The 56,993-nt window shown below is 67.0% G+C and carries 49 protein-coding genes (1 of these 49 running past the window's edge); 27 read left to right on the top strand and 22 right to left on the bottom strand.

What is annotated here, in order from left to right:
- Together RT614_RS19885 and RT614_RS19880 are read left to right on the top strand one after the other, a co-directional pair.
- A protein-coding gene (locus RT614_RS19885; protein WP_313623844.1) for an alcohol dehydrogenase crosses the window boundary here: on the top strand, positions 1-394 show its final stretch. 695 nt of this gene lie to the left of the window's left edge; the window shows 394 of its 1,089 coding nt (coding positions 696-1,089); its start codon lies off the left edge, out of view; its stop codon occupies positions 392-394.
- Positions 391-1,812, top strand: a complete 1,422-nt coding sequence (locus RT614_RS19880) for an aldehyde dehydrogenase family protein (protein ID WP_313623843.1) — start codon at positions 391-393, stop codon at positions 1,810-1,812. The genes RT614_RS19885 and RT614_RS19880 overlap by 4 nt, the downstream gene beginning before the upstream one ends.
- A 32-nt stretch (positions 1,813-1,844) precedes the next feature.
- Here RT614_RS19880 and RT614_RS19875 read toward each other — a convergent pair whose 3' ends face one another.
- Positions 1,845-3,065, bottom strand: a complete 1,221-nt coding sequence (locus RT614_RS19875) for an MFS transporter (RefSeq protein WP_313623842.1) — start codon at positions 3,063-3,065, stop codon at positions 1,845-1,847.
- A 96-nt stretch (positions 3,066-3,161) separates the two neighbouring features.
- On the opposite strand from RT614_RS19875, the gene RT614_RS19870 reads away from it, so the two are divergent.
- Positions 3,162-4,100 carry a LysR family transcriptional regulator gene (locus RT614_RS19870; protein WP_313623841.1) on the top strand — a complete coding sequence of 313 codons (939 nt, stop codon included), beginning with the start codon at positions 3,162-3,164 and terminating at the stop codon, positions 4,098-4,100.
- A 41-nt stretch (positions 4,101-4,141) separates the two neighbouring features.
- Here the strand turns inward: RT614_RS19870 and RT614_RS19865 are convergent, their stop codons facing one another.
- Both RT614_RS19865 and RT614_RS19860 read right to left on the bottom strand, forming a co-directional pair.
- Positions 4,142-5,095, bottom strand: a complete 954-nt coding sequence (locus tag RT614_RS19865) for an ornithine cyclodeaminase family protein (protein WP_313623840.1) — start codon at positions 5,093-5,095, stop codon at positions 4,142-4,144.
- A gap of 116 nt (positions 5,096-5,211) precedes the next feature.
- Positions 5,212-6,144: an N-carbamoyl-D-amino-acid hydrolase gene (locus RT614_RS19860; protein ID WP_313624059.1), complete on the bottom strand. Its 933-nt coding sequence runs from the start codon at positions 6,142-6,144 to the stop codon at positions 5,212-5,214.
- A 517-nt stretch (positions 6,145-6,661) separates the two neighbouring features.
- On the opposite strand from RT614_RS19860, the gene RT614_RS19855 reads away from it, so the two are divergent.
- Both RT614_RS19855 and RT614_RS19850 read left to right on the top strand, forming a co-directional pair.
- Positions 6,662-8,182 carry an EAL domain-containing protein gene (locus RT614_RS19855; RefSeq protein WP_313623839.1) on the top strand — a complete coding sequence of 507 codons (1,521 nt, stop codon included), beginning with the start codon at positions 6,662-6,664 and terminating at the stop codon, positions 8,180-8,182.
- A gap of 160 nt (positions 8,183-8,342) precedes the next feature.
- Positions 8,343-9,395 carry a WYL domain-containing protein gene (locus RT614_RS19850; protein ID WP_313623838.1) on the top strand — a complete coding sequence of 351 codons (1,053 nt, stop codon included), beginning with the start codon at positions 8,343-8,345 and terminating at the stop codon, positions 9,393-9,395.
- A gap of 16 nt (positions 9,396-9,411) precedes the next feature.
- On the opposite strand, the gene RT614_RS19845 is transcribed toward RT614_RS19850, so the two are convergent.
- Positions 9,412-10,191, bottom strand: coding sequence for a Sir2 family NAD-dependent protein deacetylase (locus tag RT614_RS19845; protein ID WP_313623837.1), 780 nt, complete (start codon positions 10,189-10,191; stop codon positions 9,412-9,414).
- A gap of 11 nt (positions 10,192-10,202) precedes the next feature.
- Here RT614_RS19845 and RT614_RS19840 point away from each other — a divergent pair, with 11 nt between their 5' ends.
- Together RT614_RS19840 and RT614_RS19835 are read left to right on the top strand one after the other, a co-directional pair.
- Positions 10,203-10,397 (top strand): hypothetical protein, encoded by a 195-nt coding sequence (locus RT614_RS19840; protein ID WP_313623836.1) that lies wholly within the window; start codon positions 10,203-10,205, stop codon positions 10,395-10,397.
- A 101-nt stretch (positions 10,398-10,498) separates the two neighbouring features.
- Positions 10,499-13,927 (top strand): TM0106 family RecB-like putative nuclease, encoded by a 3,429-nt coding sequence (locus RT614_RS19835; RefSeq protein ID WP_313623835.1) that lies wholly within the window; start codon positions 10,499-10,501, stop codon positions 13,925-13,927.
- 129 nt (positions 13,928-14,056) lie between these two features.
- Here the strand turns inward: RT614_RS19835 and RT614_RS19830 are convergent, their stop codons facing one another.
- The 3 genes from RT614_RS19830 to RT614_RS19820 all read right to left on the bottom strand — a co-directional run bounded on the left by RT614_RS19830 (position 14,057) and on the right by RT614_RS19820 (position 17,897).
- Positions 14,057-14,269 (bottom strand): DUF1059 domain-containing protein, encoded by a 213-nt coding sequence (locus RT614_RS19830; RefSeq protein ID WP_313623834.1) that lies wholly within the window; start codon positions 14,267-14,269, stop codon positions 14,057-14,059.
- Positions 14,270-14,515: 246 nt separating this feature from the next.
- A complete protein-coding gene (locus tag RT614_RS19825; RefSeq protein ID WP_313623833.1) occupies positions 14,516-16,591 on the bottom strand; it encodes an EAL domain-containing protein in 2,076 nt (691 codons plus the stop codon).
- A gap of 196 nt (positions 16,592-16,787) precedes the next feature.
- Positions 16,788-17,897 carry a YcjF family protein gene (locus RT614_RS19820; protein ID WP_313623832.1) on the bottom strand — a complete coding sequence of 370 codons (1,110 nt, stop codon included), beginning with the start codon at positions 17,895-17,897 and terminating at the stop codon, positions 16,788-16,790.
- A gap of 344 nt (positions 17,898-18,241) precedes the next feature.
- On the opposite strand from RT614_RS19820, the gene RT614_RS19815 reads away from it, so the two are divergent.
- A complete protein-coding gene (locus RT614_RS19815; RefSeq protein WP_313623831.1) occupies positions 18,242-19,240 on the top strand; it encodes a hypothetical protein in 999 nt (332 codons plus the stop codon).
- Positions 19,237-20,349, top strand: coding sequence for a glycosyltransferase family 4 protein (locus RT614_RS19810; RefSeq protein WP_313623830.1), 1,113 nt, complete (start codon positions 19,237-19,239; stop codon positions 20,347-20,349). Before RT614_RS19815 ends, RT614_RS19810 begins: the two co-directional genes overlap by 4 nt.
- 1 nt (position 20,350) lies before the next feature.
- Here RT614_RS19810 and RT614_RS19805 read toward each other — a convergent pair whose 3' ends face one another.
- Positions 20,351-21,460: an S-(hydroxymethyl)glutathione dehydrogenase/class III alcohol dehydrogenase gene (locus RT614_RS19805; protein WP_313623829.1), complete on the bottom strand. Its 1,110-nt coding sequence runs from the start codon at positions 21,458-21,460 to the stop codon at positions 20,351-20,353.
- Between the two features lie 22 nt (positions 21,461-21,482).
- Positions 21,483-21,773: a metal/formaldehyde-sensitive transcriptional repressor gene (locus tag RT614_RS19800; protein WP_313623828.1), complete on the bottom strand. Its 291-nt coding sequence runs from the start codon at positions 21,771-21,773 to the stop codon at positions 21,483-21,485.
- A gap of 146 nt (positions 21,774-21,919) precedes the next feature.
- Between RT614_RS19800 and RT614_RS19795 the strand changes: the two genes are divergently transcribed.
- Both RT614_RS19795 and RT614_RS19790 read left to right on the top strand, forming a co-directional pair.
- Positions 21,920-22,522, top strand: coding sequence for a HutD family protein (locus RT614_RS19795; RefSeq protein WP_313623827.1), 603 nt, complete (start codon positions 21,920-21,922; stop codon positions 22,520-22,522).
- Positions 22,523-22,569: 47 nt separating this feature from the next.
- Positions 22,570-23,322: a carbon-nitrogen hydrolase family protein gene (locus tag RT614_RS19790; protein ID WP_313623826.1), complete on the top strand. Its 753-nt coding sequence runs from the start codon at positions 22,570-22,572 to the stop codon at positions 23,320-23,322.
- Between the two features lie 24 nt (positions 23,323-23,346).
- On the opposite strand, the gene RT614_RS19785 is transcribed toward RT614_RS19790, so the two are convergent.
- A complete protein-coding gene (locus RT614_RS19785) occupies positions 23,347-24,963 on the bottom strand; it encodes a methyl-accepting chemotaxis protein (protein ID WP_313623825.1) in 1,617 nt (538 codons plus the stop codon).
- 183 nt (positions 24,964-25,146) lie between these two features.
- Positions 25,147-26,556 carry an MFS transporter gene (locus RT614_RS19780; protein WP_313623824.1) on the bottom strand — a complete coding sequence of 470 codons (1,410 nt, stop codon included), beginning with the start codon at positions 26,554-26,556 and terminating at the stop codon, positions 25,147-25,149.
- A gap of 465 nt (positions 26,557-27,021) precedes the next feature.
- Between RT614_RS19780 and RT614_RS19775 the strand changes: the two genes are divergently transcribed.
- From RT614_RS19775 to RT614_RS19760, 4 genes are read left to right on the top strand one after another with little or no spacing between them, the layout of a single operon-like run.
- Positions 27,022-27,525 (top strand): spore coat U domain-containing protein, encoded by a 504-nt coding sequence (locus tag RT614_RS19775; RefSeq protein WP_313623823.1) that lies wholly within the window; start codon positions 27,022-27,024, stop codon positions 27,523-27,525.
- An 11-nt stretch (positions 27,526-27,536) separates the two neighbouring features.
- The gene (locus RT614_RS19770; protein WP_313623822.1) at positions 27,537-28,244 is read left to right on the top strand and encodes a fimbria/pilus periplasmic chaperone; all 708 of its coding nucleotides are present in this window, start codon (positions 27,537-27,539) and stop codon (positions 28,242-28,244) included.
- Between the two features lie 55 nt (positions 28,245-28,299).
- Positions 28,300-30,639: a fimbria/pilus outer membrane usher protein gene (locus RT614_RS19765; RefSeq protein WP_313623821.1), complete on the top strand. Its 2,340-nt coding sequence runs from the start codon at positions 28,300-28,302 to the stop codon at positions 30,637-30,639.
- Positions 30,636-31,631, top strand: a complete 996-nt coding sequence (locus RT614_RS19760; protein ID WP_313623820.1) for a spore coat U domain-containing protein — start codon at positions 30,636-30,638, stop codon at positions 31,629-31,631. Before RT614_RS19765 ends, RT614_RS19760 begins: the two co-directional genes overlap by 4 nt.
- A gap of 38 nt (positions 31,632-31,669) precedes the next feature.
- Here the strand turns inward: RT614_RS19760 and RT614_RS19755 are convergent, their stop codons facing one another.
- Positions 31,670-33,730: a site-specific recombinase gene (locus RT614_RS19755; protein WP_313623819.1), complete on the bottom strand. Its 2,061-nt coding sequence runs from the start codon at positions 33,728-33,730 to the stop codon at positions 31,670-31,672.
- 16 nt (positions 33,731-33,746) lie between these two features.
- Positions 33,747-35,438, bottom strand: coding sequence for an MFS transporter (locus tag RT614_RS19750; RefSeq protein WP_313623818.1), 1,692 nt, complete (start codon positions 35,436-35,438; stop codon positions 33,747-33,749).
- Between the two features lie 202 nt (positions 35,439-35,640).
- Between RT614_RS19750 and RT614_RS19745 the strand changes: the two genes are divergently transcribed.
- Positions 35,641-36,072, top strand: a complete 432-nt coding sequence (locus tag RT614_RS19745) for a DUF2809 domain-containing protein (protein WP_313623817.1) — start codon at positions 35,641-35,643, stop codon at positions 36,070-36,072.
- A 46-nt stretch (positions 36,073-36,118) separates the two neighbouring features.
- On the opposite strand, the gene RT614_RS19740 is transcribed toward RT614_RS19745, so the two are convergent.
- A complete protein-coding gene (locus tag RT614_RS19740; RefSeq protein ID WP_313623816.1) occupies positions 36,119-36,334 on the bottom strand; it encodes a hypothetical protein in 216 nt (71 codons plus the stop codon).
- Positions 36,335-36,562: 228 nt separating this feature from the next.
- Between RT614_RS19740 and RT614_RS19735 the strand changes: the two genes are divergently transcribed.
- The 4 genes from RT614_RS19735 (at position 36,563) to RT614_RS19720 (ending at position 38,346) form a co-directional block, all read left to right on the top strand.
- Entirely contained in the window at positions 36,563-37,294 is a 732-nt protein-coding gene (locus RT614_RS19735) for an iron-containing redox enzyme family protein (protein WP_313623815.1), read from the top strand.
- 71 nt (positions 37,295-37,365) lie between these two features.
- On the top strand, positions 37,366-37,665 hold the full coding sequence (locus RT614_RS19730) for a 2Fe-2S iron-sulfur cluster-binding protein (protein ID WP_313623814.1): 300 nt from the start codon (positions 37,366-37,368) through the stop codon (positions 37,663-37,665).
- Positions 37,666-37,670: 5 nt separating this feature from the next.
- Positions 37,671-37,997, top strand: coding sequence for a ferredoxin (locus RT614_RS19725; RefSeq protein ID WP_313624058.1), 327 nt, complete (start codon positions 37,671-37,673; stop codon positions 37,995-37,997).
- 4 nt (positions 37,998-38,001) lie between these two features.
- Positions 38,002-38,346, top strand: coding sequence for a 2Fe-2S iron-sulfur cluster-binding protein (locus RT614_RS19720; protein ID WP_313623813.1), 345 nt, complete (start codon positions 38,002-38,004; stop codon positions 38,344-38,346).
- A gap of 101 nt (positions 38,347-38,447) precedes the next feature.
- Here the strand turns inward: RT614_RS19720 and RT614_RS19715 are convergent, their stop codons facing one another.
- On the bottom strand, positions 38,448-39,167 hold the full coding sequence (locus RT614_RS19715) for a GntR family transcriptional regulator (protein WP_313623812.1): 720 nt from the start codon (positions 39,165-39,167) through the stop codon (positions 38,448-38,450).
- Positions 39,168-39,246: 79 nt separating this feature from the next.
- Positions 39,247-39,990, bottom strand: coding sequence for a sulfite exporter TauE/SafE family protein (locus RT614_RS19710; RefSeq protein ID WP_313623811.1), 744 nt, complete (start codon positions 39,988-39,990; stop codon positions 39,247-39,249).
- Positions 39,991-40,219: 229 nt separating this feature from the next.
- Between RT614_RS19710 and RT614_RS19705 the strand changes: the two genes are divergently transcribed.
- From RT614_RS19705 to RT614_RS19690, 4 genes are all read left to right on the top strand, one after another.
- Complete coding sequence (locus RT614_RS19705) at positions 40,220-41,752, top strand: hypothetical protein (RefSeq protein ID WP_313623810.1); 1,533 nt, start codon at positions 40,220-40,222, stop codon at positions 41,750-41,752.
- Positions 41,753-41,916: 164 nt separating this feature from the next.
- Complete coding sequence (locus RT614_RS19700; protein WP_313623809.1) at positions 41,917-43,377, top strand: aldehyde dehydrogenase family protein; 1,461 nt, start codon at positions 41,917-41,919, stop codon at positions 43,375-43,377.
- Between the two features lie 27 nt (positions 43,378-43,404).
- Positions 43,405-43,884, top strand: coding sequence for a GlcG/HbpS family heme-binding protein (locus tag RT614_RS19695; RefSeq protein ID WP_056319338.1), 480 nt, complete (start codon positions 43,405-43,407; stop codon positions 43,882-43,884).
- Between the two features lie 11 nt (positions 43,885-43,895).
- Positions 43,896-44,903, top strand: a complete 1,008-nt coding sequence (locus RT614_RS19690) for a 2Fe-2S iron-sulfur cluster-binding protein (RefSeq protein ID WP_313623808.1) — start codon at positions 43,896-43,898, stop codon at positions 44,901-44,903.
- A gap of 80 nt (positions 44,904-44,983) precedes the next feature.
- On the opposite strand, the gene RT614_RS19685 is transcribed toward RT614_RS19690, so the two are convergent.
- The 6 genes from RT614_RS19685 to RT614_RS19660 form a co-directional block, all read right to left on the bottom strand.
- A complete protein-coding gene (locus RT614_RS19685; protein WP_313623807.1) occupies positions 44,984-45,442 on the bottom strand; it encodes a universal stress protein in 459 nt (152 codons plus the stop codon).
- Positions 45,443-45,601: 159 nt separating this feature from the next.
- On the bottom strand, positions 45,602-47,308 hold the full coding sequence (locus RT614_RS19680; protein ID WP_313623806.1) for an ABC transporter ATP-binding protein: 1,707 nt from the start codon (positions 47,306-47,308) through the stop codon (positions 45,602-45,604).
- 20 nt (positions 47,309-47,328) lie between these two features.
- Positions 47,329-48,207: an ABC transporter permease gene (locus RT614_RS19675; protein ID WP_313623805.1), complete on the bottom strand. Its 879-nt coding sequence runs from the start codon at positions 48,205-48,207 to the stop codon at positions 47,329-47,331.
- Positions 48,204-49,181, bottom strand: a complete 978-nt coding sequence (locus RT614_RS19670) for an ABC transporter permease (protein ID WP_409558501.1) — start codon at positions 49,179-49,181, stop codon at positions 48,204-48,206. The genes RT614_RS19675 and RT614_RS19670 overlap by 4 nt, the downstream gene beginning before the upstream one ends.
- Before the next feature lie 22 nt (positions 49,182-49,203).
- Complete coding sequence (locus RT614_RS19665) at positions 49,204-50,886, bottom strand: ABC transporter substrate-binding protein (RefSeq protein WP_313623803.1); 1,683 nt, start codon at positions 50,884-50,886, stop codon at positions 49,204-49,206.
- A 68-nt stretch (positions 50,887-50,954) separates the two neighbouring features.
- Positions 50,955-51,854, bottom strand: coding sequence for a hypothetical protein (locus RT614_RS19660; protein WP_313623802.1), 900 nt, complete (start codon positions 51,852-51,854; stop codon positions 50,955-50,957).
- 184 nt (positions 51,855-52,038) lie between these two features.
- Between RT614_RS19660 and RT614_RS19655 the strand changes: the two genes are divergently transcribed.
- The 3 genes from RT614_RS19655 to RT614_RS19645 are packed head-to-tail and all read left to right on the top strand — an operon-like array spanning position 52,039 to position 55,895.
- Positions 52,039-53,280, top strand: a complete 1,242-nt coding sequence (locus RT614_RS19655) for an SfnB family sulfur acquisition oxidoreductase (RefSeq protein WP_313623801.1) — start codon at positions 52,039-52,041, stop codon at positions 53,278-53,280.
- Positions 53,281-53,284: 4 nt separating this feature from the next.
- On the top strand, positions 53,285-54,502 hold the full coding sequence (locus RT614_RS19650) for an SfnB family sulfur acquisition oxidoreductase (protein WP_313623800.1): 1,218 nt from the start codon (positions 53,285-53,287) through the stop codon (positions 54,500-54,502).
- Positions 54,503-54,524: 22 nt separating this feature from the next.
- Positions 54,525-55,895 carry an LLM class flavin-dependent oxidoreductase gene (locus RT614_RS19645; protein ID WP_313623799.1) on the top strand — a complete coding sequence of 457 codons (1,371 nt, stop codon included), beginning with the start codon at positions 54,525-54,527 and terminating at the stop codon, positions 55,893-55,895.
- Positions 55,896-56,993 lie beyond the last annotated feature (1,098 nt).

Below are 56,993 nucleotides of genomic sequence, written 5' to 3'. Positions count from 1 at the left end.
GGACGCCGCCGCGCAGGTCAGGGATGCGGCGGGGGCGGTATGGGCGGTGATCGACTGTGTGGGCGCCGCCAGCACCGTGCAGCAGGGCATGGACCTGCTGACCAAGGGCGGCCAGTTGATCCTGGTCGGCCTGTTCGGCGGCGAGCTGTCCCTGTCGCCGGCGCTGGTGCCCATGCGCGCCATCAGCATCGAAGGCTCTTATATCGGCAACCTGGAAGAGCTTCAGGCCCTGATGGAGCTGGTGCGCGATCGCAAGCCGCGCGCCATTCCGACGGCCTGCCGCTGCCTGGACCATGCGCAAGCCGCGTTGTCCGACCTGGCCGCGGGCCGCGTGGTCGGCCGTCTGCTGCTGACCCCGTCTTCCGACACTCTTGAACTGGCATCCCAACCATGATCCTGAATCTGGACTCCGATTACACGATGACGTTGAATGGCCGCGCGGAAACGTCGCCGCAGACCTTCGACGTGCTCAACCCCGCCACCGAGGAACGCATCGCGGCCGCGCCCGACGCGTCGCTGGACCAGTTGAATGCCGCCATCGCGGCCGCGCGGGCCGCCTTCGTGCCCTGGCGCTCGGCGCCCATCGGCGAACGCCAGGCCGCGCTGCGCGCCATGGCCGACCGCCTGGAGGAGCACACGGACGGCTTCATGCGGCTGCTGACGCGCGAACAGGGCAAGCCGCATGCGGATGCGCGCGCCGAAGTCGGGCGCTGCGTGGCATGGCTGCGCGCCTTCGCGGCGCGCGACCTGCCGGTGGAGCGTTACGACGATGGCGCGGGCCATCTGTTTGAAACCCGGCGGGTGCCGATCGGCGTGGTGGCGGCCATCGCGCCGTGGAATTTCCCGATGACGCTGGCCATCTGGAAGATCGCGCCGGCGCTGCTGGCCGGCAACACCGTCGTGCTCAAGCCATCGCCCTACACGCCGCTGACGTCGCTGAAGATGGGCGAACTGTTCCGCGATTTGCTGCCGCCGGGCGTGCTGAACGTGGTCAGCGGCGGCGACCGCCTGGGGCCATGGCTGACCGAGCATCCGGGCATCGACAAGATCGCGTTCACCGGGTCCACCGTCACGGGGCGGCGCGTGATGCAGAGCGCGTCGAGCCGGCTCAAGCGGGTGACGCTGGAACTGGGCGGCAACGACGCCGCCATCGTGCTGCCGGATGTGGACGTGAAGGAGACCGCGGGCAAGCTGTTCTGGGGCGCATTCCGCAACTCGTCCCAGTATTGCCTGGCGACCAAGCGCCTGTACGTGCACGAATCCATCTACGACGCCTTTGCGGACGCGCTGGCGGGCCATGCCGCGAGCGTGGTGGTGGGCGACGGCGCGCAGCCGGGCACGGGACTCGGCCCCATCCAGAACCGCGCGCAGTTCGATCGGGTGAAGGACCTGATCGCGGATGCGCACCGCACGGGCGTGCGGTTCCTGACGGGGGGCGAGGTGCCGGAGGGCAAGGGGTACTTCGTGCCCGTCACCATCCTGGACAACCCGCCGGACGATGCGCGCAGCGTGGTGGAAGAGGCCTTCGGCCCGGTGCTGCCGCTGCTGAAGTACCGCGATGTCGATGAGGTCATCCGCCGGGCCAACGACACCGAATACGGCCTGGGCGGATCGGTCTGGTCCAGGGACGTGGACCTGGCGCAGTCCATTGCGCGGCGGCTGGAGACCGGCACCGTGTGGATCAACCACATCCACGTCATGTCGCCCAACGTGCCTTTCGGCGGGCACAAGCAGTCCGGCGTGGGGGTGGAAAACGCGCTGGACGGCCTGCTGGAATACACGAATACGCAGGCGGTGTCGGTGCCGGTCTAGACAGCGGGCCGGCAGCGATGCCGGACCGGACCTCATGCGGCGTAACGGCTGGCCGCGCCGTTGCGGCTTGCGCCTGGCCACAGGCGCAGGGCCAGCGCGGCGGCCGCGGCGCCCGCCGCCGTCACGGTGACGCCGGTCCAGCCCCAGCGGGCCAGCGCCAGGCTGCCCAGCGCGCCGCCGGCGGCCATGCCGACGAAGACGCCCGTCATCAGGATGGCGTTGAGCCGGCTGCGGGCGGCGGGATCGATGCCGTAGACGATGCTCTGGTGCGCGATCAGCGAGGTCTGGATGCCCAGGTCGAAGCCCACAGCGGCGCCGCCGATGAGCCACAGCGCGGCGTGCGGCGAAAGCAGCGGCAGGAAGATCATGGCGGCGAAGGACACCATGGTCAGTCCGGCGCCCAGGCTGGCGACGGCCAACGGGCCCCGGGTGTCGGCCACGCGGCCGGCCAGCGGCGCAGCCAGGGCCCCGGCGGCGCCGGCCAGGCCGAACGCGCCGGCCGCCCCTGCGCCCAGGTGGAAGGGCGCGCCGTGCAACATTACGGCCAGGGTGGACCAGAACGCGCTGAAGCTTAGCGACAACAGGCCTTGCGCCGTGGCGGCGCGGCGCAGGCCGGGGTGCTGGCGCCACAGCGTCAGCAGCGAACCCAGCAGCGCGCTGTAGGCCAGCCGCGTCGTCGGCTCGAACCGGGGCAGGCCGCGCCACAGCGCCGCGCCCAGCGCCACGATGCTTGCGGCGGCGGCCGCGAACATCATGCGCCAGCCGAATTGTTCCGCCACGAAGCCGCTGACCACCCGCGACAGCAGGATGCCCAGCAACAGCCCGGTCATGACCGTGCCGACGATCTTGCCGCGTTGTTCCGGGGGCGCCAGGTGGGCGGCGGCCGGCACGATGTCCTGCGCCAGGGTGGCCGACAGGCCGATGGCGAAGCTGGCGGCCAGCAGCAGGCCGATCGTCGGGGACGCGCCGGCCAGCAGCAGCGCCAGGCTCAGCACCGCAGCCTTGACCAGGATGATGCGCTTGCGGTCATAGCGGTCGCCCAGCGGCGCCAGCATCAGGATGCCGAAGGCGTAGCCCAGCTGCGTCAGCGTGGGGATCCAGCCCAGCGTTTCGGCGCTGGCGTGGACGTCCGCGCCCAGCACGCCCAGCATCGGCTGGCTGTAATAAAGGGAAGCGACGCCCAGGCCGGCGCCCACGGCAAGCAGAAAGACCAGGCCGCGCGACAGGGAAGTATGTGTGGTGGGGGATGACATGGTGGTATCCGATGGCTTTTGTACGGGGCTGATTCTGGGCTTCCCGCCCCGGCTTTGGTAGCCGACCTTCGGGTACATCCGTTATACGATGGGCGTATGACCGCCTCCGCCCTCGCCACCTCCGCAGCCGGCACCGACCGCATGCTGCTCATTGAAACGTTCGTTCGCATCGTCGAGGCTGGCAGCCTGTCGGCCGCCGCCGCGCAGATGGGCGGCACCCAGCCCACCGTCAGCCGTCGGCTGCAACTGCTGGAGCGCACGCTGGGCGTTCGCCTCTTGAAGCGCTCGACCCACGCCATCATGCTGACCGAAGACGGGCAGCGCTGCTACGAACGCGGCAAGGAACTGATCGCCTCGTGGCAATCGTTCGAGAGCGAGGTGCGCGGCGCGGACGACGATCCGGCCGGCATGCTGCGCGTCGTGGCGCCGCATATCTTTGGCCAGGACCAATTCGTCGAGCCGCTGGCGCTGTATCTGAAGCGGTATCCCAACATGCGGGTGGAATGGCTGCTGCATGACCGCATGCCCGACCTGATCGCAGAGAACGTCGATTGCGCCCTCCGGGTGGGCGCCGTGACGGACCCGTCGGTCATCGCCGTGAAGCTGGGCGTGGTGCCGCGTATCGTCGTCGCGTCGCCGTCGTTGTTGAATGGCGCGCCCGTGCCCCAGGAGCCGTCGGAGCTCGCCCGCCTGCCCTGGCTGGCGCTGCGCACGTTCTACCGGACCGAAGTGAGCCTGACGCATTGCGGCACCGGCGAAAAGCAGTGCTTCGACATCCAGCCCCGGCTATCCACCGACGGCCTGCATGCGCTGCGCAACGCCGCCGTGCTGGGCCTGGGCGTGGGGCTGGGATCGGCCTGGGCCATGCAGAACGATCTGGCCGCCGGCCGCCTGGTGCACCTGGCGCCGCAGTGGCAGGCGGATGCCCTGCCCGTCTATCTGGTGTATGCGCCATCGCGCTTCCAGCCGGCGCGGCTGCGGCGCTTCATCGAGATCATGCGCGAGCACGTGCCGCGGGAACTGGCCGCTGCCTGAACGGCTTCCCGACCTGCCCGGCGTCGTTGCCGCCCTCAGGGTCAGCCGGCGGAGCGCTCCGCGTCCCTGACGGATTCGTACACCAGCGTAGCCAGCGTCAGGTCTTCCAGCGCGCTGCCCACGGCCTTGAACACGGTGACTTCCTGGTCATCACGGCGGCCCGGCCGCTGTCCCGCGGCGAGCTGATGCAGATTGCCCTGGATGGCCTCGCGCGCCAGCACGCCGGCCTCGAACGCCGACAGCAGGTCGCCTGACTTGGTGGGCGCCTCGTCGGTGTCGACATAGACCCGGGTGCCGTCGAAGCAGGCGGCGTCGGTTTCGCGCATCTGGGGCGTGAAGCTGCCGATCAAATCCAGATGCGTGCCCGGCCGCAGCCACGCGCCCCGGACCAGCGGTTCGGTGGACAAGGTGGCGCAGCTTACGATGTCGGCCTGCCTGACGGCGGCTTCCAGGTCTTTTACCGCATCGGCATCGAAGCCCTGTTCACGCAGACTGGCCGCCAGCGCTTCGGCCCCCGCGGGCCGCACGTTCCACACCAGCACGCGGCGGATGGGACGCACGGTGCGCATCGCCTGCGCCACCAGGCCCGCGATGCGGCCCGATCCCACGATCAGCAGGGTGCCGGCGTCTGCGCGCGCCAGGTAATCCGCGCCCAGCGCGGCCGCGCCCGCGGTCCGGTAGGCCGTGACGATGTCGCCGTCCACCTGGGCGATCGGCACGCCCGTCGTGGCGCTGTATAGGTTGTACGTGGCGTGCAGGCCGGGCAATCCCTGGTGCGTGTTTTCCGGGAAGATGTTGATGATCTTGACGCCGAAATAGCCCCGGTCGCTCCACGCCGGCATGATCAGCGAGGTCCCGTGCGCATTGCCGGACTGGATGGCGTGGACGTGGCGGGCCGGCACCGTGGCGCCCTCTCGGAAAGCATCCCGCAGCGCGGGGATGACGGTGTCGAAGGACAGGGCGTTGCGGGTCTGTTCGGTGTCGATTAAGCGCATTGGATCGTTGCCTCGTGGATCGGTCAATCAAAGGGCCACGGGCAGTCTAGCAGCGCGAGAAAGGCTGCTTCCAAAAAAAATTGCCCGCGATCAAGCGGGCAATCCATCGATCCGGCTTATTCGACGTCCGGGCGGGGCAGCGGGTCGCCCGCGCCGGTGCGCTCGACGATCAGCTTGTAGTGTTGCGGGCTGCGGTGCTTGGCGAAATTGAAGACATGGTCGCGGAAGGTCTGGCCCATGGCCAGGTCGATGCGCGCCGTGATCACTTCGTCTTCCTCGCCGCTGGTGCGGGCCACGATCTCGCCCGACGGCGCAACAATCATCGAGCTGCCGATCATGTGGTGGCCGTCTTCGTGGCCGCACTTGGCGGCCGCGCCGATCCACACCGCGTTCTGATAGGCGCTGGCCTGCAGCACGATCTCGTGCGTCGTGGTGCGCAGGTGCGCGGGCTCGTTCCAGTGGATGTTCAGCGACGGCGTGTTGTAGCCCAGCACGATCAGCTCGGCGCTTTGCAGCGACATGACGCGGTAGGTCTCGGGCCAGCGGCGGTCATTGCACAGGCACATGCCGATCTTGACGTCGTTGGTTTCCCAGACGCCGAAGCCCAGATCGCCCACTTCGAAGAACTTCTTCTCCAGATGCTGGAACGGCGCGTCGACCTTGCGGCCGGAGTGGCCCGGCAGATGGATCTTGCGGTACTTGCCGATTATCTTCGCGCTGCGGTCCACCAGAATGGCCGTGTTGAACTGGCGGCCTTCCGGCGTCAGCTCGGCATAGCCCAGGTAAAAGCCGACGCCCAGCTCGCGCGCCGTGTCGAAAAGCGGCTGCACGTCGGCATTGGGCATGGACTTTTCGAAGTAGCGTTCCACCGCTTCGGCGTCGTCCATCCAGTAGCGGGGAAAGAAGGTCGTCAGCGCCAGTTCGGGGAACACGACGAATTCCGCCTTGCGGGCGGCGGCCTCGCGCATCATTTCGACCATGCGGCGCACGACCACCGCGCGGGTGTCGGCAAGATTGACGGCGCCCATCTGGGCGACGGCCAGGCCCATTTTGCGGGACGTGGATGGTTGGTTCACGCTAGGAATCTCCAGAAATGCTTGTCGCTGCGGCTCGGGCGCGGGGCGCCATGCGTCATGGCGTGCTCGCTCGCGGAAATATCGCCCGGCAAGCCGCGGCGTGCCGCGCGCCGTTGGGCAAAGCCAGAAGCATGCACGCGCGCGCGGCAATCCGATACGGCGCCGTCGCCCGTCCGCAAGGCGGAATAACGGGCCCGTTATCCGCGCTAAGCCGCTGATCTGAATGGCAATTCGCCGGCCATCCGTCGTCGCCCGCATAACGCGGGATCATGGGCGTTGCGCAAAGTTTTATATCGGGTTTCCCCCTATCTGCCGCTGTCGCACTTAAGCGCGAGCCCTATCGCGCCGTTGCTATGGCACGGGCCGGCCTTGCTTCACGAAAAATGTCGCGACCGTGCACGTTTTTCTTTAAGGATTCGCAAGTTCCGGTTACATTGCCTTACGCGAAATCTCCCATTGCAACGCGCCGCCCGTGTGTCGCTGGTCACCCATGTCACGTTTCAGAATTGCGGCTTTTGTGTTGATGATGTCGGCGCTGGGTTTCCTGGCGGGGGTGGTGGCTGGACGTCACATCGAGCTCGGCCAGGTCGACGACAAGCTGCATGGGCACAACGCCCGGCTATTGGCGCACGCCCTGCGCGTCACGCAGGAAGGTCAGCGGCTCATGGCTGCGGCGACGCACGGCGCCGGCCTGTGCTCGGACTCGGACGTGGCGACGCTGCGCGTGCTGCTTTTCAATTCTCTGTTCATCCGGGACATCGGCCGCACGCTGGGCGGCACGCTGCAGTGTTCCGCAGCCTGGGGGGAACTGCCCGAACCGGTGCCGTTGCCGCCGCCTGCCTTCACGTTGGCAAGCGGCCTGCAGCTATGGGTGGGCGCCGCCAATATCGTCGACCGCCGCATCATCGGCGACATGTCTGCGTATCGCGACGTCGTGGTCTTCACCGCGCCGGGGGCGTTTGACGGCTTTCCGGAGCCCGGTTCCGGCATCGACGCCAAGATCGTGACGCGGGACGGCCAGCATGTGTACCGCCGCTTCGGCCGCACCCATGACCTGGACCTCGGCCGCGATGCGAGCATCGGCTGGGGACTCGCGCCCGAACGGCAGGCGTGGGCATGCGCGCCCGACGAGCAGACTGACCTCTGCGTCGTGTCGCGAGCCCGTTCCGACGCCTGGTTCCAGCTGCCCGCGATGGTGCTGTCGGTCGCGGGTGCGCTGGCTCTCGCGTTCCTGGCGGGTTTGTGTGTCCTGTGGCGCCTGCACGCGGGCAGCGCCAAGACCGAACTGCGCAGGGCCATCCTGGGCGGAGAGATAAAGGTCCATTACCAGCCGCTGCGTCAGCTGGCGACGCGTCGTCTGACAGGCTACGAGGCCCTGGCGCGCTGGCGCGCCCGCGGACGCGATGTGTCGCCCAGCCTGTTCGTGCCGCTGGCCGAGGCGATGGGGCTGGGCCGCGCCCTGTCGCGCCAGGTGACTTCGCAGGCGTTGCGCGACCTGCATGAACGCCTGCGCGAGAATCCCGCGCTGTACGTCAGCATCAACGTGTCGGCGGCGGACTTGAAGGACGCGGGCTATCGCAATTTCCTGATGGACGTCGTCAGCGAACGCGGCCTGTCGCCCGCCAATGTCGCGTTGGAGATCACCGAGGGAACGCCCTTGTCGGACGGCCACGTGCTGGCCATGGTCAAGACGATGCGCGGCAAGGGCTTCAAGGTATTCATCGACGATTTCGGCACCGGCCATTCAAACCTGAACTACCTGGCCGAAATGCAGGCCGACGCCATCAAACTGGACCGCAGCTTTACGCGAGCCATCGGCGCCGAAGACGCGGGCACGCTGATCGTCGATCACGTCATCGATATCTCGCGTGAACTGGGCATCAACCTGATCATCGAAGGCATCGAAACCGAAGAGCAGGCCAGCTACCTGCTTTCGCGCCAGCCTTCGGCGGTCGGCCAGGGCTGGCTGCTGGGACGGCCGGTGCCCCTGGAGAATATCGCGTCCGATTGACCGCCCCTGAGCGGCGCTGGATGTGGATTTTATTTTCCATACATCCGACATAATCCCTTGGATTGGGCGCGATTATCTTCAAGGCGGCCGTTATTAATCCCGGCACATTTTGCAGATAGAATGGCTGCGTTATTTAACGGGTTAACTTGCTGTAGCCGCCATGGGACGTAACCAGACGCTGATCGATAATCTTCTCCGTATCCTGCCTTATGTCGAGGACGAAGAAGCCGACGCGATGGTGATGGGCATGGGCATGGCGGAAATACGCGAAAGGCTGGCGGTGCTGCAAGACCCGGTGCCGGACGATAAACAGATCCGCCGCACCCTGCTCAAGCTGGACTGCGTGGGCAGCCACGGCGCCACGCGCGGCAAGCTCTGGTATCGCACCATTCAGCGCACCGATTTCCGCATCCAGAACATGAACGCCAACATGGCGATGGCCATGTGCGCGCTGAAACAAGTGGCCGACCGCCACCTGCCGGCCGTCGTGCTGGACGATCTGGCGGCTACCTTCGACGGCGCATGGCGGTATCTGGAAACCCACCAGGCGCAGCCGGCGGTCGGCCCCGCGCACAATTGGGCGCGCAAGATCCTGCGCGTCGACGGCACCCACCCCACGGTGTTGCCCACGGTGGCGTCCGAGGTCTACCGGCAGGTCAGCGGCGCCCTGTACTACAACCGCAAACTGTCGTTCCGCAACACGCCATTCGGCGAAAAAACGCCTGGCGAGCGCGTGTACGTGATGACGCCGCTGGCGATGGTGGACCGGGCCGGCGTGCTGTACATGGTGGCCTGGGGCGCGCGCCTGCCGGGCAGGCGGTTTCTCTTCCGCATGGACAGGCTGTCCGAGGTCCGCCTGCTGGAAGAGGCAGCCGACCTGGATCCCACGTTCGACCTGCAGGATTACGTGCGGCGCGAGGAAGCCCTGAATTTCGATCCCGGCGAGGAAACCCGTATCCGGCTGTTCGCCGCCGAACCCCTGATGGAAGATGGCCGGCCGCGCCGGCATCCCCTGCGCGAATTCTGGCTGTCCGAGGACCAGGCCATCGAGGAGGAAGCACAAGGCTTCACCCTGACCGCCACGGTTCGACCGTCCGTGATGCTGTGGCAGTTGTTGCACGGGCACGCGTCCACCATCGAAGTGCTGGAGCCCGAGGACATCCGGAACCGCTTCGCGCAAGAGGCCCGGGAGTTGGCCCGACGCTATCTGTAGGTGTCGGCGTTCGGCGTCAGCCGGCCGGCCAGGCGCGGGCGAACAGCAACGGCAGGACTTTTTCGGCGGCGCCCTTGACGTTGTGGGTGGCCACGCGGTCCAGCAGGGTCGGGTTCGGGTTGACCTGCACCAGCCGCGCGCCGCTGGCCATGGCCTCGTAGCAGAGTTCGGCCGCCGCAGGCGTCAGGCACGACGTGCCCACCGCCAGCATCACGTCCGCGCAGGCCGCCAGGCCCTTGGCGATGCGCCAGACCTCGGGCTGCGGAGGCTCGCCGTGCCATACGCGTCCGGGACGCACCAGGCCGCCGCAGATGCGGCAGGCGGGCGGCTCAGGATACGGCGCATGCCACGACGGTTTGGCGGGCGGCTCGGCCAGCGTATGCGGCATGCCGCAGGCCGCACATCGCGGCTGGTCGAATCGGCCGAGCAAATGCAGGATGCGCGGGCTGCCCGCGCGCTCATGCAGCGTGTCGCCGTTCTGGGTCACCACGAACGTGCCCGGCACGCGGTCGGACAGCGTCGCGATGGCGCGGTGCGCCGCATTGGGAGCCGCCAGCAGCATCCGGCGCCGCCGCTCTTCGTGCCAGGCCCACACCAGCCCGGGATCCCGCCGGAAGCCCTCTTCGGTAGCCAGCGCGTCGGCGTCGTAGCGCGCCCACAGCCCGCGCATGCCGTCCCGGCAGAGCGGCAGGCGGCTGGCGGGATTCAGGCCGGATCCCGTCAGCACGACGATATTCCGGGCGCCGAGCAACAGCTGCGGCAGCGAATCGGGCAGGTCGAGTTTGCGCGGCTTCATGCCGACCGCCCGTGATGACGGTGCGCCACGTCCCGCCGCACCGACGTCGCATCGGCGCGGGGATGCAGGACGCTGCTGGAAAGGCCGGAAAAACCGGCGCGATCAGGGCAGAGGATAATGTTCCGGAACAAACCTGGCATGTCGCTTCCATCCATGAAACAACCGCCATTTTGAAAGCGCATTTGGACAAAAACGGGTTGAATTAATCATGACATTATTCGGCCCAGCGCGGGGATATTCGGCCAGATAATGTCCAAATGCCCATTTGCTATTCTTCGCCTCCGTTCCATCCGGCCCCGTCCGCACCATGCAAAAATCCGGCGACCGCCCTCTGTTTTCCGCTTCCGACGTGGTCGGTTTCCTTGAATGCGAACACCTGACCACCCTTGACCTGCTGAACCTGGAGACGCCGCTGGGCGCCGCGCCCCAGGATGAGCAGTTGGAGCTGATCCAGCAGAAAGGGCTGGAGCATGAACGCGCCTACCTGGAACGCCTGCGCGACGGAAGCGGCCATCCGGGGGGCGGCCCCAATATCATCGACGTGAGCGATGTGGGTAGCGCCCTGGCCGCGCGCGTTGCGCGCACGCGCGAGGCGATGGCCAGCGGCGCGGACGTGATCTACCAGGCGGCGTTCACCCATGATGGCTATGTCGGCCATGCCGATTTCCTGCTGAAGACGGACCGTCCATCCCGTCTGGGCGACTACAGCTACGAAGCCACCGACACCAAGCTGGCGCGCTCGCCGCGCGTCAAGTTCGTGATCCAGCTTTCGTTTTATTCGTGGCTGCTGAGCCTGGAACAGGGCGCCGCGCCGCTGCACATGCACGTGGTGCTGGGCAGCGGGCGGGAACTGGCGTTGCGCGTCGCCGACTATGCGCACTATTTCCGCCAGGTCATGCGCCGCTTCGAGGCGCACGTCGCCATGCGTGGCCGCGCGGTCACCTATCCCGATCCCTGCGAGAAGTGCGCGCAGTGCCACTGGAACCTCCTTTGCAAGTCGCGGCGCGCGGACGACGATCATCTGTCGCTGGTCGCCAACATCACGCGGCAGCAGATCCGCAAGCTGAACGACCAGGGCATCCGCACGCTGGCGCAACTGGGAACGCTGGCGTCGGATGCGGCCGTGGCGCGGCTGGAACCCGCGGTTCTTCACCGGCTTCGGTCGCAGGCGGCGCTGCAGCTGCGCGCGCGGACCGAGGGCGGCAGGCACTGGGACCTCGTCTCAAAAGACCCCGGCGATCCCTCGCTGCGCGGTTTCGAACGCATGCCGCAGCCAAATCCTGGCGATATGTACTTCGACATGGAGGGCGACCCGCTGGAGGAGGGCGGCCTGGAATATCTCTTCGGCCTGTACGTGGTCGACGACGGCGCGGAGCGCTTCATCCCCTTTTGGGCGCACAACCGCGGCGAAGAGAAACAGGCCTTCGAGGCCTTCATCGACTACGTGGTGGCGCGGCTGCAGCGCCACCCCGACGCCCACATCTATCACTACGCGCCCTACGAAGCCACGGCGCTCAAAAAAATGATGTCGGTGCACGCCACGCGCGAGGCGGAGGTGGACAATCTGCTGCGCCTTGCCAAGCTGGTGGACCTGTACCAGGTGGTGCGCGAAGGGGTGCGTGTGTCCGAGCCGGGCTATTCGATCAAGAACATCGAACACTTCTACCTGGACCAGCGCGCCGGCGACGTCACCAATGCCGGCGCCAGCATCGTCTACTACGAGCGCTGGAAGCGCACGGGCGAGGCGCGGCTGCTGCAGGATATCGAGGACTACAACCGCGACGACGTGGTGTCCACGTACAAGCTGCATGAATGGCTGTGCGGGTTGCGCCCCGCCGGCCTGCCCTGGTCGAACAGGCTCGAGGACCAGCAGCAGATCGACGCGGCGCGTTTCCAGGTTGGCGAAAAGACCCAGGCGGAGCTGCGCCTTGAGCCGTACCGCGCCGCGCTGCTCGCCGCCTTGCCGGCCGACGAACTGCTCTGGTCGGATCGCGACCGATACCGCGCGCTGGTCTACCAGTTGCTGGATTTCCACCGGCGCGAGCAGAAGCCCGAATGGTGGGCCATGTTCGCCCGCATGGAGGCAACCGATGCCGAGCTGGTCGACGACAACGAGTGCCTGGGCGCGCTGGTGCGCGACGAATCCGTATCCCCGGAGCCGGTGGCGCAATCCCTGCGCTACACCTACCGCTTCCCGGCGCAGCAGACCAAGCTGCGCACGGGGTCTTCCTGTACCAACGTGCGTGGCGGACCGGGGATCAGCCGGCTGACCGTGGATCCCGCGGCATGTGTCGCCACGTTCACCATGACGCGCAAGGAGACGCCGCCCGCCCGCCTGTCGCTCGGGCCCGGCCGCCCCGTGAAGATCGACGAGCTGGCCAATGCCTTGTTCCGCTACGGCGACGCCTTGCTGGAATCGGCGGATGGCGGTGGTACGCGCTTTCGTGCGGTGGATGCGCTGCTGAAGCACGAGGCGCCGCGCATTGCGCAAGCGGCGCCGGGCGGCGCGCTGGTCGATTCCGGTGGGAACCTGCTGGACCAGGTCGTGGATATCGTCGGCCGCATGGACGAGACCACGCTGTTCCTGCAGGGGCCTCCGGGCGCGGGCAAGACCTACACGGGATCGCGCGTGCTGGTGCATCTGCTGCGTCAGGGCAAGCGCATTGCGGTCACGTCCAACAGCCATCACGCCATCAACAACCTGCTGGACGGCCTGGAGAACGCGGCGCGGCAGGCGGGCTTCTCGTTCGCCGGCGCCAAGAAGTCGGGCCAGGCCGGGGACGACTCCTGTTTCAGCGGCGAGTTCATCGAAGACGTTTTTGCCAACGACAAGATCGACCTGGCGCGTCACCAATTGGTGGCGGGAACGGCGTGGCTGTTCAGCCGGGCCGATTTCGAGCAGAAATTCGATTACCTGTTCGTGGACGAGGCCGGCCAGGTCAGCCTGGCGAACCTGGTGGCCATGGGCCAGTGCGCGCGCAACATCGTGCTGCTGGGCGACCAGATGCAACTGGGCCAACCCACCAAGGGCACGCATCCGGGCAGGTCGGGCGAATCCACGCTGGAATACCTGCTGGACGGGCACGCCACCATCGCGGCGGATCGCGGCATCTTCCTGGATACGTCCTATCGGATGCACCCGGCCATCTGCGGTTTCATTTCCGATGCCATCTACGATGGCCGGCTGCTGGCCGCCGCGTCGACGCACGGCCAGGGACTGGTGCTGGACGACGCAGCGTCCGCGTTGCTGAGCCCCAGCGGCATCCGCTACGTGCCCGTGGAACACGAAGGCAATGCCCAATCCAGCGACGAAGAGGCGCGCGTGGTCGCCGACCTGTACGCCAGCCTGATGGGCCAGCGCTACCGCGACAAGGATGGCCGCTTCGTACCCATCACCGCCGAGGATGTGCTGATCGTGGCGCCCTACAACGTGCAGGTCAACACGCTGAAGCAGGCGCTGCCCGAGGGCGCGCGCGTGGGCACCGTCGACAAGTTCCAGGGGCAGGAGGCGCAGGTGGTGATCATTTCCATGGCCACCTCCAGCGGCGACACCATGCCGCGCGACATGGAGTTCCTGTTCAGCAGAAACCGGCTGAACGTGGCGGTGTCGCGCGCGAAATCGCTGGCGATCCTGGTCGCCAGCCCGGCGTTGCTGTCGGTGCGATGCCAGACGCCCGAGCAGATGGCGCTGGTGAATACGCTGTGCTGGGTCGCCGAGGCGGGTCAGAAGGAGTAGCGCGGCAAGCGCGCCATGGCAGTCTGGCGGGCGTGTGCCGGATTGAGCGGCAGGCAAAGATAGGCGGGCAGGCCCGCGCGTGGACTTCTGCGCGCCGGGCCTGCCCGCGGATGTGTCGGACAGCAGTCCTCAGCCCCGGCGGGGCGCTTCGACGGGCGGTGTGCCGTTGTGGAAGATGGACTTGAGCTGCGCGCGCAGTTCGGGCGAGTCGCTGTGCTTGTGCACCGTGGTGGCGTGCTGGACGGCGGCTTCAAGCAATTCCTCGTCCGAGTCCGCGGACAAGGCCACCGAGCAGTTCATTTCGCTCGGAAACTCGCGGCAATCGATGTATTTGCGTGTCATGTGGCTCTCCCAGCGCATGGCCTCAAAGGCGTTGCGTGATTGAACATCCGACGCGCGCTCGCGGATTGCACCGGGCGCGATGGCGCGTCGCATCGCGTCCGGTGATTTTCAAAGTATAGGTCTGGCGGACGCGCTGCAAACGGCTATTTGCAAGTGCTGCGGCGCCCGGGGTCCGGCCATACCGGAGGTTCTGTCCTAGCCGCGCCTGGCCTCGCTACGCGCCCAACTTGCCCGCCCGGCCAGCACCTAGTTCCCGCCGGGATCGCCGTGCGAAACCGGCCGACCCAGCAGGTACCCCTGGAAGTGCGAGCACCCCTCGGCCGTCAGGCGTTCCAGCTGCTCGGGCGTTTCCACGCCTTCCGCCGTGGTTGGAATATCCAGGCTGCGGCCGATGCCGTTGATGGCGCGGATGATGGCCAGCGCCTCGCGGCTGGATCCGACGTCCTGCGTGAACGACTTGTCGATCTTGATCTTGTCGAATTCAAAGGTGCGCAGGTAGCCCAGCGACGAATAGCCCGTTCCGAAGTCGTCCAGCGCCACTTTGACGCCCAACTCCTTCAAACGGTGCAGCGTCTCGAGATTGCCCGCCGAGTTCACCAGCAGCACGGACTCGGTGATTTCCAATTCCAGCCGGCTGGCGGGCAGGCCGGACTTGGCCAGCGCGGATTCCACCAGCGACACCAGCGCGCCGTTGGTGAACTGGCTGGCCGACAGGTTGACCGCCACGGTCTCGTGCCCGTCCCATCGCATGGCTTCGGCGCAGGCCTCGTGCAGCGTGAAGGCGCCCAGTTCGTGGATCAGGCCGGTTTCCTCGGCGATGGGAATGAAGTCCTGCGGCAGGATCAGGCCCTTCTTCGGATGCTGCCAGCGCATCAGCGCCTCGCGGCCCACGATGCGGACGTGGCTGACGTCCAGGATGGGTTGGTAATACAGCTGGAGCTGGTGCGAGATGATGGCCTGTCGCAGGTCCATCTCGACCTCGTGGCGCCGCAGCGCGGCCGCCTCCATTTCGGGCTCGAAGAACGCCAGGCAATTGCGGCCGTTGCGCTTGGCCTCGTAAAGCGCCATGTCGGCGTAGCGCAGCAGGTGGTCGGCGGAAAGCGTCTGCCCTTCGGACAACGCGATGCCGATGCTCATGCTGACGGGCACCGTGTGGCCGGCGATCTCGAAGGGTTGCCGTACCGCCTCGAGCAGGCGTTCCGCCAGTTCGCGCACGTCGTCCTGCTCGGCGATGTTGGGCAGCACGACGGCGAACTCGTCTCCGCCCAGCCGCGCCAACGTATCCTGTTCACGCAGGTGCTTGGGCAGGCGTTTGGCCAAAAGGCGCAGCAGCTCGTCCCCTTGCTGGTGGCCCAGGGTGTCGTTGACGCTCTTGAAATTGTCCAGGTCCAGGCACAGCACGGCCGTGGACCGGTCCCGACTGGCCCCCAGCGCGCTCAACAGCCGGTCGCGGAACAGCCTGCGGTTGGGCACGCCGGTCAGCGTGTCGTGGTGCGCCATGTAGCGCACCTGCGCATGGGCGGCGTTTTCGTCCGTGACGTCGTCCGCGATGAACAGCACATAACGCGAGCGCGGGTCGTTGCTGTGGAAGGCCAGCGTCTTGGTATGCAGGGTGCGCGGGCCGCGCGCCGTGGCAAGCTCCTCTTCCTCTTCGCGCATGCCGCCGTCCGACCGCAGGGCATCGTTCGTCAGGCGGTCGAAGAACTCGCAGACCAGCGTTGGCAGGCACTCCTGCGCCGTCTTGCCCTGCAACCCGCCCGGCGTGCCGCCGAAGGTCTCCTCGGCCTGGCGATTCGCCAGCAGGAACTTGCGCGACACGGCGTCCAGCACCAGCACGCACGAAGGAATGTTCGATACCACGGCCTGCAGGAAGGTCGACATGGACGTGAGCTCGTCGTTGTAATGGTCGACGAGCTGCTTGGCCTTCAGGAGCTGCTGTTCGCGTTCGCGCCGTTCGGTGTTGTCGCGCGTGACCTTGGCAAAGCCGATCAGTTCGCCCGATGCATCGCGGATCGCGTCGATGACCACGTGGGCCCAGAACAGCGTGCCGTCCTTGCGCACGCGCCAGCCTTCGGCCTCGAACTTGCCAATCTGCCGGGCGGTGGACAGGCCGCGCTCCGGCACGCCGTTGGCCCGATCTTCCTCGGTGTAGAAGCACGAGAAGTGCTTGCCGACGATCTCGTCGGCCGTATAGCCCTTGGCGCGCTCCGCCCCGGGGTTCCAGTTGGCGACGACGCCATCCGGATTCAACATGTAGATGGCGTAGTCGACGACGCCCTGCACCAGGTGCCGGTACATGACGTCGGAATTGGCGATGATCATAGGGTGCGGCGGGCCCGCGCGCCGGCCGCGTTTCGGCAACGCCAGTGCGGAATCCGCCCTAAAAAAACCAGGGGATATACGGATTTACGTCGCAAAGACGGCGATATTTACCGTACTGTCATGAAAAAACACGAATCTATCGAACCTTTTCGCGCGAAGTCATTTAGTTGCACGCGCGGGGCGGCCAGGCGTCCAGTCAGAACTTGATGCGCTGCTTCAGCGCCTGCGCGATCATCGCGATATCGATGTCCTTGCCCGGATTCTTCTGGCAGAAGTCGTACAGCACTGCGATGTAGGCGTTGCCCAGCATCTTGGTGATGGCGCCGGCGGTGGTGGCGGCGATGGTGCCGCCCACGGCGCTGCCGGCGCCCGGAATGAACTTCAGCAGACCTGACACGACCGAGCGGCCGATCAGCGTGGCGGCGGAAGCGCCCAGCGTGGATGTGACCAGCGTGGTGATGGCGGTGGTGTCCAGTTCCATGCCGAAGGTGATGCCGATCTTGGCGATCATGCCCACCTGGATCGGCACCAGTGCAAACGCGTCGGAGAACGGAATGGGCGCGGCGGCGGCCGACGCGGCCAGGCCCGCGGCCACGTTCACCTCTATCTCAGCCCGCTTTTTTTTTACTTCCAGGGCTTTCTTGTTGCGGGTGGACAAGGCGTTCGCGTAAGCGCGCTGCTGCGCCTCGGGAATGTGTTCGGCCGTCACTTCGATCAGCCGGTCCAGGCCCATCGGCGGCAGCTCGGCGTCCAGTTCTTCGATCCATTCCGGGAGCGCCCGCACGGCAACCGCCTGCCGGGCTTTCGGCAGCAGTTTGCGGGCTTCTTCCAGGAAGGGGCTGTTCTTGCGCGCCTTCGTCAGCACGGCGACGACCGGAATGCCGGCCTTGTCCAGCATGTCGCAAAGCTCGATTTCCGCATCCTCGACGCGGTGACTGCTGTCCTGGATGCAAAGCCACGCCACGTGCAGATGCCGGTCCTGGTCCTCGGACTTGGAGCGTTCCTCGATCAGGTCGGCCAGTTGCGCGCGCGAGCGGTCGTAGTCGCTGACTTCCAGGCCGCGCGTATCGATGATGGTGAGCGGATGTCCGGGCTTGGTGAATTCCTGCGTCGTCTGGGTGACCGGTTTGCCCGAGCCGGTACGGGCAAGTTCGCCCCGGAACACGGCATTGATGAGGGTGCTTTTACCGACGCCCGTCTTGCCGGCGACCAGGATGTTCACCCGGCCTGCGCCGCGGGTCGCGGTGCTGATGGCGTCCGCGATGGCGTCCTGGAGGTCGGGGTGGTCGGGGCGGATTGCGCTCATTTGGGGTCGGAGTGAAGGCCAGAAAGGGATGCCGGAACGATATCAGACGAAGAGTTCTTTGGCGCAAAACGTAATCGGCGGGTGCGCGTACGGAGGTTCCGCCGCGCGCGTCGCGAAAGATATCCATCGGGTGCCGATAGGACGGCAGTCCCTGCGGGACGGTCGCCGTTTTCCGTATCGCGAAAGGGGCGTCATCCACGGGCTTTGGGGCGACAGTATTTGGGGGCGGATAAACGCCTTTTCAAAGGGTTACATCTCACATAATCCGCTCGCGCCTTTGCCCTGACGCGCTTCGTAGAATCAGCCCGTTGTAAGGCCACGCCGCGGTACTCGCGCAACAGATCATGCCTCATTTTGCGCTCGTTCCCCGCTTGCTGCGTTCGCGCCCGTTGACCAAGGGCCTGCGCTACCTGTACCGCTATACGCGGCCCAGGGCGGATCGCCACAATGAAACCCTGTGGCCCTTCGTCAAGGTGAACCGTGACGACGCCGGCCGCCTGTCCGGGTGCGAGATGCTTGGCGTGCGCGGTCCGGCGACCGTTCCCCTGTCTGCGTTGCCGCGCGACATCGGGCCGGAGGCGCATTTGATCCTGAGCGGCCCGTCGGTCGGACAAGTCGATTACGCGCAGTGCGCGATGAGCACGGTCATGGGCGTCAACGGCTCCATTGCGCTGCGCGCCCGGCATCCCACGCTGCGCTTTCGCTATTACGCGATGCTCGACGCCGGCTTCGTCAGGAAGCGCCCGGACCTGGTGGCGGACGTGCTGGCGCAGGACCTGGTGCTGTTCGTCACGGCCGAGGTCTACCGCTGGATCGCGCTGCTGTTCGACAACCGGACCGTCCGTTGCCGCATTTCGCTGTTCGAGGAAGTCCATCAGCGCGCCCAGCAGCCGCAGTCGCGGCCTGACGAACTCGAAGCGCGACTCAAGGCGGATCCCGAGCTTGTCCTGTTCGACGCCCATCACCCCATGCACGCGCACGGATTCAGCCTGAATCCCGCTCGCGGCCTGTTCGGCGGCGGCACGGTCGCCTATACGGCCTTGCAGCTCCTGGCCTGGCTGGGCGCGAAAAGAATCTTTCTGCATGGATTGGACCTGACCGCCACGACGGGGCCGCGCTTCTACGAACGCGCGGACGCCCAATTGCCCACCGCGCTGGACCGCCAGTTCGCCGGGCATATCGAACCCGCGTTCCGGCAGGCCAGCAAGCTGCTGCGCGCGCGAGGGATCGAGGTCTACAACCTGTCGCTGCTCAGCCGTCTGGGCGACGACGTATTTGAAAAACGCCATTGGAGCTGTTTGCTGAAGCCCTCCCGCCCATTGCAGATGAGTGCCAGACCATGAAGATTCTCTACACTAATTTCCACAAGGGCGATGGCGGCGGCCACACGACCTACGTCATGTCGCTGGCGCGCATCCTGTGCCAGAAGTCCCAGGTCACGATCGGAGCCCCACGCACGAGCCGCCTGCTTGCCGAAGCCGAGGCGCTGCCGGGGCTGCGCACCGTCGCCCTGGAATTCAAGGGACGCCTGATGCAGCAGTTCAGCGCCCTGCGCCGCCTGCGGGCCTTGCTGCGCAAGGAACAGTTCGACGTCGTCCACGTCAATGGGTCGGCCGACCATAGGCTGTGCATGCTGGCGACGATGGGCATGGGCGGCAAGCGCCCCTTCATCGTTTACACGCAGCACAACGATCGGACCGCAAGCAGCCTGGGCGCGCGCGTGCGCGCCAAGTGGGGCACCAACCGCGTCATCTGCGTGTGCAGGCACACCTTCCGCTGCATGCGACAGTCCGTCTTTCGCAATGAAGACCTGCGGGTCGTGCACAACGGCGTGGATACGGACAAGTACCGGCCCGCCTGCCGCGACAAGACCGCAGAGGCGCGCACCCGTTTCCTGCCGCCGGCCCTGCGGGACCGGCTGGTGATCGGCAGCAATGCCGGCACCGCGGACTACAAGAACTGGATCGATATGGTGGCTGCGGTGTCGCTGCTTCCCGCCGCACAGCGCGAGCAGATCGTGATCCTGATCGCGGGCAAGCTGCCGGGCGAGGAAAAGCTGGCCGAGGTCGCCGCGTTGGGCATGCTGGACCAGGTGGTGTTCACCGGACTGCTGGATGACGTGGAGTTGTTCCTGGCGGCGCTGGACGTAGGCTTCGTGCTGTCGACCCGGGTGGAGACGATTTCATTCGCCTGCCGCGAAATGATGGCCGCGGGCAAGCCGGTCATCGTGACGAGCGTGGGCGGCCTGCCCGAGAACGTCACCGAAGGCCGCAATGGCTGGGTCGTACCGCCCGAGGCACCGCAAGCGGTGGCCCGGACGGTGTCGGACATCCTGAAGAACCGCGGCGTGCTGCGGGCCATGGGGCTGGACGCGCGCAGCACGGCGCTGAAGGAGTTCTCGCTGGAGACCTTCGTCGGAAATACCGAACGCGTCTACCGCGAGAACGCCTGAATCAGTAGTGGATCACCGTCCGGATCGACTTGCCTTCATGCATCAGGTCGAAGGCTTCGTTGATGCGGTCCAGCGGCAGCGTATGCGTGACGAACGGGTCGAGATCGATCTTGCCGCTCATCGCGTCTTCCACCATGCCGGGCAACTGGGTGCGGCCCTTGACGCCGCCGAAGGCTGAACCACGCCACACGCGGCCCGTCACCAGCTGGAACGGGCGGGTGCTGATTTCCTGGCCCGCGCCGGCCACGCCGATGATGATGCTTTCGCCCCAACCCTTGTGGCAGCATTCCAGGGCAGCGCGCATCACGTGCACGTTGCCGATGCACTCGAACGAGAAGTCCACGCCGCCGTCCGTGAGGTCGACGATGACTTCCTGGATGGGCTTGTCGTAGTCCTTGGGGTTGATGCAGTCGGTCGCGCCCATCGCGCTGGCCAGCACGAATTTGTTGGGATTGGTGTCGACGGCGATGATGCGGCCGGCCTTGGCCTGCACCGCGCCCTGGATCACCGCCAGGCCGATGCCGCCCAGGCCGAACACCGCAACCGTATCGCCTTCCTTGACCTTGGCGGTGTTGTGCACGGCGCCCAGGCCGGTGGTGACGCCGCAGCCCAACAAGCAGACCTTTTCATGCGGCGCCGCCGGATTGATCTTGGCCAGCGAGATTTCGTTGACGACCGTGTATTCGCTGAACGTCGAGCAGCCCATGTAGTGGTACAGCGGCTTGCCCTCGTAGCTGAAGCGCGAGGTGCCGTCCGGCATGACGCCCTTGCCCTGCGTGGCGCGCACCTTCTGGCACAGGTTGGTCTTGCCCGACAGGCAGAACTTGCACTCGCGGCATTCGGCCGTGTACAGCGGAATGACGTGGTCGCCCGGCTTGAGCGAGGTCACGCCTTCGCCGACTTCGACCACCACGCCTGCGCCCTCGTGGCCCAGCACGGCGGGGAACAGGCCCTCGGGATCGTCGCCGCTCAACGTGAAGGCGTCGGTGTGGCACACGCCGGTGTGCGTGATCTGCACCAGCACTTCGCCGCGCTGCGGGGGCGCGACGTCGATCTCAACGATTTCCAGCGGTTTGCCGGGGCCGAATGCGACTGCTGCGCGTGATTTCATAGCGTTGCTCCACGTAGATGGGTTATTTCAGATAGGAACGGACGATGCGCATGAGGTCATCGATCTGCGATTCGGTCTCGGGCCTGGGGGCCTGCGGATTTTCCTGGGTGGACTGAAGAAAGGTCTCCCGGAGATGGCTTTCCAGCACTTCGGCCATCAGGCCGTTGGTGGCGCCGCGCAATGCGGCCAGCTGCTGCAGCAGCGCGCCGCATTCCGTGCCTTCGTTCACCGCGCGCTCCAATGCTAACGCCTGCCCCTGGATGCGGCGCAGGCGCGTGACAACGCGTTTCTTTTCTTCGGGGGAGTGCGGCACGGCAGGCTCCGATTCAATACAGGGGGGGAGTATACGGATTCTGTGTCCGCGCGTCCAGGGCGGCGCGCCGTCGTGCGCTTGCGCCATGCGCCGCGGCCTATAATTTCGCCCTCTTTCGCCGCACCTGACAGGACTCATCCGTGGCCATGAATCATTCCGACGTGCGGCTGTACCGGGCCGCGGACTATCCGCGCATGCCCTGGCGCAATGGCGGCGGCACGACCCAGGAAGTCGCCTGCAACCCTGGGGGCAATTCCGCCTCGTTCGAATGGCGGCTTTCCCTGGCGGACGTTGCGCAGGATGGTGGCTTTTCGGCCTTTGACGGGTATCAGCGGATCATCACCGTGCTGGAAGGCAAGGGCATCGAGCTGACCGTGGACGGCCAGCGCCAGGCTCCCCTGGAACCGCGCGCGGCGTATGCGTTTTCTGGCGATGCGCAGGTGACCTGCCGCCTGCTGGATGGGCCGATCCGCGATTTCAACCTGATCTATGCGCCCGCCCGGCTGCATGCGCGCCTGCAGTGGGTGCGGGGGGCGGGCCCGTGGGTCTTTCACAGCAGCGCGCGCAGCGTGCTGATCCTGAATGCCGGCGGCGCCTTGTCGCTGGCGGTGGACGGCGCCGACCACCCGCTACCGTCGCGCTACGATTGCCTGCACGTCGAACGGCCAGACGGCCTGGCCCGGTACTGCCTCGGCGCGGCAGGCGACATTGACGCCTGCGTCATCGAATTGTCGCCGCGCACGCCCTGACGCGCGCGGCGGGTTGTCATCGAATAGGGGGTTGCATGCGGATTTGCATGATGGAAGGCCCGGTGGACCTGCTGCCGCAAGGCGCAACCTGGGATGGCATCGCTGAACGCATCCAGGAATTGGCGCCCGACCTGCTGGTCACCAATGAAATGCCTTTCGGGCATTGGCTGGCGGCGTCCTCTACTTATGATCCGGCGCGCGCGGCCGAGTCCGTCCAGGCGCACGAAGCGGGCCTGGCGGCCCTGGGGGCATTGAACCTGCCAGCCGTCGTGTCGTCCCGGCCGGTGTTCGCCGGCGACCGGCTGGCCAACGAGGCCTTCGCGCTGCAGGACGGGCGTTATACGGCGTTGCATCACAAACAGTACTTCCCCGAGGAACCGGGCTTTTACGAGGCCACCTGGTTCCGCAGCGCGATGGACGGCTTTGACGTCGTCGACGTGGGCGGCATCCGCGTGGGCGTCCTGCTGTGCACCGAGCTGATGTTCAACGAGCGGGCGCGGCGCTACGGGCGGGAAGGCGCCGAACTGATCGTGGCGCCGCGGGCCAGCGGCCCGTCGCGGCGCCGCTGGCTGACGGCGGGCGCCATGGCCGCGATCGTGTCCGGTTGCTATGTGGTGAGTTCCAACCGGGCGGGGCGGACGGCGCAGGGACAGGTGTTCGGCGGCGTGGCGTTTGCGTTCCAGCCCGACGGCGAGGCGCTGGCGCAAAGCAGCGATACGGAGTCCATCGTCGCGGTCGACGTGGACCCCGCGCGATCTCGGGCGCAGCAGGCGCTGTATCCCTGCTACGTGCGGGAATAGGCGCCCGCGCTGCGGGCGGGCCCGTCAGGCCGGCAGCAGGGCGGGCAGGCCGCGATCCTGGGCCGGGTTCCGGGTCTGCGCCTGGTTGGGCAGCCGGAAGGCGCTGACCGCGCCCTGCAGCCGTTGCGCCTGCGTCTCCAGCGACGAGGCGGCGGCGGCCGCTTCTTCCACCAGCGCCGCGTTCTGCTGCGTGACCTGATCCATCTGGTTGACCGCGGTATTGACCTGGTCGATGCCCGTCACCTGTTCGTTCGACGCGGTCGCGATGTCGTTCACCAGCAGCGTCAGGCGTTCGATGGTGGCCAGGATTTCCTCCATCGTGCGGCCCGCGGCTTCCACCTGCGCCGAGCCCGCCTGCACGGTGGCGCCCGAGGCATTGAGAAGCTGCTTGATCTCCTTGGCGGCGCCGGCGCTGCGCTGCGCCAGCGACCGCACCTCGGCGGCCACCACGGCAAAGCCCTTGCCTTCCTCGCCCGCCCGGGCCGCTTCCACCGCCGCGTTCAGGGCCAGGATGTTGGTCTGGAACGCGATGCCGTCGATCACGCCCACGATGTCCTCGATGCGCCCGGAGTCCTGAGCGATCTCGCGCATGGTGGTGACGGCCGCCTGCACGGCGTCGCCGCCGCGCTGGACCACCTCGGACGCCGTGGCCGCCATCTGGTTGGCCAGCCGGGCGTTTTCGGCGTTGCTGGTCACGGTGGACAGCAGTTGTTCCATGCTGGCGGCGGTTTCCTCCAACGAGGCTGCCTGCTGCTCGGTGCGGCTGGACAGGTCCTGATTGCCTGCGGCGATCTCGCTGGAGCCGGTGTTGATCTCGACCACGCCGTCGCGTACGGCGTGGACAGTGCGCACCAGGCTGTTCTGCATGTCTTGCAGATACGGAATGATCTGGCCCACGCAGTTCTTGCCGAAGGCAGGAATGGGCGCGGTCAGGTCGCCGCCGGCGATGCGCTGGAAATGCGCCTTCAGGGAGTCCAGAGGACGCTTCACGAAGTGCACGACATAGCGGTCGCCAAGGATCAGCAGCAGCAGGCACAGGCCCAGCACCACGCCCATGCCGACGTAGGCCTGGCGGCGCTTGGCGTCCGCGTCGGCCCAGAGCTGCGTCTCGCGCGCCTTGGCGTACGCCTCGTATTCCTCCATGCTTTTGCCGAAGCTGCGGCTGGCGGTCACCACCGGCCCGGCCGCATGGGCGCGCGCCTTGTCGACGGCGCCGGCTTCCAGGTGCTGGCGCTGCACGGCAATGCCGTCGGCCAGGGCGTCGAAGCCCGACCGCATTGCGTCCAGCAGGGCGGACGGCGCGTCCTGGCGGGCCAGCTCGATGAACGCGGCTTGCTGCTTTTTCGCCTCGGTCAGCGCGGCGTCGATGCTGCGTCCTTCTTCGGACGCCTTCTCCCGCTGGCCTTCGGCAACGTACTCCAGTTGGCGCGACAGCCGCAGCCGGGCGCGCATGATCTGGTCGTTGACGCGGGAAAGGGTGGATACCTCGTGCAGGAGTTCGCTGCTGGCTGCGAGCGCGTCGCCGGCGCTGCGCAGCCCATGGACGCTGATGGCGGACAGGCCGGCGATGAACACGCTGACCATGAGCAGGGTGCCCAGGATCATGCGGCGGATGGTGATGTCTTTCAGAAACTGTGTCATGCGCGTCGTCCCAAATATGCAGCGAGTCTGCAAAAGGACAACGGCCCGGCCGGAACCTTATTTAGCCGATGTTGCACATCTTACGAATATGTCGATCCGACGGCGAATATTTCGACAGGAACGGCAATAGTGTTGCGCGGCCAACCACGGTGCGGACGGGGCGTTCTGCCCCGTCCTGGCGACTCAGCGCGAGGCGGGCGCCTGCGTGGGTTCGGTGGCGTCGTACCGCAGTCGGGCGAAGCTGGCGATGCACGCCAGCCCGGCGCACAGTCCCCCCAGCCAGAGCGCGGCGACGGCGCCGTGCGTCGTGGAAACGTTGAAGCACGCGGCGACCATGGCCGCTCCAGATGCTTGCCCCAGCAGCCGCACCGTGCCGATCATGCCGCTGGCGCCGCCCGCCCGGGACGCCGGCGCCGACGTCATGATGGCGCGCAGGTTGGGCGATTGGAAAAAGCCGAATCCGGCGCCGCAGATCGCCATGCGCCACGCAATGTCCCACACCGACGGGTCGGCGGGCATCAGCGCCAGCAGCGCCATGCCCACCGCCATCATCGCCAGGCCGACGCCGCCCAGCATGCCGGCGGGATAGCTGTCGGACAGACGCCCCGCGATCGGCGCCATGAACGCCACCACCACCGGCCAGGGGGTGATCAGAAAACCGGTCTGGACCTGGCTGTAGCCCAGCACGGACTGGAACAGGAAGGGCAGCGAGACGAAGGCCAGCGCCTGGGCGGCGAACGCGCATACCGCGGTGGCGGCCGACAGAGCAAACAGGGGGCGGCGCAATAGGTCCACCGCCAGGATCGGCGCGGGATGGGCGGCCTGGCGCCGCATCAGCAGCCACAGGCTGGCGGCGGCCAGGCCGCCTTCCAGCGCCACGCGCGGCCAGGGTGCGCCATGCGCAAGTTCGTTCGTCGCCAGGACGAGCAGGCCCAGCGCCAGCGCGCACAACACCGCCGCCATGCCGTCGAAGCCATGCCGCGCACGGGTGGTGTCGGGCAGGCCGCGCAGGGCGAGGATCGCGGCCAGGATGCCGATGGGGAAGTTGACCAGGAACAGCCAGTGCCAGGAACCCAGCATCAGGATGGCCGACGCCACGGTCGGGCCGCCCGCAAAGGACAGTCCGACCACCATTGCGTTCAGGCCCAGGCCGCGCCCCAGCATGTGCGAGGGATAGATGAAGCGCAGGAGGGCCCCGTTTACGCTCATCACGCCGGCCGCGCCCAGCCCTTGCAGGATGCGCATCGCCACCAGCACGGGCAGCGAGGGCGCCAGCCCGCTGGCAAGCGAGGCCACCGTGAACACCGCCAGGCCGACGATATAGACACGCCGATGCCCCAGGATTTCACCCAGCGCCGCCGCCGGCAGCAGCCCGGCGACCATGGCCAGCTGATAGCCGCTGATGACCCAGATCGAGGCCGCCTCGCTGGCCTGCAGATCGCGCGCGATGGTCGGCAGCGCGGTATTGGCGATGGCCGTGTCCAGGCTGGCCATGCAGACCGCCAGCATGACGGCGATGAGAGCGCCCAGCCGTTCTGAGGCGGGCAGGCCGACGCCGGCCGGATAGACAGTGCTGCGGGAGAACGAGAGCATGGATAGGCGGCGATGCTAGGGCGTCCCGGGCGGTGCGTCCGGAATCTTAGGCACCGATTCTAATGCGGCCCGGGGTGGCGCTGCCGCGCCGGGCCTGGGGCGGCGCCCGGACGGGCAGGCCGGGCGCCGCGCGGGGGCGCCGCGATAATCGGCCGGAAAACTCAGTGAAACGCGCATTAAATCGCCAGCGTGCGAGGGATTATCGGATTGGATAATCGCTTTGTATTTGTCACTTAATGAAACTCCAATCGCGATTAATTCACAACAATATGTACGAGCATTTGCAGGGGCGTTTACAGAGAAGGGTTTGCATATTGCCCACCAACGTGCGCCTGCCAGAGAGTTAATAATCGTAATAAAACGAGGGTTCAGTCGAAACTATTTGGTGCCGGATTCCAATAATTCGACGTACGATAAATCGACGATTTGACTGATGGTGCAACCGTATTCCAGGAGGCATTCCTCATGAAACGCTCGACCTTGCGCACGGCAGGTTTCTGCCTGTTTATCGGCGGCGCGACACCCGGCATCGCGCTTGCCCAGACGGCCACCGCGAATTTCAATGTCACGCTGACCATCGCCGCAAACTGCGTGATTGCCGCGACCGATCTGAATTTCGGCAGTCACGGCGTGCTGAATTCCGCAGTAACCGGCAATACCAATCTTTCCGTAACCTGCAGCAATACCACGCCCTATACCGTCGGCCTCAATGCCGGCACCGGCGCGGGGTCGACGGAAGCCCAGCGCTTCCTCAGCGGGACTGGCGCCAATACGGCGACGGTGGCCTACCAGCTCTACAAACCAGGCGGCCAGACGGTGGTCTGGGGCGATACGGACGTGTCGTCGCGCGTGGGCGGCACCGGCACGGGCACCGCCACGGCGCTGCAGGTGAATGGCGTCGTTCCGTCGCAGACGACGCCGGCTCCCGGCAATTATTCCTCCACGGTCACCGCCACGGTCTACTTCTAGTGGGCGGTCCGATGCGAAAGCTGTTGCGGGCGCTGTTGATCGGCAGCCTGGCGGGATGGGGCGGCGCGGCAGCGGCCGCGGCCCTGCAGATTTCACCGGTGCTGGTCGAGTTGGCGCCGACGCAAGGGGCCAGCGGCATCATGCTGCGCAACCCCGGCGGCACGCCCATCTACGGCCAGGTGCGAATCTACGGCTGGGAACAGGCGGACGGCGACGACGTGTTGACCCCGACGGACGAGATCCAGGCCAGCCCGCCCATCATCCAGGTGCCGCCGGGCGGGGAACAGCTGGTGCGCCTGGTCCGCACGTCGAAGGACGCGCCTTCGGAGCAGAAGGGCTTCCGGCTGATCATCGACGAGATCCCGGATCCGTCCACGCCGGGCATCAACGGGGTGGTGTTGCGATTGCGCTATTCAGTGCCGGTATTCGTGGCGGGGCCGGCGCCGTCGCCGGAGCCGGAGCTTGCCTGGCGCGTCGACCGCGCCGGCGGTGAGTGGGCGTTGCGGGTGTCGAACACCGGCAGCCGCTACGCCCAGGTCGCCGCCCTGCAACTCCTGAATTCCGCGGGCAAGCCCGTCGCGGAAGTCGAGGGGCTGCTGGGCTATGCGTTGGCCAACCGCGCGCGGGAGTGGAGCATTCCCGCCAGGCAGGGCGCGGCGGGGCCAGTCCGGATCCGGGCCCTGATCAACGGCGACATGGTCACCGTGACACCGCATTGACGGCGTTCCGGTGGCCCACGGCCAGCCGGCAACCAACGAAAGGCAGTCTATGGCAATGCGCGCTACCCGTCCCCGCGGGCAACGCGCCTTGTGCCTCGCACTCTTCTTGCTGGGTGCGTCGGCCCAGGCGGCGGATGCGCCCGATCAATTGGTCTCGTTCGGCAGCATCGCCGAGCGCGACGTTTTCCTGGAGGTCAGCATCAACGGCGTCAATACTTCCCAACTGCTCCGCTTCCGGGACGCAGGCGGCCGGCTGTCCGTCAGTGGCGCGGCGCTGCGTTCCATCGGCGTGGACCTGTCCAAGCTGGGCATGCCGGACACACGGGAAGTCAGCCTGGATGCCGTCGCGGGCCTGCGTTATGCCTACAACCCCGCCGCGCAGTCGGTCGATATCGTGCTGCCGGACAGCCTGCGCGTGCCTTATGAGGTGAACACCCGCGGCCTGGCCGACACCCCCCTGGCCACGGCAGGCCGCGGCCTGGTGCTGAATTACGACGCCTACGCGCAGAGCGACTACGACTACCGCGTGGCGCTGTATTCCGAGCAGCGCTATTTCGATTCCCACGGCGTGTTCAGCAACTCCGGCACGGGATACATGGGTGGCAACGCCAGTCGCTACGTGCGCTACGACACGTATTGGTCCCATTCCGACCAGGAGACCCTGCGCACGTTGCGGCTGGGCGACACGATCACCTCGTCGCTCAACTGGTCGCGCTCGGTGCGCGTGGCGGGCATTCAGTGGGGGCGCAACTTCGCGTTGCGGCCGGACCTGGTGACATTCCCGGTGTCGTCGCTCAGCGCGTCGTCCGTCGTGCCCTCGGCGGTGTCGCTGTACATCAACGGGGTGCAGCAGTATTCGGGCAACGTGCCTCCAGGCCCGTTCGTGGTCAACCAGATTCCCGGCATCACCGGGGCGGGCCAGGCCACCCTGATCACGCGCGACGCCCTGGGCCGCACCGTCAGCACGTCGGTGCCGCTCTATGTGGATACGCGGATGCTGGCGGCCGGGCTTTCAAGCTGGTCCGTCGAGGGCGGTTTCGTGCGGCGGCAGTTCAGCGTGCGTTCCTTCGACTACGACGACAAGCCGGTGCTGACGGCGTCGGGACGCTACGGCTACAGCGACGACCTGACGCTGGAGGCGCATTCGGAACTCAGCGCAGGCTTGTACAACGCAGGCGCCGGTGCGCTGGTGAAGCTGGGCCAGGCGGGTGTCGTCAGCGGGTCGCTGTCCGGCAGCGCCGGCAGCCATGGGGGCGGCCAGGTCAACCTGGGCTATCAATATGTGCGGCCGGAATTCAGCGTCGATACCCAGGCGACCCGGCTGATCGGCGATTTCGGGGACCTGGGATCGCGCGAGGACGCGCCGGTGCCGCGGCAGACCGAGAGGGTCACGGTGTCGATGCCGCTGGGCCGGTCGCAAAGCGTGGCGGTCAGCTACATCGGCTACCGAATGCCCGACGTGCCGATGGCCAAGCTGGGGTCCGCCACGTACACGGCCAATCTTCATAGCAGGGTGGTCATGACGCTGAGCGCCTACAAGGACTTTTCCCAGTCCAACTCGGAGGGCGTGTTCCTGGGCCTGTCGCTGATGCTGGGAGACCGCACGCAGGTTGGCGCGTCGGTGGGCAGGCAGGCGGGCGAAGACACGTATAGCGTCAGCGCGCAGAGCAGCGTGCCCTACGAAGGGGGCTGGGGCTGGGCCGTGCAGAACGGCCGCACCGGCGGCATGCAGGTCAACCAAGGCCAGGTCCAGTATCTGGGCCGCTACGGAATGCTGGCGGGAATGGTGCAGGACTACGGCGGCAGGACGCAGGCCTCCGCGCAGGCCACGGGGTCGTTGGTGCTGATGGACGGCACCGCGATCCCTTCGCGCCGCATCAACGATAGTTTCGCGCTGGTCTCGACGGACGGCACGCCCGACGTGGCGGTGCTGCACGAAAATCGCAAGCTGGGCAGGACCAACGGCAGTGGCTATCTGCTGGTGCCGGACCTGAATTCCTACCAGACCAACCGCATCTCCATCGACCCCGAAGACCTGCCCGTGGACGTGCGGCTGGACTCCACCAAGGCCGTGGTCGTGCCGCAAGGCGGGGCGGGCGTGCTGACGACCTTCCAGGTCGAGAAATACGCCGCCGCTTCCGTCGTCCTGACCACGCCGGACGGCGCCTTCCTGCCGGTAGGCGCGGAAGTGGCGCATGTTGAAAGCGGCAAGCATTCCGTGGTGGGGTACGAAGGGCTCACGTTCGTCGAGGACCTGGCGGCCCGGAACCGCTTGCGCGTGAAGGGCAGCGGGGTGTCGTGCGTGGTCGAGTTCGACTATGTCCATTCAGATAGCGACCCGATGCCCACGCTGGGACCTTTCGTGTGCGAGCCGTTGCCGCGGAGCCAGCCATGAAGGTCGCGCTGAAAGCCGGCCTGCTGATGGCCGTGGCGCTGTCGGCCGGGTACGCGGAGACCGCGCACGCGAGCAGTTGCACGCTGGGCGCCGGCACGACGGGGACGATGGATTTCGGCATGGTCAACCCGCTGTTGCCCGGCGACACGGTGAACGACGGCGGGCAGATCGTCGTGACCTGCAATTTCACCGCCCTGGCCCTGGGCGCACGGCTGTGCTTCAGCCTGGGAGTCGGCAACACCAGCCCGTCGGTGGCGGCGCGCGCCATGGGCGCCGGCGCAAACCGGATGAACTACAACCTGTATACCGATCCGGCGCGCACGCAGATATGGGGCGCGGCCACGCCCGGTCGGCCCACCTCGGTGATGCTTACCGGGCCGCTGCTGGGCGGCGGCAACGTGTCGACCACCTTCAGGTTCTACGGCAAGATCCCCGGCGGGCAATCCACGGTGCCCACCGTCGCCAACGCCAATACCCCGTATAGCGAAACCTATGCCACCACCGGCAGGTTGGACGTGCTGTTCGGACTGCTTTCGGGCCTGTCGAACTGCCCGCTGGCGGCGCCCACGCAGCGGATCACGATTCCGCTGGTGGTCAGGACGACGGTGCAGAAGAACTGCACCATCAGCGCGACGGACATGGCGTTTCCCGCGCGCGGCACACTGACCACCGCCGTCGCCGCCACCAGCCAGATCACTGTGCGATGCACGAACGCCAACGCCTTCTCGCTGGCGTTGAATGGCGGCTCGGTCGCGGGCAATGTGACTGCCCGCAAGATGAAACATGAGACCGCCGCCGACACGGTCGGCTATCAGCTATATCAGGATGCCGCTTACGCGACCGTCTGGGGCGACGCGTCGGGCGGCACGCCCCGGGCCGGCGTGGGAACCGGGGCCAACCAGACCTTTACGGTATATGGCCGCGTGCCGGCGCAGGCGACACCGCGGCCGGGCTCGTACCGCGACGTCATCACCGCCACGATCACATTCTGAGCGGCATGTGGACGGCGCGTTGGCGGGGCCGCACGCGCCTACGGTTGCGCGGGCTCCGGCCGCCGCTTGGTCGGCCAGAACAGGCTCGCCGGGCGCCGCAGGATGCGCCGGCGCACGCCGGCGGACAGCGCAACGCGATCGTCGCGGCGCAGGTCGCGGGATCGCAGCGCCACATTGAAGGCCAGCGCGAACGAGACGACCACGTTCAGCACGCCCGTCGCCGCCGTGCCGGCGACGGCCATCCAGAACGCCCGCGTATGCACGACCTCCCAGCCCAGCGTGGCGAGCGCCGCGGCGATCTGGCCGGCGCTGAGCGACACGTGCCGGACTTCAAGCGTGGATCCGAGCGCGCTGACGATGACCGGACCCAGGCCCAGCATCAGGCCCAGCGATATGTTGGCGGCCATCTGCGAGACGTTGCGCTTCCAGAAGCCCGCCCAGCGCACCGCGCCGCGCGGGCCAAGGAGCCGGCGTGTGCGCCGGCCGTAGGCCATCACGTCATGCACGCGGTGCAGCGCGAACCAGTTGTCGGCCCAGCCGGCGATCAGGCTGGATAGCCAGATCAGCGCGCCGGTCACCGCCGCGTAAAGCGGCGTCGGCCCCCAGAAGGTCAGCGAGTCCAGGGTGTCGCGCGCCTTGCCGGCGTCGATCAGCGGCTGCTCCAGCATGCGCATGGCGATCCATTGGATCGCCCAGGCCAGTGGCACCACCACGGCCAGATTGCCCGCGATCGCCGCCGCGTTCGATCGGATCATCGACAGCGTATCGTCGACGAATGCCTCGCGCCCTTCGGGCGTGTAGGCCGCGTCCAGCCGGCGGGCCAGCGCGGGGCCCGTCATGGCGGGCTGCTTGGTCGCCAGCGTGAAGTGCGCGAACTGGATCACGAGAAAGCTGCCGGCGTAGTTCAGGGCGTTCAGCAGGCCTTCGAGTAGCTTGTCCAGGTGCAGCGACACGATGATGAACTTGACGTACACCGTGAACGCCACGACGAAGCCGCCGCCGAGCGACGCCTTCAGCATGTCCAGATACTCCAGCGAGTCGCGGGCGATGTAATGTTCGCCGGTGTCGGCGCTGCGGTCCATGACGCGGCGGGCCAACTGCGCGAGCGACGAAGCGGCCAGGTGGCGGATGCTGCCCCGCGCCTGCGTCGACCGGATCAGCTCGGCGATCAGATGAACGTACCGGTGGCGCTGCGTGGGGTCGATCCACACGCTCAGTAGCAGCTCGATGCGCGCCAGCCGCAACTTCATGCATTCGATCTGGTAGACCACGTCCACCGCCACGCCGTTCTGCTTGAGTTCTTCGTACACGCGGTCGCCGGCCTCGCGGCAGTCGTCCAGCAAGGCGCGGAACACGTTCAGGCGCTGGCCGAGTACATCGGTCGGGCCGTCTGGAGGGACGTCAAAGAGATCCGCAGCCGCGGCCTCCAGGGAAAAGAAGGGCGAATCGTGCACAGGCCCGGGCAGGCGCGAGCGGATGTCCTGGCTGAGGCCGACGGCGCGCACCTGGCTGGCGAGTACCTGGATGCTGCTGGTCAGGGCCTGCTTGAGCGCATCGGCGCCCGCCACGGACTCGTTCCCTCGCGCCGCGCCGTCGCCCAGGCCAAGCAACTCGCGAATGCGCGCCAGCGTCGCATCGTCCAGCGATTCGACCCATTGCGCATCGCCGGCGTGGCGGAACATAAGCGTGAAGAGGCCTGACATGTCGCCGCGGTTGGGGGGCGGGGGCAGCAGGCGGGCCACCGCGCGACGCCAGAACTCGCCCCAGAATCCGGGGCGCGAGGCCACACCGGTATCGCACAGCAGCGCGGTGGGATCGTTGTCGGCCAGCAGGGACCGCACCGTGGCCGCGACGCGTGCGGCCAGTGCGGGATTACGCTTCAGCACCTGCAGCAGGTAGCGCAGGCGCGCATGCCGCGGATCTCGCTCTTCAGTCCGCGCAGGGTCGAGGCCCGGCCGGCTCAGCCAACGGCGCAGGTCCACCAGCCACAGGTTGCGCTCGCCCAGCGGCGCCTGGGGATCGGCGTTCGACAGGAGTTCATCAAGCTGTGGCCCGCCGCGTCGCATCGCCCGCCAATTGCGCCAGAATGAGGTGAGCATGGGCGGGCCTCGCGGTTCATAGGGATTCGGGATGCCGGCGCAGTGAAAATCCCTGCGCCTCGTTCATGGCCAGGTAGCTGACGTTGCGCGACACCACCGGCGGCTTGTCGCCCGCATGCAGCGCGCGCACCTCGTCCAGCACCATCTTGTCGGCCAGCGTCATGCGGTCGATCATCCGCAGGTATTGCATCCAGCTTTCCACCAGGAAGACCTCGCGCCAGACCCCTTCGCGTTCCAGGTCGCGGAACAGCTGCCACTGCTGCGCGCCGTTGCGCAGCCGCAGCAGCCGCAGCGGCCGGGCGGCATGGATCAGGGCGCCAAGCTTGTCCGGGTTGATCAGGTATTCCACCGCCACCAGCACGGCGCCGCGCTGGGTATTGAAGCCCGCCGCCGCCATGGCGGGTTCCGCGTCGTCGGCGCGGGCCAGCGACTGGGCGTCCACGTGTTCCGGCAGGCGCGACCGATACAGCAGCGCGACGGTGACGCCCAGCATGATGCCGGCGGCGGACAGGGCGCCCGACACCCCCATGGTGCCCGCGAAGTGGCCCCACATGAACGAGCCGGCCGCCAGGCCCCCGAAGATCGCCGTCTGGTACAGCGCCAGCGCGCGTGCCTTCACCCAGTCAGGCACGAGCAGCTGGACAGTGGTGTTGTACGTGGCCAGCACGCCGATCCAGCAGGCGCCCGACAACAACAGCGCCGGAAAGGCCACCCACAGGGTGTCGGTCAGGCCCAGCGCCAGCAGGCAGGCGGCCAGCAAGCCAGCGGCCGCGCTGATCAGCCCGCCGGTGCCCCAGGCGGCCCGGGCCCGGCGGACGCCAGCGCTTCCCAGGATGGCGCCTACGCCCAGCGCGCCCAGCATGTAGCCGTACAGCAGCGCGCTGCCGCCTTCATGCTCGTGGGCCAGGAGCGGCAGCAACGCCCACAGCGCGCTGGCCGACAGCCCGAAGGCGAACGAACGCAGCATCACGACGCGCGTCACGGTGGAGTGCTGGGTATAGCGCAATGCGGCCACCACGCCCTCGAACAGGCCTTCGGGCGGCAGGCGGCGCACGGGCAGGTCGCGCTTCCAGCGCCAGATCGCCCAGATCAGGCTGCCGTAGCAGAAGCAGTTCAGCAGGAAGACCCACGACGCGCCCATGGCGCCCAGCAGCAGGCCGCCGATGGCGGGCCCCACGGCGCGCGCGACGTTGAAGTTCACGCTGTTCAGCAGCACCGCGCTGCCGACGTGGGCGCGCGGCACCTGTTCGCCCACGGCCGCCTGCCAGGCGGGGGTGACGACGGCGCTGCCGATGGCGATGCAGAACACGGAGGCGATCAGCGTCACGGGATGCAGCAGTCCGGCGAAGGCCAGGATCGTGATGAAGACGCCGCCCGCCAGTTCCAGCAGCATGCCGGCCAGCATGACCTTGCGGCGGTCATAGTTGTCCGCCAGCACGCCGGTCAGGATGGACAGCGCGACCAGCGGAAACGCGGCGGCCACCTGGATCATCGCGACCATCAGCGGACTGCTCTGTTCGGTGGTGATGATCCAGGCCGCGGCGACGGACTGCGCCCAGGTGCCCAGGTTGGCGAACAGGTTCGCGATCCAGATGATGCGGAAGGCGGGAAAGGCAAAGGGAGAAAGCGTGCTGACCTGAAGGACAGGGGCGGGGGCGGCCGGCGGGGAGGCCGGCAGATCGGTCGACGCCGAAACGGGCTGCAGCATGAGGACGGGTCCGGGCGCGGGGCGCCCATTCTGAGCTGGGTCTGGGTCGCTCAATGGTACGCCCAAGCCATGCGGCGTTGGGGGCTCCTCATGCTTTTCTAGTACCCTTCCCGCTGGCCCGGGCACGTAGCCCGCCGCCATGGCCGCGCCGCGTCTGCCGCAAGCGCGCGCCACTGTTTCACTATTTACGTTTGCTGATTCAATGACCCTGACTTTCAACGGGCGCGCGTTCGCCGCCCTGCTCGCCGTGACGGCGGTGCTGGCCATGATCGCCACTGTGGGTGCGCCCTATCCTTTCCTGCGCGGTTTCGTGGGTGATGCGGTGGCGGTGGGGTGGGCGTACCTGCTGTACCGCAGCTTCATCCGCGCAGGCGTGCTGCCGCTGGCATTGGCGGCGCTGTTCACGGGGTATGCGGTGGAGCTGGCGCAGTACCTCGCCCGGCTTCACGGCGTGCGCCTTGAACAGCCGGTATTGCGCGTCGTGTTCGGCAGCGTGCCGGACTGGTGGGACGTGCTGGCCTACACCGTGGGCTTCGTGATCGTCCTGGCGCTTGCCGGCGGCAATGCTCACCGCCAGCGTGCGGCGGCGCGTCAAAACGCCCGGATGCAGGTCAGCCTGCGTGCAAGGCGCTAGGCGATAGATTCAAGCCGGGGAATCCCGTCCCCGGCGTCATCCCTTTTCAGCCGGCCTGGCACACCGTGTCGTCGCTTTGCACGCGCACGGCGGGCGCGGCTGCGCGCAGCGGTTGCAGGCGCGCGTTGCGGAAGGGCGCCAGGCATTCAGCCCACGAAGAAGGAAACAGCGAGGTCGCGTGACGCACGGCGTCGCGGCGCGCGTAATGGGTAAGCAGCTGCTGGCCGATCGGAGCGTCTCCAAGGGGGTGGCGGGTGTTCATGGTATTTCCGTATTGCGTTGAAAGTGTATTCATTGTACGGCTATGAGCCCGCCGGGTCCAGTGCGGTGCAGCAATACGCAAGTGCTTGATCCGTAAGAGGCTGTCCCTGTTTTAGAGGCTGTTCTTCGGGATTGCCCTAGCAGTCCAAAACAGTAGACGGTATACAATGTTCATCATGCCCGGGCTAAGTCAGGCCTGGAATTTCTCCCACTGGACCTGGAGCGAGTCATGGCAGAACTGATGAACCGAGATGAATTCCGCACCGCGTTGGAAAACGCAATCAAGGGCAAGAGCGCCAACGCCTCGCCTTTTTCCATTGCGTGGGCCGAAGGCAAGCTCACCCGCGAACACCTCTGCCGCTGGGCCGAAAACCACTACCACTACGTCGGGCCGTTCGCCGACTACCTGGGCTATCTGTACGCCCGCACCCCGGACACCTACACCGAGGCCAAGGACTTCCTGCTGGCCAACATGTATGAAGAGGAAATCGGCGGCGACCGCCACACCGACCTGCTGATCCGCTTCGCCGAAGCCTGCGGCACCTCCCGCGAACGGGTCACGAATCCGGACAACATGTCGCCCACGACCCGCGCGCTGCAAAGCTGGTGTTACGCCGTGGCGATGCGCGAGGATCCGATCGTGGCGGTGGCCGGCCTGGTGGTGGGCCTGGAATCGCAAGTGCCCTCCATCTACCGCAAGCAGACGCCGACGCTGCGCGAAAAGTACGGATTCACGGATGAGGAAGTGGAATTCTTCGACCTGCACATCGTGTCCGACGAAATTCACGGTGAACGCGGCTACCAGATCGTGCTGGAGCACGCCAACACGGTAGACCTGCAGCAGCGCTGCCTGAAGATCTGCGAAATCGGCGCGCAGATGCGGCTGCTCTATACGACGGCGCTCTATACCGACTACGTGCAGAACGACATCAAGCTGCCCGAACTGGGCCTTGCTGCCTGAACCCTCGCACGCCCGCGGCCTGCCGGCGCACGCCGGCCGGCCGCCGGACCGCAGACCCTGGACGTACACCCATGCCTACCGTTGTGTTTCATAAAGGCGGCCAGACCTACACCGACGTGGTGAAGGACAACACCAACCTGGTGGTGCGGGCCGGCATCAAGCAGTTTCCCTTTCCGCATCTGCGCTACGAATGCGGCATGGGCAAGTGCGCCAAGTGCGCATGCCGCGTCCTGGCAGGCGCCGAGCATCTGCCGCCGGTGAACTGGAAGGAAAAAAAGCAGCTTGGCGACCGCATCGACCAGGGATACCGGCTGACGTGCCAGCTCTGGATCAATAGCGACATCGAGCTGACCCAGGACGCGGAGGCATGACGGCGATGGTATCCACCTATGTGATCCTGACGTCCAAGCCTGGCGTCTTTCGTACCGAGGCGAGGGACGGCGCCGACATCGTCGAGACCTACGACTACATGTTCTATGGCCGCGCGCTGGCGGTGTTCAGCATTGCGCTGCTGCGCCGCGAGATCAAGCTGGTCGTCACCGAGGAAACGCCGCCGTACGTGGTCAACCACGTGCCGTCCAAGTTCCTGGAGAAGTTCGAGTCGGTGGAGGCGGCCCGCAAGGAGCTGGCTCACCTGACGCGTTTTGGCAGCATGGAGTCGACGTTGACGCTGAGAGCCGGCGCCATCGCCGCGGAGCACTGAACACATGGTCCAGATCACTTTCATATCGAATGACGGCAAGGTGGCGACCGCCCCGGAGAACAGCAATCTGTTGCGGGTGTCGCTGAAGGAAAAGGGCGGCATCCCGTTCAAGTGCGGGGGCGGCCTGTGCGGCACGTGCAAGTGCCGCATCGAAGAGGGCCTGGAAAACACCGACGCCATCAAGCCCAAGGAGCGCAAGCACTTGCGGCCGGAAGACTTCGAGGCGGGCTACCGCATGGCCTGCCAGACCTTCGTGAACGGCGACATCAAGGTGTCGTGGGTGGTGCAGAACGGCAAGGGCATCGTGGTTGGCGCGACGCCCGGTCCGGTGGAAGCCGCCGCGACATAGCGGCTGGCGGCGGCGCGGCCACCCGGGCCGCGTTTGGGTCAGCTTATGGGTCAGCCGATGGGGCAGCCGATGGATCAGGCCTATGGGGTCAGGCCCGCGGATCAGGCCACCGACGCGTGCGGCGGCTGCTGCGCCTCGGTGTAGGCCTTGGCGGCATTGTGCACGTGCTGGCTTGCCAGCAGCGACGCCAGGTCGCCGTTGCCGGCGATCACGGCGTTCAGGATCTGTGAATGCTCGTCCCAGTTCTGTTTGGCGCGGTGCATGTTGCTGGGCGCGAACAGCAGGGCCGTGCGGTCGCGCAGCGAACGCATCAGGTCGGTCAGCACGACGTTGCCGCCGATGGTGGCCAGCATTTCGTGGAACTGCGAATTAAGCGCCAGGAACTTGTCCAGCTTTTCGTCGCGCGCGGCTTCCGTGCCTTCACGCAGGAAAGCCTGTAGCCGTTCTACCGTCTTTTCGTCGCGGCGCTGCGCCGCGAGCTTGGCGTTCAACCCTTCCAGCGTGGCGCGTACTTCGACCATGTCATAGGCGACCGCGTCGGACAGCACCGACACGGAGGCGCCGCGCCGGGGCTCGATGGTGACCAGGCCTTCGGCGGCCAGCGCGCGCAGCGCTTCGCGCACCGGAATCCGGGACACCCCCATTTCTTCCGACAGGCGGCCTTCCACCAGGCGATCCCCCGGCGTGAATTCGCCGCTGAGGATGCGTTCGCGCAGCTTGTCGCGGATGACGGCAAACAACTGCGGATGCTGCTCGCCGATCTTCAGCGAAGTGGAGTGCTGCGTCTCTACGGCTTGCGGGCTGACGGGGGAGGTTGTCATGGCGAGCAGATTTGGCGTAATGGATACAGTCTCCATTGTATTACCGGGTGTAGCCGGCCGTCCCGGGAGGCATGCCGCATCAGTGCACCCAGAATGACTTCACCAGCACTCCCACCGCGCCCATGGCGCAGGCCGCCAGCAGCACGCCGCGCACCGCGCGCGGGGGAAGACGGGTGCGCAACCGGTTGGAGACCGCAAAACCGGCCAGCAGGAAAGGGGCCAGGCTGAGCGCCAGGCCGACGTGGTAACCCGTATAGCGCTTGGCCAGCGCCAGCATGGCCAGCGAAAAGATCGATCCCAGGAACAGCACCATGCCCAGCGTCGCCCGCAGGCGCGGGGGCTCGGCATGCTGCAGCACGATGGCGATGGGCGGCGCGCCCACCGAGGTCATCGTGCCCATGATGCCGGAAGCCACGCCAGCGCCGGACACTCTGCCCGGCGTCGCGGAAAAGCGTAGCCCGGCGACGCTGAGCGCCACGGCGATCAGGATCATGCAGGCGAACAGCACCCCCAGCGCCTGCGGGGCGAACCGGGCCATGGCATAGATGGCGATCAGCGTGCCCACGGCGCGGCCGGCCAGCGCGTACGACACCGATGGCCAATCGATGGCGGCGCGCTCTCGCAATGCGGTCAACAGCGAGATGAAACCGCCCAGCGTCAGCAAAGGGCCGGGCGCCAGCTGGGGAAAGAACATGGCCGCCACGGGCGCGGCGAACATCGCGAAACCGACGCCGCCCACGCCCTGCGCCACGGCGGCGCCGAACACCACGACGGCCATGGCCGCGTAATGCCCCAGATCAGGTAACGACAGGAAAGACGGCATGCCCGGCACTTTGTAAATTATGTATACGATAGTCTATCGGCGAATTCAGGAAGTTCACCTGAAATTCAAAAAACCCAGGGTAATCCCTTGGTTTTTAAGCGCTATTGCCCGCATTTTGCGGCCTATCGGTTTCCCTAGGCGGTGCATATTTCGATTGGTATGCCGCCAACAGAAATATAGTATACCGATTGTGGCCAACCGGCAGCCACGCATACAAGGGGAATAGCGCATGCAATCCGACGTCGTGCTCAACGCCGCCCACTGGATCTATCTGATCAGCGTGGCCGCCATCATCCTGACGATGATCCTGCGGGCCAATGTGGTGGTGCCGTCCGTCATCGGCACTTTTCTGGTGGTGCTGGCGATCACCGGCAATCCGATCAGCGCGCTGATCGGCATCTTTTCCGCCAGCTTCGTCGCGGCCAAGGAGCTCTTCAACATCTTCCTGGTCATCACCTTCATGACGGCGCTGCTCAATGCGTTGAAGACGCTGCAGGCGGACGTGCGCATGGTGCAGCCATTTCGACGCGTCATGCGTGGCGGGCATTCGTCGTTTCTGATCATCGCCCTCTGTACTTATGTGATCTCGCTGTTTTTCTGGCCGACACCCGCCGTGCCGCTCGTGTCGGCGATTCTGCTGCCCGCGGCCATCGCGGCCGGGCTGCCGCCGCTGGCCGGCGCCATGGCCATCGCGATCGCCGGCCAGGGCATGGCCCTGTCCTCCGACTACGTGATCGGCGTGGCGCCCAGCATCAGCGCCAAGGCGGCGGGGGCGGCCGTAAGCGCGGCCGTGGTCGCCGACCGCGCGCTGGTCCTGTCGCTCATCACGGGTGCGGTCGCACTGATTGCCGCCTACCTGCTGGTGCGCAAGCACATCGTGGCCGCCGATCCCGCGCTGCTGTCGGCCTGGCAGGCCCGCGCCCAGGACGGCACGCTGGCGCGCATGGAACAGGCGGGCTCCTTCGACAAGGCGGAACTGGCGCGCGGCACCATGGGCGCCGATCCGGCGCTGCCCAACGGCGCGGCCCTCAGCGAGGAAGAGCGCCGGCGCGTGCGCTGGTCCAAGACCTTCGCGGTGGTGACGCCGTTGGCGTTCCTGGCGGTGATTGCGGTGATGGTGCTGCCCCGGCTGTTTCCGTCCCTGCCCGCGCTGCGCGGCGGCGACGCGGCGGCGCTGGTGGGCGGCGTGGCCTTCGTGGTGATGATGCTGGTGACCCTGGCGGCCGAGGGGCCGCGCAAGATGCTGGAAGTCTGCCCGGAGCATGTGACCGACGGCTTCGTCTTCGCCTTCAAGGCCATGGGCTCGGTGCTGCCGATCGCCGGCTTCTTCTTCGTGGGCGCCAACGAAACGGCGGCACAGATCCTGGGCGTGCCGGCGGCGCAGGCCCCCGGCCTGCTGTTCGAGGTGATCTCGGCCGCGCAGCACCTGATCCCCGAAAACCATTTCCTCGTCGCCTTCGGCGTGCTCATCGTCGGCATGATCACCGGCATCGACGGTTCGGGTTTCGCCGGCCTGCCCCTGACCGGCACGCTGTCCGGCGCGCTGGGCCCCGTGGTGGGCGTGGACCCCGCGACGTTGGCGGCGGTGGGCCAGATGGGGGCGGTGTGGACGGGCGGGGGCACGCTGATCGCGTGGTCGTCGCTGATTGCGGTGGCGGGCTTCGCGCGGGTCAACGTGCTGTCCCTGGTGCGGGCCCTGCTGCTGCCCGTGATGCTGGCGCTGTTCGTGTCCACCATCTGCGCGGTGCTGATCTGGAGCTAGGAGCCGGAACGCAGCTTGGGGAAGGCTCCCTGCGGGGAGCCTTTGCTTTTGCGCTGCGTCCGGGTTTACTCGGATCGTCGCAACTTGATTAAAGTATACAATGTTCTGAACCTGGCTCAGACGCCTCACGCCCGGCTTCGCCGGCCCAGACCAAGGAAGCTTCCGTGGACGATCTCTCGCAGCAAACCTTTCTGAACTACATCGGCGGCGACTGGACGCCCAGCGCGTCGGGCAGGACCGCCCCGAACATCAATCCGGCCGATACCTCCGACATCGTGGGCCGGTTCCAGCTATCCAACGCCGCGGACGCCACGCGTGCCGTGGAAGCGGCCGACGCCGCGTTCGCCGCGTGGCGCGACACGCCGATTTCCAAGCGCGCCGCCATCCTGTTCCGAGCCGCGCAGCACCTGGAAGACAACGCGGACGCCATCGCGCGGGAACTGACCCGGGAAGAGGGCAAGGGCCTGAACCTGGCCAAGGACGAGGTTCTGCGGTCCGCGCAGACGATCCGCTTCTATGCCGTCGAGGGCCAGTCCTTCACAGGCGAGACCTTCGTCAACGACGACCCCGACATGATCGTCTACAGCCAGCGCGAGCCGCTGGGCGTGGTGACGGTGATCTCGCCCTGGAACTTTCCCATCTCCATCCCCGCGCGCAAGATCGCGCCGGCGCTGATCACCGGCAATACCGTGGTGTTCAAGCCGTCGTCGGACGCGCCCCTGTCCGGCTACCGCCTGACCGAAGCCTTCGTGAAGGCCGGGCTGCCGGCCGGCGTGCTGAATTTCCTGACCGGCCCGGCTGGCGCCGTGGGCGAAGCCATCACCGGCGCGCGCCAGGTGCGCGCCATTTCCTTTACCGGCTCCACCGCCGCCGGCGAGCAGATCCACCGGACCGCCGGCCTGACCACGCGCACGCAGATGGAGCTGGGCGGCAAGAATCCGCTGATCGTGCTGGCTGACGCCGACCTCGACCGCGCCGTGGACCTGGCCGTGAAGGGCGGGTTCTCGCTGAGCGGCCAGGCCTGCACCGGCACCAGCCGCGTGCTGGTGGACGCCAAGGTGAGCCAGGCCTATACGGAAAAGCTGCTCGCCCGGATCAAGAAGCTGACCATCGGCAACGGCCTGGACGGCAACTTCGACCTGGGTCCGCTGGCGACGGCCCGGCAACTGGACAACGTGCTGGGTTACATCGAAATCGGCAAGCAGGAAGCCACGCACCTGCACGGCGGTGACCGCCTGACAGGCGCCGGCTTTGACAACGGCTACTACGTATCGCCCGCGCTGTTCTCCGGCGTGACGCAGAAGATGCGCATCGCGCGCGAAGAGATCTTCGGCCCGGTGATCGCGCTGATCGAAGTGGACGGCTACGACGACGCCATCGCCCAGGCCAACGACACGGAATACGGCCTGTCGGCCGCCATCGCCACCACCGACGCGCGCTACGCGCACCGCTTCGCCCGCGATATCCAGGCCGGCACGGTGAAGATCAACCGCACGACCACGGGCAACCTGATCAACGCGCCGTTTGGCGGCCTGAAGCACTCCAGCACGTCCACGTTCCGTGAATCGGGCCGCGTGGGCCTGGAGTTCTACACGCAGATCAAGACCGTCTACCGCGCCGGCTGACGGCGCCCAAACCCGGAGGCTTTGCACATGAAACAGATCTATCGCCTGGAACTCGAAGAAGCCCGCGTCATGGTGCGCGCCGCCATCGCCAAGTCGCAGGAAATCGGCGTGCTGGAATCCATCTGCATCGTGGATGACGGCGGCTACCCCATTGCGCTGGAGCGCATGGACGGCGCCCGCATCACCGGCCCGCAGATCGCCTGGAACAAGGCGTTCACGGCCGCGGGCCACAAGCGTTCGACACACCTGTTCAACACGCCGCCCAATGGCCCTGCGCTGCCGGGCAACGAAGCCTTCGGCATCCAATGGAGCTTTGACGGCAAGTTCGCGGTGTTCGTCGGCGGCTTTCCGATCGTCGTGAACGGCGAGGTCATCGGCGGGGTCGGGCTTAGCGGCGGCAACGGCGAACAGGACACCAAGGCCGGCCTGGCCGCGCTGGCGGCGCTGGGCGAACTGCTGGAGCCGCGCGGCATGAAGGTGCTGGTCGAAGCGGACATCAAGAAATAGGCGAGGGCGCCATGGCATACCGCGTGCATATCCTGGAAACCGAAGAGGCCTTCGACGTCGAAGAGGGCGAATCCGTGCTGGAAGCCGCGGAAAGATCGGCGGTGAAGCTGCCGCACGAATGCACCTTCGGCGGCTGCGGCACCTGCCGCATCAAGCTGGCCTCCGGCGCCGTGCGCTACGACGAATTCCCGATGGCGCTGACGCCGGAAGAGGCGGAACAGGGCTATGCGCTGGCGTGCCAGGCGCGGCCCCTGGAAGACCTGTGCATCAGCGTGGCCAGCAGCCGGCAGGCGTTTCCGGAGCCGCGCCGCATTCCCGCCACCATCCATCGCATCGAACCTTTCTGCGACGACGTCATCCACCTGACGCTGGCGCTGCCGGAAGACGCGCTGGACTATGTGCCCGGCCAGTACATGAACGTGGTGCTGCCCGACGGCGAGACGCGCAGCTTCTCGATGGCGTCGCCGCCGGCGGGCAACCTGGTCGATTTCCATGTGCGGCGCATTCCCGGCGGCCGCTATACGGATCAATGGCTGGGCCAGGCCCGGGCGGGCGCGGACGTGGAGATCGAAGCGCCGCTTGGCGTGTTCAGCTACCACGAAGAGGACTGGCGGCCGCTGATCCTGATGGCGACGGGAACCGGCATCGCGCCCATCAAGGCCATCCTGGAATCCTTGCTGGACAACGAGGACTGCCCGCCCGTCACGCTTTACTGGGGCATGCGCACCGAGGCGGACTTGTACTTGCGCGACGTCATCGAAAGCTGGGCGGGGCGGCTGTATGAGTTCAATTTCGTGCCCGTGCTGTCCCGCGCCGGCGAAGACTGGACGGGGCGCCGCGGATATGTGCAGCAGGCCGTCCTGGAAGACCACGACGACCTGTCGGAACACGCCTTCTACCTGTGCGGAGCGCCCGAGATGATCCGCGAGGCCAAGAGCCTGCTGGCGGCGCGCGGCGCCAGCCTGGATCACATGTACGCCGACAGCTTCACCTTCCAGCACGAGCTGGCCTCGGCGTAGCACGCCGCGCGTAACCCGCCGCACAGAATCAGCGGCGGCCGCGCAACCGCAGTTCACCGGCCGCAATGGCCGGCTCCTGGCTAGTGGCTCGGGGTTTTCGGCTCGCGGTACACCAGCACCGGCAGCTTGGTGCGTGTCAGCACGCGCTGCGTCTCGCTGCCCAGCAGAAATCCGGTCATGCCGTGGCGGCCATGCGAGCCCATGACGATCAGGTCGCAGCCCCGCTTCTGCGCGGTGTCCACGATGGCCTCGTGCGGGTGGTCGTTGACCGTCACCACCGCTTCGCAAGGCACCAGCGCGTGCCGCGCCTCGGTTTCAAGCCCATCGAGATACGCCTGCGCGTTCTTGCGCGCCTGGTCGGTGTGATGCGTCTGCGTGGTGCCCAGCATTTCGGCCTGGTAGATCAGCAGGTGATCTTCCGGAATGGCGCGGAGCAGGGTGATGGTGGCACCCATTTCCTTGGCGAAAACGAGCGCGCGCTTGAATGCCGATTCGGACAGCAGGGAGCCGTCAACGGCGATGAGCAAATGCCTGTACATGTTGCCTCTCCTTTAGGAAAAGGAATGTCCAGCAACGGCAAAACCAGTATAGGCCTGGCGTCGGGTGCAATCCAGTCCCGCATATGGACGAGCCGGGGAGGCGCGGGAAGACGCGCGCCGGCGCCCGTGCGGCGCGGATCCGGGAAAGCCCGAGGCAGGTCAGGCGATCCGGCGCGCGGCCTCGTCGCGCGCGTCCAGTCCGTGCGGCAGCGCGGAGATGAGGCTTTGCGTATAGGGGTGGCGGGCGTCGCGCCACAGCGTGGCGTTGGGACCTTCCTCGACGATCCGCCCGGCGTTCATCACCAGCACGCGGTCCGCCAGGTAGTGGACGACCGACAGGTCATGCGAAATGAACAGATATGACAGGCGGAATTCATCCTTCAGGTCGACCAGCAGGTTGAGGATCTGCGCCTGCACCGACACGTCCAGCGCGGACACCGGCTCGTCGCAGATGACCAGGGCAGGGCGCAGCACCAGCGCGCGGGCGATGCCGATGCGCTGGCGCTGGCCGCCCGAGAATTCGCTGGGATAACGCGCCAGCGCTTCGCGCGGCAGCCCCACCGCGTCAAGGATGTGATGGATGCGCCGGCGGCGCTCGTCGCGGTCTTTGACGCGATGGATGCGCAGCGCGGCTGCCAGGATGTCCTGCACGGTATGCCTCGGGTTCAGCGAGGCATACGGATCCTGGAAAATCATCTGCACGCTCTGCCGGTAGGCGGCAAGCGGGCCTGCGGAGAGATGCGCGGTATCTTCGCCGCGCAGCAGGATGCGGCCGGACGCGGGCGTGAGCAAACGCACCAGGGCGCGAGACAGGGTGGACTTGCCGCAGCCCGACTCTCCCACCAGTCCCAGGGTTTCCCCCGGGGCGACTTCGAACGACACGCCGTCGACGGCGGCGGTCACCCCCCGGCGGGTGTGGTACTGCACGCGCAGGTCCTGCACCTGCAACAGGGGGCCGTCGGAGGGAGACGCGGGATCGTTTGCGGCGGCTTTCGTCCGCGGGGGCGTCACCAGTCCGAACACCGGCCGGCCCGATGCCGGATCAAGGCGGGCGCGAATTTCCGGCAGGCGCAGCGTGCTGTAGTGCGTGGCGTCGTCCAGCCGCAGTGACGCGCCCAGCAAGCCGCGGGTATAGGGATGGCGCGGCTGGCTGAGCAGCACCGAGGCCGGACCTTCCTCCACCTTTTCGCCGTTCACCATGACCGCCACGCGGTCGGCCCATTCGCCCACCACCGCCAGGTCATGCGTGATCAGCAGCAGGCCCATGCCCAGCTCGCCGCGCAGGTCGTCCAGAAGCTGGAGAATCTGCGCCTGGACGGTGACGTCCAGCGCCGTGGTGGGCTCGTCGGCCACCAGCAGCGCGGGCTGGCACGCGATCGCGGCGGCGATCATGGCGCGCTGGCGCTGCCCGCCGGACAAATGATGGGGATAGTCGTCCACGCGTCGCTGCGGCTCGGGCACGCGCACCATGTCCAGGAGTTCGATGGCGCGGGCGCGGGCGGCTCGGGCAGAGGCGCCGCGATGCAGCCGCAGGGCTTCGCCGATCTGGTCGCCCAGGGTCAGCACCGGATTCAGGCTGGTCATCGGCTCCTGGAAGATCATCGCGATGCGGTCGCCGCGCAGGGCGCAGCGGCGGCGTTCGGATAGCGCCAGCAGGTCCTGGCCCTCGAACAGCACGCGGCCCTGCACGCGTGCGTGGCGGGGCAGCAGCCCCATCAGCGCGAGCGCGGTGGTGGACTTGCCGCAGCCCGATTCGCCCACCAGGGCCAGGGTTTCCCCGGCGCGTATCTGCAGGTCCAGCCCGCGCACGGCCTGATGGCCCGGGAAGGCGACGTTGAGGCCTTGGATGTCGATCAGCGTAGTCATGGGTGCCTGAAAAGGGGCGGCTAGCGCGCGGGGGCGGGCGCGGCCGCGGCCGCCACGCGGCGGCGGCGCAGTTTCGGATTGAGCGCGTCGTTGATGGCGTCGCTGAGCAGATTCAGGGCCAGCACCGTGGCCATGATGGTCAGCCCGGGCAGTGCCGTCATGTACCAGGCGGTGCGCAGCGCCTCGCGGCCCGCGCCCACCATGCTGCCCCAGCTCACGACGTTGGGGTCGCCCAGGCCCAGGAACGACAGGCCGGCCTCGGACAGGATGGCATGCGCCACCAGCACGGCGGTGGTCACGATGATGGGCGGGAGGGCGTTGGGCAGGATCTCGCGGAAGATGATGCGCGCGTGGCCGGCGCCCAGCGTCTGCGCGGCCCGCACGAATTCGCGTTCGCGCAAGGTGATGAATTCGCCGCGCGTCAGGCGCGCAATGCCGGTCCACGACGTAATGCCCAAGGCGAAGATTATGGTGGACAGCGACGGCCCCAGGATCGCCACCAGCACGATGGCCAGCAAAAACGACGGCACCGTCTGGAACAGTTCGGTGATGCGCATCAGCACGGCGTCGGTGCGCGGCCCGGCATAACCCGCGAACGCGCCCACCAGCAAGCCGATGCCCAGGGCGATCGCGGCGGACGCGCCGCCCACCAGCAGGGATACCCGCGCCCCGTGGAAAAGACCCGCCAGGATGTCGCGGCCCATCAGGTCCGTGCCGGCGGGAAACTCCGCGTCCTCGCCCGGCCAGGTGAAGGGGGCGCCCACCATCTCCAGCGGATCCCCCGGAAACAGCCAGGATGCGCTGGCCGCGGCGGCCACCACGATCAGCAGGATCGCCGCGCCCACGGCGGCCGACGGCGCGCGCAAGAGGCGCAGGGCGGAAAGTGCGGATTGCTTCATGTCTTCCTCACTCTGGGGTCGAGCAGGCCGTAGCAGGCATCGACCGCGATGTTCATCAACGCCACCAGCGCCGCGCTCATCAGCAGGATGCCCAGCAACAGGTTGACGTCGCGGCTGGCGATGGCCTCGAACGAGAGCTGTCCCAGGCCGGGCCAGGCGAACACGGTTTCGACCACGATGCTGCCGCCCAGCAACGCGCTGCTCTGCAGGCCCAGCATGGTGATCACCGGCAGGATGGCGTTCTTCAAGGCATGGCGCCGGATCACGCGCGCCTCGCCGTTGCCGCGCGCGCGCGCCGTGCGGATGTAGTCTTCCTGCAGGGTTTCGATCATGGACGCGCGCGACAGCCGCGCGTAGATGGCGACGTAGTAGATCGCCACCGTCGCCACGGGCAGCGCCAGATGGCGGGCGTAATCCAGCCACAGCGCCCAACCCTGATGCGCCGCGCCCACGTCGCGGATGCCGCCCACGGGCAGCCAGTTCAGATGCACGCCGAAACCCACGATCAGCATCAGCGCCGTCCAGAACATCGGCGCGGAATAACCCGCCGTGGCCAGCCCCGACAGCAGCGTATCGAGCAGCCCGTGGGGCCGCCTGGCGGCCAGCACGCCCAGCAACACGCCCAGCGCCACCGACAGCGCCAGCCCGGCGCCGATCAAGGCCAGCGTCGCGGGAAGCCGGCCCAGGATCAAGTCGACCACCGGTTCGCCGTAGCGGAACGAATAGCCCAGGTCCAGGGACAGCAGGCTCTTCAGGTAATAGCCCAGCTGCGCCAGCACGCTCTGGTCCAGGCCGTATGCCTGCCGCAGTTGCGCGACGTGCTCGGGCGTGATGCCGCTGTTCTCCGAGGCGATCACGTCCACCAGGTCGCCCGGCACCAGCTTCAAGAGGAAAAAGTTGGCGATGGCCGTGACGCCCACCACAAACAGGATCTGCAACAGATAGCGCAGGGGGCGAGGCAGGCGCGGGAACACGATCATGATGCGCGCGAGGCCGTCAGGCCTTGCCCAGCCACACGTTGGCGAAGTTGTTGCGCGAATGGGACGAGGCGTCCGTCACGTTGCGCACCTGCCTGTCCCACACGCCAAACCAGCGGAATTCGAACAGCCCGATCAGCGGAAGATCACGTTGCGCAAGCCGCTGGACCTCGTTGTACTGTTCGATGCGCTTTTGCGGATCGGTCTCTACCTGTGCGGCCTCGATGGCGCGGTCCATGTCGGGATTGTTGTACCCGGACACGTTGTACCAGGGTGTGCCCTTGGCCTCGGCCTTGCTCCAGTAGCGCGTCTCCACGCCGAGCTGCGGGTCGATCAGCACCGTGCCCCACGAACTGATGAGCTGGAAGTTGTAGTCGGTGAACACGTTGCGGGTCCACGTCGCCAGGTCCAGCCCGCGCAGCGTGACGTCGATGCCGATCTTGCGCAGCGCCTGGCGCACGAACTCGCCGGTGCGGCGGTAGTCGTCGCCGAACGGAATGTAGTCGTGCGTCAGGGCAAAGCGCCAGCCATCCGCCTTACGCGGGTAGCCTGCCTCGTCCAGCAGCTTTTCGGCCAGCGCCGGATCGTACGCGTACTGCTGCACGTTGGGGTTGTGATAGGGCTTGACCAGCGACGGCACCGGGCTGACGAAAGGCTCGGCGTAGCCGTTCCATACCGTCTTCACCAGCACCTGCTTGTTGACCGCGTGGGCGATCGCCTGGCGCACCTTCAGGTTGGACAGGATGGGATCGCGCAGATTGGCCTCGAGCCACAGCCACGCAGCAAAGCCGTTGTAGCCGGACGTGTCGACCGCCAGCTTGGGCAACTTGGACAGACGCGTCGCGTCCGTGAACGCCACCGGGTTGCGCTCGCCATAGGCGACGCCGCCGGTCTCCAGCGCGGTGGCGCGGCCGGACACGTCGGGGATGATCTTCCACACGATGCGGTCCAGGTAAGGACGCTCGGGCTGCCAGTACTTCTCGTTCTTCTCCAGGACGATGTAGTTGCCCCGGCTCCATTCCTTGAACACGAAGGGGCCGGTGCCGACCGGCTTGTTGTTGTAGGGATTGTTCTGGATGTCCGTGCCCTCGAACAGGTGGCGCGGCAGGATCGGCGCACCCAGCGAGTCGATGGCGTTCAGTGCCACGGGCGTGGGCTGCGACAGATGCAGCACGATGGTGTGATCGTCGGGCGCATCGACCTTCTGCAGATACTGGAAGACGCGGCGCGCGCTGGGCGCATGCTTGAGCCACACTTCCTCGGCGGACCACTTCACGTCGGCCGACGTGAAGGGCTTGCCGTCGTGCCACAGCACGCCCTGGCGCAGCTTGAACGTGATCGTCTTGCCGTCATCGGAAACCGTCCAGCTTTCCGCCAGCACCGGGCGCGGCTTCAGGTCCGGCCCGTACTCCACCAGGCCGTCGAAGATCTTGCTGACCACGGCGCCTGTGGGCGTGGACGAATTCAGGTAGAACGCCAGCGTGGGCGGCTCGGGATGGACGACCGCATTGAGCACGCCGCCGCGCACCGCGCCGTCCACGGTATTGGGCAGGCTTTGCGTGTCCGCATGCGCGGGCGCGAAGATCACGTTGGGAAATAGCGCCCCGGTGCCCACCAGCGCGGCCGCGCCCATGAGCCAGCGGCGCAGCGGGCTGGCGGGCAGATCCTGGTCGTCCGCGGCGGGGGGAAGAGACTGCGTCATGGTGTTGTCCTTGCGTATGGGGAAGGGCTATCGGAAATTTGTATGCGCTGGCCAGGCCGAATCGCGTGTCAGACCGCCAGGCTCGTCAGCGCCGGCAAGTCGTCGGGGTCGCGGCGCAACAGCGTCGCCAGCAGTTCGCGGCGCCAGGCGTCGTACAGGGCGACGTGGTTGCGCGTATCCAGTCCGGTGGCGCGCTGGTTCAGCTGCCATGAATCGCGCAGGTATGGCCCCAGGATGCGCTGCGCATCCTCGTCGGCCTGGATCAGCCCGTCGACCCAGTCCTCGCGTTCGGCGGGCTCGGCGCGTTCCAGCTTCTTCAGCCACCACTGCGTGATGCGGATGCGGTGCGCTTCCTCGTCGGGCCGGATGCGGTTCTCGCCGAATTCACGGTGCCCGAAATCCAGAACCCGCGCGGTGCGCCGGTTCACGAAGAGGCGCGCCAGGATGTAGTGCTCGTAGTGAAACTGCCAGGCCAGGAAGTTCTGCCAATTGCGCAGCGCGAAGCCGCCGATGAGGTCCCACGCATCGCGCACGCCTTCTTCCACCAGCGGTAGCGGATCGGCGCCCAGCAGCACCGTGGCGCGGCCGCGCGAGAACTCCGCGTGCGCCGCGTCGTCGCCCAGCTGGCGCGCCAGCGCGAACTGGAATTCGGTGTCGTCCTTGAAGAGGCCCGATATCGCATGCGCCGCCACCTGCGTGATGAACAGGTCATGGACGGTGTTCCAGACCGCGTAGCGGCCCGCGTTCTCGCGTTCAGCAGCGTTCGCCAGGTCGCGCGGCGCATCGATGCGCGCCGCCGGGATGTTCGGGGCGACGGCGACGCGGATGTCGTCGAACAGCTGCGCTTCGAGCGCGCCGTCGTAATGCAGGGAAAGCGGCAGGTCCAGTTCGGGCATGGCGGCAAGGCGGTGGTTGTCGGAACCGCGATGCGGCGGCGGCCGCTTGCGGAAAGTCTCGACTCTAAGCAAGCGCGCAGCGACGCCACAAACATTCTTTCGTGATTTGGATATGCGCGTGGCGGCCTGCTAACAGGGGCAAACATGGGCGAATCCCGCATATGCCGATTTCAAATATGGCAATGCGAAATGAGTTGTTCCTTGCGGAAAGACCGGGCCGTAGGCTGCATGTTTACTCAACGCCCGGGCCTTCAACATGCCGCAAGCTTCAAGCACGTACTCCAAGCAGGACAGCGACGAGACGCCCAGGGTGGTTCCGGCTGCCCGCATCCAGGACGACGCGCAGGCCATCGAGGCCGCGCACACGCTGGCCGCCGATTTCGCCCAGGGCGCGGCGCGGCGGGACCAGGAGCGCGGCCTGCCCTGGCGCGAGATCGAACGCTACTCGGCCAGCGGGCTTGGCGGCATCACTGTTCCACGCGAATACGGCGGCGCCGACGTGTCCCACGTCACGCTCGCCGAAGTGTTTCGCCTGATCAGCGCGGCGGATCCGTCGCTGGGCCAGATTCCGCAGAACCATTTCGGATCGCTCAACCTTATGCGTCTGGTTGGATCGCCAGCGCAGAAGCGCCACTACTACGAAGGCGTGCTGGCCGGCCGCAGGCTGGGCAATGCCGGCCCGGAGCGGCACACGCGTCATACCCGTGACATCCAGGCGCGCCTGGTTCCCGACGGCGACGGCTTTCGCCTTAGCGGCCGCAAGTTCTACTCCACCGGCGCGCTGTTCGCGCATTGGATTCCGTCCAAGGTGCTGGATGCGCAAGGGCGGCTCGTGACGGTCATCCTTGAGCGCGGCGCACCGGGCCTCACGGTGGTCGACGACTGGTCCAGCTTCGGCCAGCGCACCACCGCCAGCGGCACCGTGCTGCTGGACAACGTGCGCGTGGAGCCGGACAGCATTCTGCCTGCATGGAGCGTGCAGGAAAGTCCGGTCCTGATCGGGCCCTTCGCGCAACTGCTGCAGGCCGCCATCGACGCGGGCATCGCCGACGGCGCGTTGCGCGACACGGTGGCATTCCTGCGCGAACGTTCGCGCCCCTGGGTGGAGGCCAACGTCGAGCGCGCCACGCAGGACCCCTATGTCATCGCGGACGTGGGGCGGCTGTACACGGACCTGCACGCCGCCGAAGCCCTGTTGATAGAGGCCGCCCAGCACCTGGACGACGCCGCCAGACGGCAACTGGACGCGGACGGCGTGGCCGCCGCCTCCATCGTGGTGGCGCGCGCCAAGGCGCTCACGACCGACATCGCACTGGCGGCCAGCGAAAAGCTTTTCGAACTGGCGGGCGCGCGCGCATCGCTGTCCGAATTCAATCTGGACCGCCATTGGCGCAACGCGCGCACCCACACGCTGCACGACCCCGTGCGCTGGAAACATCACGCGATCGGCAACCATGTGCTGAACGGCCAGCGTCCCAACCGCCACTCCTGGATCTGACGCCATGCCGCCCGACAACATTTCCACGCTGGCGCCCCGCCGCGCCGCCGTCATCCAATCCGACGCAGAAGCCATCGAAACGGCCCAGGCGCTGGCGGCCGACTTTGTGCAGGAATCGTCGCAGCGCGACCGCGAACGGCGCCTGCCGCTACCCGAGCTGGAACGCTACTCCCAATCCGGCCTGTGGGGCATCACCGTGCCGCGCGAACACGGCGGCGCGGGCGTTTCCCGCGTCACCCTGGCCGCCGTCACGGCCATCATCTCGCGCGCCGACGGCTCGCTGGGCCAGATTCCACAAAACCACTACTACGCGCTGGAAGTCCTGCGCGTGAACGGCAACGCCGACCAGCAAAAGCGCTTCTATGCCCGCGCGCTGGCAGGCGAACGCTTCGGCAATGCGCTGGCCGAGATCGGCACGCGCACGGCGGCCGAGCGCCGCACGCGGCTCACGGCGGACGGCGCGGAAGGCTGGCGCATCAACGGCAGCAAGTTCTATTGCACCGGCGCGCTCTATGCCCAATGGATACCCACCGCCACGGTCGGCGAAGACGGCATCCAGCGCCTGGCGTTCGTGCGCCGCGACAGCCCCGGCGTAGAGGTCATCGACGACTGGTCGGGCTTCGGGCAACGCGTGACCGGCAGCGGCACCGTGGTTTTCAAGGACGTCGCGGTGCCGCGGGAAGACGTGCTGCTGCTGGCGGATCCGAACGCACCCGCCAACACCATCAAGCCGCTGGCGCAGATCATCCACGCGGCCATCGACCTGGGCATCGGCCAGGCTGCGCTGGCCGACGCCGTGGACTTCGTGCGCGAGCGCTCGCGTCCATGGATCGACGCCGGTGTCGACCAGGCGCGTAACGATCCCCTGACGATCAGCGAGTTCGGCCGCCTGTCCGTCCGGCTGGAAGCGGCCCGGGCGCTGGTGGCGCGCGCCGGCCGGATACTGGACGTCGCCACCGCCGATGCCGCGCCGGCCAACGTCGCGGCCGCCGCCATCGCGGTGGCCGAGGCTCGCGCGCTGACCACCGAAGCGTCGCTCGCCGTCGGCACCAAGCTCTTCGAACTGGCGGGCACGCAGTCCACCCTGGATCACCTGAACCTGGACCGCCATTGGCGCAACGCCCGCACCCATACGCTGCACGACCCCGTGCGCTGGAAGCTGCACGCCGTCGGCAACTACTACCTCAACGACGCCCCGCCCGCGCGCGTGGGCACCACCTGAACCCCGTCGGAGCGGCCCCGTCATGGCGAAGAAGAAAATCCTCCTGAACGCGTTCAACATGAATTGCGTCGGCCACATCAACCACGGCCTGTGGACACATCCCCGCGACACGTCCGTGCAGTACAAGACGCTGGATTACTGGACCGACCTGGCCCGGCTGCTGGAACGCGGCCTGTTCGACGGCCTGTTCCTGGCCGACATCGTCGGCGTGTACGACGTCTACCAGGACTCCGCAGACCTGACCCTGCGCGAGTCCATCCAGTTGCCGGTCAACGACCCGCTGCTAACGGTGTCGGCCATGGCCGCGGCCACCAAGCATCTTGGGTTCGGCGTCACGGTGAACCTGACGTACGAAGCGCCCTATCTGCTGGCGCGCCGCTTCTCCACCCTGGACCACCTGACAGACGGCCGCATCGGCTGGAACATCGTCACCGGCTACCTGGAAAGCGCCGCCCGCGCGATGGGACTGTCCGAGCAGATCGCGCACGACGAACGCTACGACCGCGCGGATGAATTCCTGGAGGTGGCGTACAAGCTGTGGGAAGGAAGCTGGGACGACAACGCCGTCCGCGCCGACAAGCGCGCCCGCATCTACGCGGACCCCGACGCCGTGCGGCGAGTGGATCATGCCGGCAAGTACTATCGTGTTCAGGGCTATCACCTATCGGAACCCTCGCGCCAGCGCACGCCCGTGCTGTACCAGGCGGGTTCGTCCGGACGCGGCCAGGCCTTTGCGGCGCGCCATGCCGAATGCGTGTTCGTGTCCAGCCAGACGAAGGAAGGCCTGCGCAAGCTGGTGGCCAGCGTCCGGGAATCCGTGGCCCGCGAAGGCCGCGACCCGCGCGACATCAAATTCTTCATGGGCGTCACCGTGGTCCCCGGCCGCACGGAAGCCGAGGCGCGCGAGAAGCACGCGGAATACCTGCGCTACGCCAGCCCGGAAGCGGGCCTCGCGCACTACGCCAGTTCCACGGGCATCGACTTCTCACGCTATGCCGACAACGAGCCGATCCGCTATGTGAAGAACAACGCGATCGAATCCGCGGTGAAGAACCTGACGGTCGCACGGACGGACCGCACGGTGCGCGATCTTCTGGCGGACATGGCGCTGGGCGGCCGCTATCCGGCGCTGGTGGGCAGCGCGTCCCAGATCGCGGACGAGCTGGAATCCTGGGTGGCCGAAACAGACATTGACGGCTTCAACCTGGCCCGTACTGTGACGCCGGAGTGCTATCGGGATTTCATCGACCTGGTAGTGCCGGAGTTGCAGAGTCGGGGGTCTTATAAGACCGAGTATGCGGAAGGGGTGCTGCGGGAGAAGTTGTTTGGGGTGGGGAGGGGGCGGCTGCCGGAGGGACATGCGGGGGCTTTGGGGCGGGCGATGCTGGTTTGAGACGTGGTCTCGTGCGTAGTGTCTTCGTGGGCGATGTTTGGACACTTCGGATGCATCGGATCTTCGTGGGCTGCGCTTGTGTTTGGTGTGGCATCAGATCTTTGTGGGCTGTGCTGGTGTTGGCTCAGATCTTCGTAGGCTGAGCTTGTAATGCCGTGGCATCAGATCTTCGTAGGCCGCCCGACGCCGCGGTCGCCGTGGCTGCGAGCGCCCACGATTGCGGTCCGGAGCCTTCGCTCCGGACTGCCCCGTCGTCATCGTCGTTGTCGCCTTCGGCGACTGCCTTCCGATTCCCTCGGGCGCATCGAGGTTGCTCGCGGCCACGGCGCCCGCGACGCCGTGCTACGTTGGTCTTTGGTTTCGGCGCTACAAGACCTGTGGACGGGGCAGGGAATTTGCGTTGTCGCCGACGAGCTGCCGCCCGGGCGGCGGCTCGCCGGCATTTGGGTGTTTGGTCGTCGTTGCGGTGTGCGCTTGCGCGCATGCGGTGGGTGGTGTGCTAATGCCGCCTCACCGTGTGGGGGAGAGCGGTGATGGGCGGCGCGGCGACGATCCGCTTCAACTTGCCGACCTGTACGCGCCGCCCATCGGGCACTGGAGTTGAAATGGCGATTAGCGGCGGTTTGCGATCTGGTCTTAGTCAGACGCGTGGAGAACCCCGAAGGCCTCGGTACAGCCCAGAAGCGGAGCCTCCAACAGGCTAGCGTCATCGTCTCGATGCGACACGGTGCGCATACTTCAAGGAGCGCCTGCACGACCATGTGGTGTGTCGAGTGTCTGACACCCGCCAAGATGCTGGTTGGTATGAAAGCTGTCTCTCCCGGGCGTCAGACGCTTGGTGCCCGGCTAAAGCCCCGATAGAACCCAGAAGTGAAGTTACCTATACGCGAAGCGTCACCATCCCGACGCAAGACACCGCGTAAGCCCCCGGCCCGCCGCCCGCGCGGCCGGCCGTGGGCGGGCCCCGCAAGATCTTTCTCTACTCCCCACGTGTGGCGAGAACCTTAAGAACCCGCGTCGCCCCAGCACCCGACAAGCTGAATCCGAACGAGCCCGGCGTGGCGTGGGCCTGGGGTGGGCGGGGCGTGTAGATGCGCC

This window comes from Achromobacter sp. (assembly GCF_032102605.1).
Lineage (GTDB): Bacteria > Pseudomonadota > Gammaproteobacteria > Burkholderiales > Burkholderiaceae_B > Achromobacter.
The sequence above is the reverse complement of the archived record's forward strand: the minus strand, read 5'-3'. Positions and strand labels throughout refer to the sequence as shown.

What these genes read in the sequence shown, in the direction of transcription:
- RT614_RS19725 (WP_313624058.1), top strand. Translation starts at nt 37,671, where the DNA reads ATGGTATCCACCTATGTGATCCTGACGTCCAAGCCTGGCGTCTTTCGT.
- RT614_RS19755 (WP_313623819.1), bottom strand. Translation starts at nt 33,730, where the DNA reads ATGCTCACCTCATTCTGGCGCAATTGGCGGGCGATGCGACGCGGCGGG.
- RT614_RS19785 (WP_313623825.1), bottom strand. Translation starts at nt 24,963, where the DNA reads ATGACACAGTTTCTGAAAGACATCACCATCCGCCGCATGATCCTGGGC.
- RT614_RS19805 (WP_313623829.1), bottom strand. Translation starts at nt 21,460, where the DNA reads ATGAAATCACGCGCAGCAGTCGCATTCGGCCCCGGCAAACCGCTGGAA.
- RT614_RS19855 (WP_313623839.1), top strand. Translation starts at nt 6,662, where the DNA reads ATGTCACGTTTCAGAATTGCGGCTTTTGTGTTGATGATGTCGGCGCTG.
- RT614_RS19865 (WP_313623840.1), bottom strand. Translation starts at nt 5,095, where the DNA reads ATGCGCTTAATCGACACCGAACAGACCCGCAACGCCCTGTCCTTCGAC.
- RT614_RS19850 (WP_313623838.1), top strand. Translation starts at nt 8,343, where the DNA reads ATGGGACGTAACCAGACGCTGATCGATAATCTTCTCCGTATCCTGCCT.
- RT614_RS19760 (WP_313623820.1), top strand. Translation starts at nt 30,636, where the DNA reads ATGAAGGTCGCGCTGAAAGCCGGCCTGCTGATGGCCGTGGCGCTGTCG.
- RT614_RS19860 (WP_313624059.1), bottom strand. Translation starts at nt 6,144, where the DNA reads ATGGGCCTGGCCGTCGCCCAGATGGGCGCCGTCAATCTTGCCGACACC.
- RT614_RS19835 (WP_313623835.1), top strand. Translation starts at nt 10,499, where the DNA reads ATGCAAAAATCCGGCGACCGCCCTCTGTTTTCCGCTTCCGACGTGGTC.
- RT614_RS19780 (WP_313623824.1), bottom strand. Translation starts at nt 26,556, where the DNA reads ATGCTCTCGTTCTCCCGCAGCACTGTCTATCCGGCCGGCGTCGGCCTG.
- RT614_RS19770 (WP_313623822.1), top strand. Translation starts at nt 27,537, where the DNA reads ATGCGAAAGCTGTTGCGGGCGCTGTTGATCGGCAGCCTGGCGGGATGG.
- RT614_RS19790 (WP_313623826.1), top strand. Translation starts at nt 22,570, where the DNA reads ATGATGGAAGGCCCGGTGGACCTGCTGCCGCAAGGCGCAACCTGGGAT.
- RT614_RS19870 (WP_313623841.1), top strand. Translation starts at nt 3,162, where the DNA reads ATGACCGCCTCCGCCCTCGCCACCTCCGCAGCCGGCACCGACCGCATG.
- RT614_RS19730 (WP_313623814.1), top strand. Translation starts at nt 37,366, where the DNA reads ATGCCTACCGTTGTGTTTCATAAAGGCGGCCAGACCTACACCGACGTG.
- RT614_RS19710 (WP_313623811.1), bottom strand. Translation starts at nt 39,990, where the DNA reads ATGCCGTCTTTCCTGTCGTTACCTGATCTGGGGCATTACGCGGCCATG.
- RT614_RS19775 (WP_313623823.1), top strand. Translation starts at nt 27,022, where the DNA reads ATGAAACGCTCGACCTTGCGCACGGCAGGTTTCTGCCTGTTTATCGGC.
- RT614_RS19685 (WP_313623807.1), bottom strand. Translation starts at nt 45,442, where the DNA reads ATGTACAGGCATTTGCTCATCGCCGTTGACGGCTCCCTGCTGTCCGAA.
- RT614_RS19735 (WP_313623815.1), top strand. Translation starts at nt 36,563, where the DNA reads ATGGCAGAACTGATGAACCGAGATGAATTCCGCACCGCGTTGGAAAAC.
- RT614_RS19705 (WP_313623810.1), top strand. Translation starts at nt 40,220, where the DNA reads ATGCAATCCGACGTCGTGCTCAACGCCGCCCACTGGATCTATCTGATC.
- RT614_RS19690 (WP_313623808.1), top strand. Translation starts at nt 43,896, where the DNA reads ATGGCATACCGCGTGCATATCCTGGAAACCGAAGAGGCCTTCGACGTC.
- RT614_RS19695 (WP_056319338.1), top strand. Translation starts at nt 43,405, where the DNA reads ATGAAACAGATCTATCGCCTGGAACTCGAAGAAGCCCGCGTCATGGTG.
- RT614_RS19750 (WP_313623818.1), bottom strand. Translation starts at nt 35,438, where the DNA reads ATGCTGCAGCCCGTTTCGGCGTCGACCGATCTGCCGGCCTCCCCGCCG.
- RT614_RS19665 (WP_313623803.1), bottom strand. Translation starts at nt 50,886, where the DNA reads ATGACGCAGTCTCTTCCCCCCGCCGCGGACGACCAGGATCTGCCCGCC.
- RT614_RS19650 (WP_313623800.1), top strand. Translation starts at nt 53,285, where the DNA reads ATGCCGCCCGACAACATTTCCACGCTGGCGCCCCGCCGCGCCGCCGTC.
- RT614_RS19645 (WP_313623799.1), top strand. Translation starts at nt 54,525, where the DNA reads ATGGCGAAGAAGAAAATCCTCCTGAACGCGTTCAACATGAATTGCGTC.
- RT614_RS19825 (WP_313623833.1), bottom strand. Translation starts at nt 16,591, where the DNA reads ATGATCATCGCCAATTCCGACGTCATGTACCGGCACCTGGTGCAGGGC.
- RT614_RS19815 (WP_313623831.1), top strand. Translation starts at nt 18,242, where the DNA reads ATGCCTCATTTTGCGCTCGTTCCCCGCTTGCTGCGTTCGCGCCCGTTG.
- RT614_RS19810 (WP_313623830.1), top strand. Translation starts at nt 19,237, where the DNA reads ATGAAGATTCTCTACACTAATTTCCACAAGGGCGATGGCGGCGGCCAC.
- RT614_RS19765 (WP_313623821.1), top strand. Translation starts at nt 28,300, where the DNA reads ATGCGCGCTACCCGTCCCCGCGGGCAACGCGCCTTGTGCCTCGCACTC.
- RT614_RS19745 (WP_313623817.1), top strand. Translation starts at nt 35,641, where the DNA reads ATGACCCTGACTTTCAACGGGCGCGCGTTCGCCGCCCTGCTCGCCGTG.
- RT614_RS19830 (WP_313623834.1), bottom strand. Translation starts at nt 14,269, where the DNA reads ATGACACGCAAATACATCGATTGCCGCGAGTTTCCGAGCGAAATGAAC.
- RT614_RS19880 (WP_313623843.1), top strand. Translation starts at nt 391, where the DNA reads ATGATCCTGAATCTGGACTCCGATTACACGATGACGTTGAATGGCCGC.
- RT614_RS19795 (WP_313623827.1), top strand. Translation starts at nt 21,920, where the DNA reads ATGAATCATTCCGACGTGCGGCTGTACCGGGCCGCGGACTATCCGCGC.
- RT614_RS19875 (WP_313623842.1), bottom strand. Translation starts at nt 3,065, where the DNA reads ATGTCATCCCCCACCACACATACTTCCCTGTCGCGCGGCCTGGTCTTT.
- RT614_RS19845 (WP_313623837.1), bottom strand. Translation starts at nt 10,191, where the DNA reads ATGAAGCCGCGCAAACTCGACCTGCCCGATTCGCTGCCGCAGCTGTTG.
- RT614_RS19820 (WP_313623832.1), bottom strand. Translation starts at nt 17,897, where the DNA reads ATGAGCGCAATCCGCCCCGACCACCCCGACCTCCAGGACGCCATCGCG.
- RT614_RS19675 (WP_313623805.1), bottom strand. Translation starts at nt 48,207, where the DNA reads ATGAAGCAATCCGCACTTTCCGCCCTGCGCCTCTTGCGCGCGCCGTCG.
- RT614_RS19715 (WP_313623812.1), bottom strand. Translation starts at nt 39,167, where the DNA reads ATGACAACCTCCCCCGTCAGCCCGCAAGCCGTAGAGACGCAGCACTCC.
- RT614_RS19655 (WP_313623801.1), top strand. Translation starts at nt 52,039, where the DNA reads ATGCCGCAAGCTTCAAGCACGTACTCCAAGCAGGACAGCGACGAGACG.
- RT614_RS19680 (WP_313623806.1), bottom strand. Translation starts at nt 47,308, where the DNA reads ATGACTACGCTGATCGACATCCAAGGCCTCAACGTCGCCTTCCCGGGC.
- RT614_RS19740 (WP_313623816.1), bottom strand. Translation starts at nt 36,334, where the DNA reads ATGAACACCCGCCACCCCCTTGGAGACGCTCCGATCGGCCAGCAGCTG.
- RT614_RS19720 (WP_313623813.1), top strand. Translation starts at nt 38,002, where the DNA reads ATGGTCCAGATCACTTTCATATCGAATGACGGCAAGGTGGCGACCGCC.